We start from the raw sequence: 40,727 nt of genomic DNA on the forward strand, positions 1-40,727 counted from the left end.
ACGCCATGCCCCTGATCCTGCTGCCGCTCCTGTCCAGCGCTTTCGTCCCCCTGCACTCGATGCCGGGCTGGTTCCAGCCGATCGCCGAGTACCAGCCGTTCACGCCCGCCATCGAGACCCTGCGCGGTCTGCTGCTAGGCACCGTGATCGGCAACAACGGATGGCTCGCGGTCGCCTGGTGCCTGGGCCTCGCGGTGCTCGGCTACTTCTGGTCGACCTCGAAGTTCAACGACGACCCGAAATAGCCGTCATGACAGCGCGGGCCACCTCCCGCAGACTGTCCCCCGAGGGCGGCGTACACCGACACTCCGTCGGCGTACGCCGCCCCACTTGGCACGCCGACCGGCCGGGACATCGCCCGGCTGGGGATGGCGTTCACCGGACACGGACGACATGCGCGAGGCACCGTCCACGGTGCTCGCGTCGCGACTGCCGGCTGAGGGCGCGCGCGTGCGGTGCTGGGACCCGCTGGCCCGCCCGCTGGCCCGCCCGGCGGCCGGCGGCCGGCGGCGACCCGATGCGCGAGTCCGGACGAGACGATGGACGGTGCGGACGCGGCGGTCGTGGTCACGGAGTGGTCTGAGCTGAAGCAAGCGGACTGGGCACGGGCGGTTGAGCGGATGCGGCAACCGGCCCTCTTCGACGGCCGCAACCTGCTGGACCCGAGCCGGATGAGCGAGCTCGGCTTCACCTACATGGCGGTCGGACGGACGTAGCCGCCGCACACCAGCAGGCTGCCCCTGACCGGGATGGTTCCGCCTGGGGCAGCGGCGTGTTCAGGCGAATCATGAGCGTTGGGCCACGGTCGGCACGCGCCGTTCCAGCAGGGCGAGGAGCTCGCGCGGTTTCAGGTCGTACGCGTGGAAGTGAGGGACGGCGGCGAGAGCGGTTGTGCCGTGTCGAGGAGTTCCCGCTCGACACGGCAAAGGGGTGCGACTGGCACAGGCGCGGATTGTGGCCAGGGCGCCGACGAGAGCGGCTTCACCTCCCCGGCCTCTTCGCCGACCTTGGCGATACGGCCCCACAGCCGTGCTTCGGGGTCCCGGTCGTATGCGCGGGGGCGGAGTCGATCCAGGCGGAGACGGCGAGGATCAGTGTGTTGGTCCGGGACGGCGATCCTGTGCGGTGGCTGTCTGTTCGGCGAGGTTGGGCAGGAGCTCGGCTAGTCCTTCAACGGCCGGCAGCGACGTCCGGGAGCCGCAGCGACACAGGGCGAACCGATGGCACGGTCGTGCAATCGCGACCGCTGAAGAATCTAGGCTGACGTTGCGTCAGATGGGTGAAGTAACGTGTCGACACACTGAATTCAGCACTTGGCAGGTGTGGATAGGCAATAGCCTCAAGTAAATGCCGCGTCGATGGGAGTAGCCAAATGTTGCAGCCTCCGGCAAGCATGAGTGGCGACCCGATTAGCGGGCCCCCTCGAGGTATGCCCAATCTACTTCGGCGATCGGCACAGGGGCTTATTGTTACAGCGAAGCCCTGGATTTATGGACGGTATCCCTCCGCCCTCAATGGGCAGCGCTTCCGTCAAAGGTTGTTCCGTTCCCTGATCCGCGCGTTTGATCCTGAAGTCATCTTCGAATCTGGTACCTACGGTGGAGCTTCAACGCATTTTCTCTGGACTCTTTCCGGTCGCCCGATCTGGACCGTCGAGAAAAATCGCGGCTGGGCGTACTGCGCGAAGAGGCGATTCCGCACCATTCCAGAGATTCGGGTTCTGTCGGGTGATTCTCGAGCTGCGCTGAGATCGCTAAGAGATTCCAACGATTTCCCTGCCTCGCGTGCTCTCTTCTATCTCGACGCTCACTGGGAAGCGGATCTTCCTCTGCGGGAGGAGGTCGATATGATCACCAGCCGGTGGGCGGACTCGATCATTGTCATCGACGACTTCAAGGTTCCCGACGACAGCGGCTACGGGTTTGACGCATACGGCGATGACGAGCTGTCGATGGATTATCTGGGCAGTAAGGCCATCGGACGCTATGAGGCATTTTGGCCGAACTGCCCTTCGGGCAAGGAAAGTGGTGCCCGACGCGGCTGCGTGATCCTAGTGGCCCCAAGCGTCGTATCCGAGGTGCAGGGACTACCTGAGCTGCGACGCATTGAGGGGGCCCAGGTGAACACCTCGCGCCCTTTGCCGGTGTAGGACCTCCAGATCCTCCCAGCACTGGCCGCATGCGTCTGTCAAGCGGCGAGAGCGGCCGGTGGTGCGAGTTCGAAGCGCCGTTCGTCGCGTGGGAGGGCCCAGAGGACGTTGACGCGGCGGCAGGCGAGGGCGAGGGCGGCCTGGGTATGGCGTTGCCCTCGGCGCGGTGAGGTCGGCCCGGGGCGCACTGCCGGCATTGCTGCTGGCGGGTTTCCCCGCACCACCTCCCGAACCCGGCGGGACCGTTACCGAGTACCGGGCTCGCCACAAGTCCCGCCGGATTGCCTCGGTGGCCGGTCTGCGGGACCGTGCAGCAGTGCTGGTTCGCCTGGCGGTCGCGATCGTGCTGGGGGCGGCGCACCTGTCGGAGGCTGTGCCGGACACCATGCGTTTCCGCCTCTATCACCTGCCCGCCCAACTCGCCGACCTCGCCGCCGCCGCTGGCTGCGGACCGAGCGGACCTGGCCCTGGGCGAAGGCGTTCACCACCCGCGCGGCTGACGGCCCTGCCAGCCGTCACTGACGATCTGACCACCAGCCGGCGAGACAAGGAATGGAATGCAGGATACTGCGTTCGTATGCGGTCGGCTCACGGCTCTCATCACCGATTTGCCGCGCCTCGCAGTCAGCCGCCTGAAATGATGGCAGAGCGCGTCTCCAACAACCCCGCCACACCTTCGGTGAATCGGGCGCTCATTGCTTCCACTGTGTACCTGTCGGTATCCGACGCGCAGGCATCCTTGAGGCGAGCCATCAGCCTGGGGCTGGACAGGGTGTCGACCACCACTTTCGCATACTCCTCCGGACCACCCTCAACCGTCATGGAGTTGCGACCATGCTCCAAGTACTCGAATTCCGGGCTGTGATAAGGCCAGGCGGTCGTCACCAAAGGGGTGCGCAGTGCGAACGAATCAACCGCGCAGAGTCCAACCAGTCCAGGCATGAGCATGAGCTGTGATGCGGCCCCCAGCAGTGCGCGCCGCTCGTCGTGGACGGGTCCCACGTACACCACTCCCTCTCCGCGCTCGGCCGAGGCCTCGATCAATGACCGGCAAGCTCCGTCACCCGCAACGAGAAGCTTGAACTCGGGCATCTGCTCAACAATGTGAGTGACCGCTTCCAAGAGAAATGGAAGCCGCTTGGTGGTATGAAGGCGCCCGAGGTAGAGCCCGGTACGCCCGGGTACCAACCCATGCCGGGAGGAGAACTCGGCAACCTGCTCATCCGTGACCTGCTTGCGGGCCTCTGCCAGGGCCGTGGTGTCCGTGGAATTCTGTACGACGGTGATGCGGTCGCGCGGAAATCCCTGTGCAGCCACGTGGTCGGCGCCACCCGCTGTATAGGCGAAGAACCAGTTCGCCTGCCGGGTCAGGGTACGCTTGACTGCCTGTAGCAGAGGGCCGACATGCTTGTCGTAAGTCCGGCCGTGGCCCCACATTCCCAGGGCAGGGCCAGATCTGCCCCGTGCCTCCCGCCACATCGCTCTGGCCACCAAGGGGAACGTCTCCAGGTTGTGGAGATCCTGCGGCACGATCACCGCGTCCGACCGACGGGGAAGATCTCCGAGCCGTTTCACACGGACCGGAAACCCACCGATCCGCCAGGAGTGCTGGACCAATCGAACGGCGCATCCCAACTCAGCGCTTCCCCGATCGCGGCCCTCAGCCGCCTCCGGAGGTGGTGCACTGTGTGCGACAACCAGCTCCGCTCCCAGTTGCCTGTGGAGATCGGCTGCGAGGCGACGGAAAAACGGCACTCGGTAGTGTGCAACATACGGCTGCACAATGGTAATTCTCCGCTGATGCACATCACACCTCTCTGTGGGACAGCCCGCCGTCTCGAACCTGCGGTAGAAGCTGGACTTGATGAGCTTCGGCAAGTCAGCGCTGAACGAGCGAGTGGGCGGGTGAGGGAACGGTGGGCCCCGTGGGCCCGCCCTTCCCCAGGAGCGCCTCGAGCTCCGCATCGATCATGAGACCGGCCAACTCGGGTGTGCGCATGGTCGGCTGCCAGCCCAGGATCCGGGCGGCCTTGGACGCGTCGCCCACGAGGTCGTCCACCTCGGACGGACGCAGATATCTCTCGTCGAAGCGCACGTGGTCGCGCCAGTCGAGGCCCACGTGGGCGAAGGAGTACTGGACAAAGTCCCGCACGCTGTAACTGGTGCCCGTGGCGACCACGTAGTCGTCAGGCTCTTCCTGCTGCAGCATCAGCCACATGGCCTCGACATACTCCGCGGCGTAGCCCCAGTCGCGGCGTGCCTCGAGGTTGCCGAGGTAAAGGGTGTCCTGCAGGCCTGCCTTGATCCGGGCCGCCGCCAGGGCCACCTTGCGGGTGACGAACGTCGGTCCGCGACGCGGTGACTCGTGGTTGAAGAGGATGCCGTTGACGGCGTACAAGCCGTACGCCTCACGGTAGTTGCGCGTGATCCAGTACGCGTAGACCTTGGCCACTCCATACGGCGAGCGCGGGTGGAACGGGCTCCCCTCGTGCTGCGGCGGGGGTGTCGCGCCGAACATCTCTGAGCTGGACGCCTGGTAGTAGCGGCAGGGCAGGTCGACCGCCCTGATGGCCTCCAACAATCGTGTGGTGCCCAGCGCCGTGGTGTCCCCGGTGAACTCGGGCATATCGAACGACACCCTGACGTGGGACTGGGCCGCCAGGTTGTAGACCTCGTCCGGCTGCACGCGCTCCAGCAGACTGGCGATCCTACTGCCGTCGGTGAGGTCTCCGTAATGCAGGAAAAGCCGCATCGCCGGATCGTGCAGATCGCGGTAGAGGTGGTCGATTCGACTGGTGTTGATCGTCGAGGCCCGGCGGACAATACCATGTACTGTGTAGCCCTTGGCCAGGAGCAATTCCGCGAGATAGGAACCGTCCTGGCCTGTGATACCGGTAATGAGCGCCGTCTTCTCCGACACGAACACTCCTCGCTGGTAGAGCTGGCGAATGGACTCGACAGGCAAGGCTGCCCCTTCTGATGCGCGTCAGGGGCATTGAGGACACTGGAGGAAATCCCCTCCCGCGTCCAGTACCGCCGTTCCCGCGTGTTCTCAGGGGAGTCAGTCGAATGGACCAAGACACGTGTGGTGCCAAGCGGAAGGAACCATGTCGCGGGCTAGAGTGAGCCGTTCCCACGTCCGATAGGAGCGCCGATGACGCATCTGCTTCCCCCATCACTCCGAATTTGCATGCCGGAGCGCATGGGATGGAGAGGCGGGGGTCTGGGGAACGAGATCTTCCCTTGGGCGAAAGCCTATCTCGCAAGTCGTGAGCTGGGCTTCCGGCACTTTCGACCTGCTTGGGGTCTCAACTCCAGAGGCTACTGGCGGGACTTCGGCACATCTCGCTTGGACTGGGTTGGCTACATGGCCCTACGGGCGACCATGCCGGTCATGACGGTCACCGACGAAATGATCCAATCCACTGGGGAAACCGATTACGGAACCGCAGTGCGTGTGCTCGACAGTGAGTACAAATGGTCTCAACGGCGCTCGCTCATCCTGCTTCACAAAGGAATGGCAGGAGGTCATCTCGGCATCGAGCGGGCTCGCAACTATCTTCGGAATGAACTGTTGGGGCACCTTCCTGAACAAGACTGTGCCTGGAGTCCTGATGCCTGCGCCCGCCAACTCCGCGTCGCTGTCCACATCCGGCTGGGTGACTTCGCTCCCGATGCCGTCGGACCGCGGATCGGCGCCTGCAACCGTCGAATCCCCTGGCACTGGTACCAAGACGTGCTCAACACTCTGCAGCGACGTTTCGGGGACATGCTTCACATCGACATCGTGAGCGATGAACCCGAGCTGGCCGCCCGTACGTTTCCGAAGTGGAGCCTCTGCGCCGCCCGTTCGCGGAGCATGTTCGAGGACCTCTCGATCATGACGTCCGCCGATCTGCTGGTCTGCTCGGTGTCAACGTTCTCCATGCTGTCAGCTTTTCTGTCTGACGCACCCTATCTATGGTATCGGCCATATATGTTGGAATATGGTGATCTTCTCAGCCTCCGGCCCCAAATGCCGGAGCGGCAGATGGGGCCGACCAGCGCCAATGGCGGGAAAGAGGAAGGGAGCGGCAGCATGGCGTTCACCCGGGGGGTGCCCATGGATGTGGGCAGCGAGCTCCCGGTCTGGTTGGTGGACTTCCTCCAGTCGAAGGCAGCTCTCAGCAGACGCAGCGCAGACCTGATCCGCTACGGGTTCGTGCCCGGCAGTACTCCTGTCCGTGCTGGGAAGTGAGCGTGGTCAGATCAGCCTTGAGCGAGCTTTCAGCATTGCTCTCGATTCTTCAGCGGTCTTGAGCGCACGACCGTGCCGTCGGTTCGCCCCTGTTCCTTCCGCGTGATCGCGCGCGGCGCAGGTTGCCGCTGATCTTCCCGGAATCGCGGGCACCGGGGCGAAGCCGGCGAGGCCGGTCGGCGGTGCCGAAGACCGGCATGTCGCCGCCGGTGACAGCCAGGAACGCAGCGCCGAGGATGACGCCCAGGCCGGGCATGCTGGTGCGTCGAGGCCCATCACCTCCTTCGCCAGCGTGTGGAGCAGCTGCGCGGCCAGCTCCTCGCCGGGCGGACTGGTGTGGTGCCGTTCGGCGGCGTGGGCGGCGGTCTCGGCGAGCCGGTCGGAGCGGACAACATGAGGGTTGCGCAGCCAGATTTGCAGCCCGCTTGGCGCCGATTCGACGGATGGCCGCTGGGGTCTGGTAGCCGGTCAGCAAGGTGAGCGGGCCGATGTTGGTCAGATCCAACGTCCTTTCCAGGGCAGGAAAGATGCCGGTGCGCCGGCCTCGGAGACGCTGACCGTGCGGGTGCAGTCGGCGACCGGGTCCCCGTGCCAACTCGTGAGGAACTTGAGGTCGATGACGGTTTCGTCGCCGGCGCGTAAGGGGTGCAGGTCGCGGCGGGCGGACCTGGTCGACGATGACAGCGGCGTCCTTGGCATCGGTTTTGTCCTCGCCGCGGTAGCTCTCGCAGGCGCGGTGGACGGAGCGGCCGGAGATGTGGTGCAACAGCTGGTCGTGGTTGAGGAGGATCATGATGACCAGTGCGGCCCCGCCGTCGGCAAGTCGATGCCCCATATCACCTCGTCGCCCAAAGCCAGGACAATGGCGAGGAGTTCGAGCAGTTCGGGCTCGACGTTGCTGATGCCCACGCCGGCTTGGATCGCCCGTCACGACGTGGTGAGCGGTTGGCTGACGACTTTGGCCGTGACGCGGACCAAGAAGGCGGCCGTCGGCCGCCACAGCCCCCTCGACCGGCGCAGCCAGGCCGGCATCTGACGGCTGAGAGCGAGATCCATTTCCCGGCAGGACTCCGCTCGTCTTTGGACCGTCAGTGAACCCGGGTGCGATCGGGCTTCACCGAGGACCGTGGCGACATACTGCAGTGATCCCTGCTGGGCCAGCCTGCGATGCAGATCGACGTCGAACGCCAGCGAAAGGCTGTGGTCCAGTCCGCCGATCGCCTCCACGGCGGAGCGCCGGTACAGGCAGCCGGGCTGAAGCACCATGTTGTGTCCCAGATACAACCACCACGAGCCCACTCGTCCCGGCCGTACCCACCTGATGGCCTTTCCGTCGATGTCGATGTAGCGGACCTGGCCGTAGGCCATGGCTGCTTCGGGGTGGCGTTCGAGAGTACGCAGCGCCACGGCGATCGACCCGGACGGCAGGCGGTCGTCGTCGCCGAGCCACCCCAGTACGTCCACGCTGTCGCCGAAGTGCCGCCAGCCGGTCATCACGGCATCGACGATTCCGGACCCGTCCTGTGCGAGTACGGGCACGTCCGCGGGTACGCATCGAGCCACCTCTGCCGCCGCGGCGGGAGTCGTCACCACGACGAGGCGCACCGCGGAGCAGGTCTGGGCCGTCAGCGACCGCAGACATTCCGTGAGGAGCCCGGGACGATCACCGAGTGTGGGCACCACGATGCCGACCTGCATGGGAAAGCCTTTCTGGTTCATCGACGTTGAGGGGACACCACGGCAGCGGACTGCGACCACGCATGGCGGTAGAGCACGGCGGCTGCCGTGGCGGTGCCGAGATACAGTCCTTCGAGCCTGGGCCAGGGCGAGAACAGGATGTCCCAGCCGAGTTGCGCACACAGGAACGTGAACAGCAGGGCGTACGGTTTGGCGCCCCGTTTGACAGCGATGCTCAGCGCGAGGAAGACCACGGCCAGGGGGAACACGATCCCGGGGAGAACTCCGGCGCCCGTCTCCGCCCAGAGCTGGAAGAGGACCGAGTGCAGATACAGGCCGTTGCCGAAGTAGAAGTTCTCCCGCAGCTGGTTGAAGTCGTCCTTGGCCCGTAGCTTCTCCATGAACGCGCTGCGGGTGCGGTAGTCCACGGCGGGCTTGAAGCCCTGGCCGATCAGCGGTGAGTCTTTCACGATCACGTAGGACGCTACGATCTCCGGACGCGCGCCCACCAGAACGCCGCCGTCCCCACCGCTCTGCCGCTCCCATCGCATCTGCTGCTCCACCCCCAGTCTCCCGCTGGAGGCGAGGTGCCCGTAGACGGCCCCGACTGCGGTGAAGAGACACAGCAGGGCTGCCGCGACCAGGAGGATCCGCTTCCTGTCGGGCGTGCGGACACGACGTCCGACCAGCATTACCACCGCTCCCGCCAGGCTGACGACCAGGAACTCCGAGCGAAATCCCTGGAGGATGTTGACCAGGGCCAGCGAGAGGATGAGGGCACAGGCGGTTGCGTGCTTTTCCCGGCTGACCAGGCGGAAAGAGATGAGGATGACCGCCAGACCGACGAGGGGACCGTAGCCGTACTTCCACGGGTCCGTGCTGGGATGGCGGTGGAGGAAGAGGGCGATGTTCGCCAGGAGCCCGATGGTGAACGTCACCACATAGACGCGGACGACGGCGGGTTTGTGCTGCAGCACCCACATCGCACCGCAGAAGCTCAACAACACGGCGACGGGACGGGACAGGGCCAGCAGCACATGGTGAAGCGAGTCGCCGGCAGCGTATTCGGCTACGGCGGCGGCCAGCAGCCACAGGCACAGCAGGCCGATGTACCACCGCGCCGCTCTCACACGCCATACGGCGGCGAGGCACACGGGCGCGATCAGCAGGGTGAGCGCATGGCCGAGCGTCAGGCCGGTCTGCGAGAACGGGCTCCAGGCGCCCCCCAGACCCAGTGCCGCCGCCGGCAGGGCGCCACCCGCGGCACACGGCCGGTCAGCCGCGGGTGCGGTGGGACGTGGTGAACGTGGGGTGAGCACCGTGGACTTGACCGGTGCCACAGCCTTTGCCGGTGCCGCCGGTGCCGTCTGAGTGTCAGCCATGGGACATGGACCGCCTGAAGTTGGGGAGGAAGAGGCACGTCAGAACCGCGATGGCCGATGCGATGACCGGCCCGCCGGCGCCGAGGTGCCGCGCCAGGAGAATCGACAGGGCAAGGTTCACCGCGGCCATGACGACGGATGTCTTGGCCTGGAACTTCAGCCCTTGGGCATCGGTCAGCCACATGCTGGTCGGGTACGCCGCGGACTGGACCAGCAGCAGGAGCGCGAACGCGGCCATCAGACCGGTCTCGACCTCGACCTGACCGTGCAGCATCCATGAGGCGAACGCGGGGCCGAAAAGGATCAGGCCGGTGCCCAGCAGCGCACCCCCCATGGCGAAGTACGCCGTCAGCCGGGCGATGTCCCGGGCGGCGGGTCCACCGCACCTACCACGTTGCCGGGCGAAGACCGTCCACAGGGGCAGGCCGGTCGCGCTGGCCAGGGCGAGTGCCGGAGCGAACAGCCGCGCGCCGGCCGAGTACGCGGCGACCGCCGACGGATCGGCGACATGGACGAGGACCACCCGGTCGGTGGCGAAGGCCACCGCCAGAGCGACGTTGACGACGGCCATGGGGCCGGCGAGGTGCCAGATACGCCTGGCGGCATGCCGCGGGTCGAGACTGCCCAGGATCCAGCCCAGCAACGGCAGCGCGAGGATCCGTCCCGCCCACAGCAAAGAGACGACGCCGATGAGGCACTGCGTGGCGAGAGTCGCCGCGATGAACGCAGCAGGCGGTGCGTGGACCGCTTGCGCCAGCAGGATGAACCCCAACGTGAGCAGACTGCCCAGCATTTGAAGAAACAGAGAGGTATGGGACCGATTCAATGCGATGAGAAGCGAGTTCCCCAGATTCAGCGGAAGGCTGCATCCGAACAGGATGAAGGCGACGGCGACGGCGAACTCGACCGATTGCTGCGCCGCGGAATTGAGCAGGGTTCCCCAGGCGCCCATACAGGCCGGAACGACACCCACGAGAGAACTCACAATTCCCATGCAGGTCAGTACCCGCGCGCTGGTGATGATGGTGCTGCGCAACGCGGCGTCATCGGCGCCGCGCCTTTTCCCCATCGCGTCCACGATGGCCGCGCCGGTACCGAGGTCATTGAGGGGCAGCAGCATGGGAAGGGTGGTGACGAGCGCGACGAAAGCGAAACCGGACGGGCTCACCGTGTCCACCACGGCCCGTGTCCCGACCAGCGTCGTCATGGCCGTGACGGGAAGACTCACCGCCTTGACGCCCAAGGCCCGCCCGGCGGACCGCAGATGGGGGCCCAGGCCGGCACCACGGGCTCCGGGGACGTCACTCGGATCCGGTGCCGGCTGCGCGGGACGGAGTGGGGGTTTGGCGGGCGGGGACGGTTGGACGGCTACTTCCTTGACACCTCCGCGCGGGGTTCTCTCACCGGTCACGACACGAACGGCTTTACTGAACGGTGAGTGCCAAGAGCCACGTGCGGACTTCCCTTCGAAGTGAAGTGCCTGAGCATGCTACGACAGTGCCTGTGATAGTCGAGGTACATTCGCAGCCGGGCGCGGAAAATGAACCTCGGGTACGGTACATACCCGGTCCGCTTCGTAGTGAGGAGCCCACGAGTGGCCACCGCCATCGACTCTCGCCGCCATTCTTCGAAGCGGCTTCGGGTTGCGGTTCCCCGGTCAGAAAAACATCCCAGGCACTATGCGGTTCGGGATCTCGTCGAGGAATTCATCAGACAAGGCGCCGTTGCGCAACCGATCACGAAACCCCCGCTGTTCGGCAAGGCTCTGGCCAAGGCCCGCATTTCCCTTCCTCGCAGCCGCCGGGGACCGATCGTCGTCCCCATGATGGGAGCCCGATTCGACCAGCTCTACGAGGCCGCCCTCGCCGGAAGCGTCGTGCCGTACTGCTGGGACGTGTTTGAACCCGGATGGGAGCTGTGGGTAGCAGGGTTACGGCCGCTGCGTCCCCCGGCCGTCTTCGTCACCGCCCAACAAGCGGCACATGTCCTCGAAGACTCCCTGCCCGACTCCACGGTGATCCACCTCCCGGAGGCAACGCGCATCTCCCGGCACGACGCCGGATTGCGCCTTGCCGACAGAACGGTCGGTGTCCTGGAGCTCGGGCGACGCCACCGAGCATGGCACGACACCATCACGCGGCCCGTCCAGAGGCACTCACCGCTTCCCCACCTGTACGAGCCGGAACCGGGCCGGCTGGTGTACCCCGATGAACACGCCTTGCGGCGCGGACTGTCGAACGCGGTGATCTCCGTCTGCTTTCCCTCTTCGCTGACCCACCCCCAGCGCTCCGGCCGGGTGGAGACGATGACACAGCGCTACCTGGAGAGCATGGCTTCCGGCTGCCTCCTGCTCGGGCACGCGCCGGCGGAGCTGGTGGACCTCATGGGGTTCAACCCGGTGATCGAGGTCGACTGGGACGACCCCGCCCGCCAGGTACTGGACATCCTCGCCTCACCGGACAGGTACCAGCCCGTCGCGGACCGGGCGCTCAGCCGGCTTCAGGAGGTCGGAGACCTGAGCACCCGCGTGACGGCCGCACTGACGAACATGCGTGGACTCGGGCTCATTTGACGGCCGGATGCCGGCGACGGCGTCAGGGGGGTGCGCCTGTTGTGGGCGAGGAGCCCGAAGGCGCTCGGCGGGGCCAGCCGTTCGCCGAGCACCTGCAGCGCCCCGGACTGGGTGGACCAGTAGCGCATGACCGAGACCTCGTGGAAACAGCCGGCGAGCAGCACCGCAGTGACTCCAAGCTGAGAAACGCACAACCCGGAGCCACGCGTTGCATCAGCCGCTCGACACTGCCGAGTTTGTCCGGGATGTGGTGCAGCACCGAGAGGCACACCACCGCGTCCATCGGCTCCCCGCTCAGGGCCGCGTCGCCGTCCGCGTCGTGGACCGCGGACACCCTGGGGTTGTTGCGGAACCTGTGGCGCAGCGCCTGCGCGCTCGGCGCGCTCATCTCCGTCACCTCGACCTCGGCCCCGGCGGCCAGGAGGTGGTCGGTGGACGTTCCGTGCCCGGCACCCACCTCCACCACGCGGCAGCGCCCGCGCCAGTCGACGACGTCGCCGACAAGGCGTTCCTAGGCCCGTTGGGTGACATTCCCCTGAGTCCGGCACGACAGCCCGCAGTTGCCCGCGGCAGTGTCACTAAGCTCGGCGGCACCTCCGAGGCACCCCCCTTTTCCGCTCTGACAGGCGGCCACTTTGATGTCCAGCACGCTGAAGAGCATTCTCATCGCCGTACCGACGACAGGGGCCCGGTCGGTGCGCCCCCTGCTGCGTGAGCTCGTCCAGCAGGCCCGGGCTCTGGAGAGCGACGGCACACGTGCGGTGTCGGTGGTGCTCCTGGACAACTCGGCAGCCGGCTCGGCGTCCGCTCGTGCGGCTGCCGACGCCTGCGGCATCGAGTGCCTGCGGGTGGCACAGAAGGGGTTCGCCCAGGTCCGCAACGCGGCGTTGGACGCCGCCCACAGCTACGCCGCGCTGGTGTTCATCGACGACGACGAGCAGCCGGTTTCCGGGTGGCTGCACGCCCTCGTCGCCGCCGCCGAGGCCGACGACGCCGATGTCGTCATCGGCCCCGTCGCGGTACGTCTGCCGCCCGGGGCGCCGCGCTGGCTGGACGAGGGGCGGCTGATCCGCGAGGTGCGGACGCAGCAGGACGGCCCTCTGCAAGGATTCGGCCAGTCCGGCAACACCCTCGTGCGCATGTCGGTGGTGCACCGTACGCGGCTGCGTTTCCACTCCGCCTTCGACCAGACCGGCGGGGAGGACGCGGTGTTCTTCGACGAGCTTGGCCGGCACGGGGCGCGGCTGTTCTTCACCCGTGCCGCCATGGTGTGGGAAACACCCGACCCGGAACGGCTGACGGCGAGCGGTGTGGTGCGCCGTGCCTATCGCGCGGGACGTACCGCGGTCGTCGTCGAGGCCGCGATCGAGGACCTCTCGGTGCCCCGTCGCGCCGTCCGCAGAGCGGGCAAGGGCGCGCGCGGCCTGTGCCGGGTCCTGTCGGGTACGGTCATGGCCCGCCCCGTGCTCTGCATGCGGGGCCTGCAGGACATCGCCTTCGTGGGCGGCTGGGCACTGGCCCTTGTCGCCTCAGCAGGGCGACGCGCGGTCAGCGGCCGGCAGCGACGGTAGGAGCCGTACGTCAGCGAACGGCTGCGCCAAGACGGGCCGGTGAGTCGGCTGCCGGGCCCGCGTACCGGTCCAGGTACCAGTCGTAGGTGCGTCGGAGCCCTTCGACGAGCCCGGTGCGGTGGTGCCACCCGGCCGCGTGCAGCCGGCTGACGTCCAGCAGTTTCCTCGGCATGCCTTCGGGCTTGGTGGGGTCGAAGCACAGCGATCCCCCGTAGCCGACCACGTCGCGGATGTGTTCGGCCAGCTCGCGGATCGAGACGTCCTCGCCCGTTCCCACGTTCAGGAACTGGCGCTGCGTGTAGCCGTCCAGGAGCCAGACGACGGCGTCGGCCAGGTCGTCCACGTACAGGAACTCGCGTCGCGTCGCCCCGGTCCCCCAGATCACGACCTCGGGCCGGCCCGTCGCCTTGGCCTGGTGGACCCGGTGCAGGAGCGAGGGGATCACATGGGAGGTCTCGGGGTCGAAGTTGTCGTTCTGGCCGTAGATGTTCGACGGCATGCAGGAGATGAAGTTCATGCCGTACTGGGCGTGGATGTACTCGCACAGCTTCATTCCGGCGATCTTCGCGTAGGCGTAGGCCTCATTGGTGGGTTCCGGCTTTCCCTCCATGAGGTACTCCTCCCGCATGGGCTGCTCGCACATGCGGGGGTAGATGCACGAGCTGCCGAGGAAGAGGAACGTCTCCACGGCCGCGTCCTTGGCCGCCCAGATCAGGTTGTTCTGGATCTGGAGGTTCTCGTACAGGAACTCGGCCGGATGGCCGATGTTCGCCTGGATGCCGCCGACCCGGGCCGCGCTGTCGATGACGTACCGGGGCCGTTCGTCCAGCATGAAGGCCCGCACGGCGCGTTGGTCGGTGAGGTCGAGCTCGCCGCGTGTGGCGAGGAGCAGGTTCTCATGCCCGCCGGCTCTCAGGTGCCGTACGATCGCCGCGCCCACCATCCCGGTGTGGCCGGCGACATAGATCTTCGCGTGCCGGTCCATGTGCGGCCGCCCTTCTTCCGATGGTTTGCGTCCGTGCCGGTCAGCCGCGCAGCAGCGCACGCAGGGTGGCCAGTTCTTCCTCGGTCAGCTCGGGGTTGTTGCCGAAGTAGAAGCCGCCTGAGTGCACAAGGCGTGCATGGGGCCGGCCGGCGTCGTCCTTGACGTACTTGCGGTAGAACGGCTGTTGCGTGACGTCCCCCGCGATGATCGGGCGGATCTCCACGCCGGCGGCTTCGAACGCGGCACGGTACTTCTCCGCCAGCTGCGGTGTGCGGCAGACGACGGGCATCGCGAAGTTGGAGACACAGTCCATGTGGCTCACGTCCAGCTGATGGAAGTCGTCGTTGCCGGCCATCGCCGCGTGGAAGAGGGCGAAGTTGGACGCGCGGCGCTGAACGATCTCGTCCCAGTAGCGGATCTGCTGATTGCCGATGAAGCCGTTGATCTCGGTCGGCCGGACGTTGTAGGCGAGGTCGTAGAACGTGTACTTGGCGTAGAAGTCGTCCACACCCGCCTCGGCCCGCAGCGCGGCCTGAGCCGTCGCGGGCAGGCTGCGGTCCCAACCGTGCGCCCGCGCGATCAGCAGCTGGTGGTACAGCTCCTCGTCGTCGGTGCACACCATCCCGCCCTCGATGGTGGACAGGTGGTGACCGACGAAGAACGAGAAGGTCGATGCCGTCCCGAAGTTGCCTAGCAGCGAGCCGTGCATGCGCGAGCCAAGCGCCTCGCAGTTGTCTTCGAGTAGCAGGACTCCGCGCTCCTCGCACCTCGACCGCAACGCCACGAGGTCGTCGCAGAACCCCAGGACGTTCGTCAGCCACAACGCCTTGCACTGTGAGATGTGGGCGTCGAACGTCTCGGGCGAGACGTTCAGGGTGTCCAGTTCGCAGTCCACCGCCACCGGCTCCAGACCGAGTTGGATCAGCGGCATGACGTTCGTCGGCCAGGTCAGGGCGGAGAAGCCGACCCGGTCGCCGCGCCGCAGCCTGCCCTGATTCAGCAGTGCCTGGATGAGGAGCAGATTGGCCGCGCTTCCGTTCGCGACGAACACCGCGTGCGCCCGCTCCTGCTTCGCGGCGAACGCCGTCTCGAACGCCGCGCACTGTTCGGTCATGCTGAACACGTCGTGGCTGAGGATGAAGTCGGCCAGGGCTCGCTTGGTGTCCGCCTCGCGGTGGAAGCTGGACTTGATCAGCTTGATCATGAGGGCAACCTTCGGAAAAAGGGGAGTTGACGTCTGCCGCCGCGCGAACCGGTCAGCGCGGGGCCAGAGTGTGCGCCGGTGCGGGCACAGCGGGCACCGCGCCCCCGTCCGAGCCGAGGAGTTGCCGGAGCTCCGCGTCGGTCATCAACCCGGCGAGTTCCGGGGTGAGCACGGTCGGCTGCCAGCCAAGGACCCGGGCTGCCTTCGACGCGTCCCCCACCAGGTCGTCGACCTCGGCCGGGCGCAGGTATCGCTCGTCGAAGCGCACATGGTCGCGCCAGTCGAGGCCGACGTGGGCGAAGCAGTGCTCGACGAAGTCCTGCACGCTGTAACTGGTGCCGGTGGCGACGACGTAGTCGTCCGGTTCGTCCTGCTGCAGCATGCGCCACATGGCATCGACGTACTCCGCGGCATACCCCCAGTCACGGCGCGCCTCCAGATTGCCGAGGTAGAGGACGTCCTGCAGGCCCGCCTTGATACGGGCCGCCGCCATGGCCACCTTGCGGGTGACGAACGTCGGCCCCCGGCGGGGCGATTCGTGGTTGAAGAGGATGCCGTTGACCGCGTAGAGCCCGTATGCCTCACGGTAGTTGCGCGTGATCCAGTACGCGTAGACCTTGGCCACTCCGTAGGGAGAACGCGGGTGGAACTCCGTCTGCTCGTGCTGCGGCGGGGGCGAAGCGCCGAACATCTCCGAACTCGACGCCTGGTAGAAACGGCAGGGCAGGCCGGTGGTGCGGATGCCCTCCAAAAGCCGGGTGGTGCCCAGCGCCGTGGTGTCCGCGGTGAACAAGGGCTCGTCGAAGGACACGCGCACATGCGACTGCGCGGCCAAGTTGTACACCTCGTCGGGCTGTACGCGCTCCAGGAGGCCGGCCACCCTGCTGGCATCGGTCAGATCACCGTAGTGGAGGAACAACCGGGTGTCCGCGTCATGGGGATCCTGGTACAGGTGCTCAATACGGCCCGTGGTGAATGTGGAGGCACGCCGGACGATCCCGTGGACGGTGTATCCCTTTGCCAGGAGCAACTCGGCAAGATAGGAACCGTCTTGACCGGTGATTCCGGTGATGAGCGCCGTTCTGGCTGTCACACGCGACTCCTATGCCGATGCCGACGGAAAGGGGCTTGTCCATCACGCCAGTTCCAACGGCGTGCGAGTTGCACAGTGAATCAGCGCGCCGCGGCGATCTCGGCCAGGCCGGAAGTGTGTTTCACCCGGCCGTATGGACATCTTGGTCCGTCTGGTCCGCTCCCCCGGAGAAGGCCCACATGCCGGTGAGCCGCCCTCCGTACAGTGCGCCACCGTGGCGGTTCGATTGGGGAGCACAAACCATGAAGAGACTTGAATTCGGTGTGAACGCATGCTTTGTGCGACACGGCCGGGTGGGTGGCGCTGAGCAGGCAACCGTCAATCTTCTTCAGGGGTTGCGTTCCGAAGCCGCCACAGATGAGCGCTGGGTCGTCTACGACCGCGAGCCGCTTGTCACACGAGGGCCGCTCGCCCCGGTCCGTGAACGCACACTGCGCGATGTCGCTTCGGTGAACCGCATGGTGTACGAGCCGGTCGCGCTTTCCCTGAGGCGTCAGCCGTCCGTCTGGCTCCACCTCAGCTACGTCACCCCCATCGGGCTGCGCGCGCCGTCGGTGACGGTCGTTCATGACCTTCAGTACAAGTACTTTCCCGAGAACGTCCCCACGCTGAAACGAGCTTGGCTGATCCGAGCCCATGCCATGACCGCGCGTCGCGCACAGGCGATCGTCGCCATCTCACAATTCACCGCCCGGGACCTGTACCGGTTGCACGGCTCGACCGTCGACGGAAAGGTCGAAGTCATTCCGAACGCGGTTTCCTTCGACCGCCTCATCGCGGCGGCACCGGAAGAACTACCGCCCCATCTCGTGCCCAGGAGACCATTCCTGCTCGCGGTCGCCGCGCACTACCGGCACAAGAATCTCAAGACACTGATCGCTGCGTACGAGTTGATCGCGAAGCGGCATGAAGTGGATCTCGTACTCGTCGGCCAGCGCCTCGAACAACTCAGCGGTCATTTCCGTGCTCCCAGCATCGAGTCCGAAGAGGCACGCCCCGGCGTCCGTTTCACGGGCTTCGTTCCCGACGCCGTCCTTGGCGCCCTCTACCGCTCCGCGAGCGTCTTTGTGTTCCCTTCCCTGTTCGAAGGCTTCGGCCTGCCCATCGTCGAAGCCCTCGGGCTGAGGGTTCCCACCGTCACCACCCGCTGCGGATCGATTCCCGAGATCGGAGCCGACCATCCGCTCTACGTCAACGATCCTCGCTCTCCTGAGGAGTTGGCCGAGGCGGTCGAAGCCGCACTCGACAAACCCGACATCGCGCGTCCCGACGAAGCAGCCGCGGAAAAGCTCAGAGCCGTCTACTCGCCTTCGGCAGTCGCGGCCAGATACGCGGACCTCCTGCGACGCGTAGCCGGTCAGTGAGCGGCAGGCAGGCCTTCACCGCTCAGCCGGCTCAGCGCCTGCATGGCCTCGCGCTCGATGCGGGAGAGGTCGCACAGGACGGTACCTGCCTGTTCGAGGTACTGCGCATCTGCTGATTCGCCGGCCTTTGTGATCAGTGCCGCGGCTTCCGTCCAGAGGACGGCCGCCTCCGTGTACAGCCTGTGACCGGTGCGCAGGTGGCCGCTGTCGAGCAGTTGGCCGCATTCGGCGAGGAAGTCGCGGTAGAGGTTGCGAAACAAGGCGCCGCCGGTGCCGGCCTTCTCCATCATGAGGGCGGCGTGCGGCAGGTCCCGTTGCGGGTTGTCGGTGCGCTGGAGCCAGGTGCGTACCCGCTCCCCCGCCTTCTCGATGCCGCGGTGGCCCAGGTTGGCGATCGGCGGGTTGAGGAAGGCGTCGGCGCAGGCGGTGATGGCGGGAATGATCCGGCCCGGCACGGAGGGGAGGTTCGTCGGAGCGGTGAGGGTGAAGGACCGGTTCCTGGCGGTCATCGGGCCGCGCGCGGCCCTGGCCTCGGCGAGGCCGGCCAGGCTGGTGGACACCGCTCCGCCCTGCTGCTCGGTGTCCACCAGGTGGGCGTCGCGGTCGTCGTAGCCGTACATGGCGACGACATGACCGCCGAAGTGCACCTTCGACGTGAAGTAGTCCAGGTAGTAGCTGTCGAGTTGCAGTCCGACGGGATGGCCCGCGTCGATGGGGGCCACCACGTTCTCCCATGCAATGCGGGGCGAAGTGGTCTCCTGGACCAGGAGCTCCAGGTCGAGCCCGCCGGCCAGGTTTCTCGTGAGGTCGAACGGCTTGACCCGTCCGCCGAGGAAGGGAAAGCCCATCTTCCTGCTGTCCCAGTAGATGAAGGACAGACCCGAGCCGAGGCCGAAGAGCATGGGCTCGGACAGATCGAGTCCTTGGTGCCGCAGCAGCACCCCCAGAGCCGTCGTCTCGCAGTGCTGCGTACCGCGGGCGTCGATGTCTGTCACCGTGGTCATGCCGTGTGCTCCTGGACGGGGATGATCAGCCGGGTCATCAGTTCTTCCTGCGGTGCCTCTGCCGGTCCGACGAGATAGGCCTCGCGCACGGGCTCCTGCGGGCGCAGTCCGCGCTCGTGGACGGCGGCGAAGAGAGCGTTGTAGGCCAGGCGCAGTTGGCTGTAGGGCCCGATGTGCACGGTCTCGGCGACAAGTCCGCCGGGCAGCGTCTCCAACTCCAGGTCCGGTGTTCCCTCCCCCGGCGGCATCTGCGTTCCGACGGCGATCCGCATCCGCTCGTCCAGGTCCAGCGGGTACAGCCCCCACAACGGCGGTTCCCACGCGATGTCCGCCTTGCCGAGCGCGGACAGCAGCCGGCCCACGCATTCCTCGACCTGCGCCCCGATCTCCGCGGGGGTGCAGACCGCTCGCACCACTGCCAGCCGTCGCTCCGGCTCCCTGCTCAGCGTCACCTCGTAGCCGGGCAGACCGCCCTCGGCCAGCCGCTCCAGCAGCTCCATTCGTGCCCGGTCCCTGCTGATCCGTTCGGCCAGCCGGTCCCGCTCGGCGCGCAGGATCCGTGCCCGGTGCTCCGGCTCGGCGGCCAGCGCCTGGGCGATCACCGCCAGGGGAAGGTCCATCTCGCGGAGCAGGGCGATGGTCAGGGCGTCGCGGGCCTGTTCAGGTGCGTAGTAGCGGTAGCCGGAGCCGGCGTCCACGCGGGCCGGGGCCAGCAGGCCCATCTCGTCGTAGTGCCGTAGCTGCTTGACGCTGAGCCGGCACAGGCGGGCGAAGCGCCCGATGGTGAGAAGTTCGTCTTGCACGCCATCATGCTGGACCGTCCCACAGTGGGAGAGTCCAGCACTGTCAGCGGGCGTGCGGTGTCATGCGGACCCACAGGTGCCATCCCAGTGCCTTCCCGCTGCCGAGGCCGTGCACGGGCAGTGGTGGGGCATGCAGGAAGTGCTTCTCGGCGTGGCGGACGTCGAAGTCCGGGAAGTCCCGTCGGACCCGTCGGACGTCGTAGACCTGTGAGTACGGGTTGTGCGGCCCGTCGGTGTTGCTGTGGATGAAGGTCCGCATGCGCAGATACCGCGCGAGCCCGAGCCTGCGGGCGTTGTCCAGGTGGGCGCCGATGAGCCCCTTGGGGTGGGGCAGCGCGCCCAGCCGTGCCACGGGGTGCGCCGCCAGGAGGACCATCCGCCGCAACAGCCCGATGGAGACGAGGTAGTTGAGGGACCAGCGGGCGTACAGCATGACCACCAGTTCCCCGCCGGGCTTCAGGACGCGATGGATCTCCTGCTGGGCCCGGTGGATGTCGGGGACGTGGTGGAGCACCCCGTGGCTGAACACCACGTCGAAGGACCGGTCGGGGAACGGCAGGTCCAAAACGCTGGCCCGGTGCAGTCCCTCGTACGGCAGTTCGCGCAGGGCGAGGCGGGTGCCGGTTCTTCCGACCGCCGTCTCGGTCAGATCGACTCCCGTCCACCGTGCGCCTCGGCGGATCAACTGCTCGGCCTCGGAGCCCTGTCCGAGACCGATCTCCAGAAGGCGCCGGCCGGAGACACCCAGCCTGTCCAGACATCCCGGGATGTGCGGTTCGAGCAGGTACTTGGCGGCGTCGTAGCGCGAGAAGAACTCCTCGTAGTCCTGCCGCTCGTCGCCGCCCGGTGCTCCGAAGATGTTGTCTCCGCACGGGTGGTCGGACCAGAACTCCTTGATGTCCGGCTCAATCACGGATTCTCCTGCCGTTTCGCATGCGCATACGGGGGTCACTGGGTGCCGTCGGCCGGCTGCCTGCCGCTCGTCGGCGTCGTCGAGGGGTGTGGCCGCCACTGGGCCGGCAGGTCCTCCGCGGCCAGGGCGGCCGTGGTCCCGGTGAAGTCAGCCGGGCTGTCGCACAGGCCGAACCAGTGGCCGAGGGCCTGCAGGGTGCGGTCCGCCGCGAGGCCGTCGCCGTAGGGGTTCACGGCCTGCGCCATCTCCGTGTACGCCGTGGGGTCCTGGAGCAGCCGGGTCACAGCGGTGACGATGCGCTCGGTGTCGGTGCCGACGAGGGCCACGGTGCCCGCGGCCACCCCTTCGGGGCGCTCGGTGGTCTCGCGCATCACGAGGACCGGTTTGCCGAGGCTCGGTCCCTCCTCCTGGACGCCGCCGCTGTCGGTGAGGATGAGGTGCGAGCGGTTCATCAGGTGGGCGAAGCCCTCGTAGTCCAGCGGCTCGACGACCCTGACGTTCTCCAGCCCCTCGACCTTGGGCGCGATGGCGGCCCGTACGGCGGGGTTGCGGTGGATGGGGAAGACCACCAGCAGGTCGGGGTGGGCCGTGGCCAGCCGGGCGAGGGCGTCGCCGATGGACCGCATGCCCCTGCCCCAGGACTCACGGCGGTGTGCCGTGACCAGGAGGACGCGTCGGGGGTCCGTCTCCAGGTGGCGCAGGGTGGGGTCGCAGAGCCGGCCGGCCGTGCGGTCCAGGGTGGTGAGCAGGGCGTCGATGACCGTGTTGCCGGTGACCACGACCGAGCGCTGATCGACGCCCTCGCGCAGCAGGTTGTGCCGTGCGCCGCCGGTCGGCGCCAGATGCAGGTCCGCCAGCCGGGTGGTGAGGCGGCGGTTCATCTCCTCGGGGTAGGGCGAGTACGTACTGCGCGTGCGCAGGCCCGCCTCCAGATGGACGACGGGGATCTTCTGGTAGAAGGCGGCCATCGCCCCGGCGAGCGTGGTGGTGGTGTCCCCCTGGACCAGCACCGCGTCCGGCTGCTCCTTGTCGAGCACGGGCTGGAGCCGTTCCAGCGTGCGGGTGGTGATGTCGGTCAGGGTCTGCCCGGCGCTGAGGATGTCCAGGTCGTGGTCGGGTTGGATGCCGAAGAGCCGGTTCACCTGGTCGAGCATGGACCGGTGCTGCCCGGTGACGGCGACCAGCGGCTCGAAGTGGGCGGATGCGCACAGGGCTTCGACGACGGGAGCCATCTTGATCGCCTCGGGGCGGGTGCCGTAGACGGCCATGATCCGCTTCATGTCTCGTCTCCGGCTCGGGGGTCGCCGCACTGGTGCATGCGCACCTGGCTATCGCGCGGTGCGGCGGGCACCGTGCAGGCAGGCGCGCCGGTCGGCCGGCCGGATGCAGGAAATCGCCCTTTCAGGTCGTTCTGACTTCTCCCCGCGTGGTGTCCGCCCGGCGCGGAGTGCACGTGGCCCATTCGAGTTGCGATATCGGCGGTTTGCGCATATTGCGGTCGTCCGGGCCCGGACGGCACTTAGCGTGACGAACATGTCCACTGTCAGGCGGAGGCTGTGACTCCACCCACGCGTAAACGCGCGGGCTTCCTGTGTCGGTGGCTAGGCCACGTCGCAGAGGACCAGCCCGGCCCTGTTGAAGACGTTCGTCGCGCCGACGTGGTCCGCGTTCGCGGTGAATCCGCACGTCGTGCACTTGAAGTCGGCTTGGGTGACGCGGTTCTCCTTCGCAACGTGCCCGCAGTCGGGACACGTGCGGGAGGTGTTGCGCGCGTCCACGGGGATCGTGAGGCGACCGGCACTCTCAGCCTTGTTCGCCAGGATCCCGAGGAACTGCGCCCAACCCGCGTCGAGGATGCTTCGGTTGAGTCCGGCCTTCGCTGCAGCACCGTTCGGCAGGAAGCCGCCGGGAGTGTCCGGGTCGGCCTTGGGTGCGGGCGACTTGGTCATGCCCGCCGTGTTGAGCCGCTCGTGCGCGATGACGTCGTGGTCGCAAACCAGCGCGCGGGCGGTCTTGTGGTGGAAGTCGAGACGCTGTCGCCGGATTCTGGCGTACAGTTTCGCGACCTTCCGGGCCGCGGCGCGGTGACGCTTGGTGCGCTGCCGGGTCCGCTTCGGGAACGTCGCAAGGTACCGCTGTGCCTCGGCCAGCTCGTCGGCCATGGCTTCCAGGAAGCGCGGATTCGCGACGTGCCCGCCGTCCGACGTGGTCAGGAAGTGGGCAACACCCATGTCGATACCGACGAGCGCGCCGGTGGGCGCAAGGAGTTCGGCGGGAACGGCATCGCACGCCAGGACCACGTACCAGCGCCTGCCTTCGCGCTTGACGCTGATCGTCTTCACCCGCCCCTTGACGGGCCGGTGCTGGTGCACGCGGACGTGTCCTACACCTTGCAGGCGTACGCGGGTCTGCGCGTCGTGCGGGGTGGAATCCCAGCGGCAGCCGTCGCCATCCTTCGGGAACGTGACGGTGTCGAAGTGGCCGACGCCTTTGAAGCGCGGGTGGCCCGGCGTCTGCCCGGCCATGACCCGGCGGAAGAACGCCTGGAACGCCTTGTCCAAGCGGCGCAGCGTGGCCTGCTGGGAGGAGAACGACCAGCGGCCCTGACGCTCGGGGTCGAAGGCGCGGATGTCCGTGAGCTGGGCGGACTGGTTGCCGTATCGGACGGTGGTCTTGGAGGCGTGTCGGTAGGCGTCCCGGCGTTCTTGCAAAGCGCCGTTGTAGAGCGAGCGATGGTCGGCCAGCATCTCGCGCAGCGCGGCCACCTGACGGGCCGTGGGGCGCAGGAGGAACTTGTAGGCGCGGATCACCGCTCGCGCCTTTGCTCGGTGCGGAGTCCTTCGGCGAGGAGTACGCAGGCAGCGGCATTGATCGAGATGCCTACGCGCTCGGCGTATGCCTCGATCCGCCGCTTCAAGTCCGGTGAGACGCGCAGGTTCAGCGACTCCCGGCGATCACCTCTCGCCACAACCAAGATGCTACCACTTCGCGATGTGTCGCGGCCCCGTGCACACAGCCGGGGCCAGAGCAGCACTGAGAAGCAATTCCCCCACCGGCCAAAGCCGGTGGTCCCCTTGCTAGGAGATTCGATGGACCGGCCGAACCGTATGAGCGAGACAGCACCGGTTCCTCTCTGCGGGCTTCCGGTGCACGCGCTCACCCTGGCGGAAAGTGTCGCCGCGGCCGAGAAGCTGATCGCCGATGGGCGACCTCACCAACATGTCTCGGTGAATGCGGCGAAGGTCGTCAGGGCCCGGCGGGATCCCGAATTGGCGCGCATCATCCGTTCCTGCTCGCTCGTCAACGCCGACGGGCAGGCCGTCGTGTGGGCGGGCCGGGTGCTCGGGCAGCCGCTTCCCGAACGGGTCACCGGCATCGATCTCATGCTGGCGCTGTGGGACCGCGCGGCGCGTGAGCGCTACCGGGTCTTCCTGCTCGGCGCCGAGCCCGCGGTGGTGCGCCAGGTGGCGGCCATCGCCACGCGCCGGGGAGTGGACGTGGTCGGATACCGCGACGGCTACTGGTCGCGCGAGCAGGAGCCGGAGGTGGTCGCAGCCGTCCGCGAAGCCCGCCCCGACCTCCTCTTCCTCGCGGTGCCGACGCCGCGCAAGGAGTACTTCCTCGCCGGGCATCTGGACGACCTGAACTGCGGTCTGGCGGTGGGCGTCGGCGGGTCCTTCGACGTGGTGGCCGGGCTCAGGGCGCGTGCGCCCCGGTGGATGCGCGGCGCCGGCCTGGAGTGGGCCTTCCGGCTCCTGCAGGAGCCCCGGCGGCTGTTCGCCCGCTATCTCGTGGGCAACACCGCGTTCGTCCTGCTGGTCCTGCGCGAGGCCCTGGCACAACGCCGGCCACGCGGATAGTGCCGCCCGAGACGAAGTGTCGTACCCCTGAAAGGAACGCGCGTGTTCAGCACTGTCTCCGTCGTAGGGCTCGGATACATCGGGCTGCCGACCGCTGCCGCACTGGCCACCAAGGGAGTGGACGTCATCGGTGTGGACGTCAACCGGGCCACGGTCGACCTGATCAACGCCGGGCAGGCGCCCTTCGTGGAACCGGACCTGGCCGTCGCGGTGAGCGGTGCGGTGGCGATGGGACGGCTGCGCGCCGCCACCGAGGCCGAACCCGCCGACGCGTTCATCATCGCCGTACCCACTCCCGTGGGCGAGGACCGCGAACCGGATCTGTCGTATGTGCGGGACGCGGCGGCTTCGGTGGCCGAGGTGCTCAGGCCCGGCGCGCTGGTGGTGCTGGAGTCGACGTCGCCGCCGGGAACGACGCTGCGGCTCTCACAGTGGCTGGCCGAGCGGCGGCCGGACCTGACCTTCCCGCACACCGCGGGAGCGGCCGCGGACGTGCATGTCGCGCACTGCCCCGAGCGTGTCCTGCCGGGCCGGATCATGATCGAGATCGTCACCAACGACCGGCTGATCGGCGGGGTGAGCGAATGCTGCGGCACGCGGGCGAAGAAGCTGTACGAGCTGTTCACCCAGGGGCAGTGCCATGTCACGGACACCACCACCGCCGAGCTGGCCAAGCTGAGCGAGAACGCGTTCCGCGACGTCAACATCGCCTTCGCCAACGAGCTTTCGATGATCTGCGACAGGCTGGGCATCGACACCGGCGAGGTGATCGCGCTCGCCAACCGGCACCCGAGGGTGAACATCCTCCAGCCGGGCCCCGGGGTCGGGGGACACTGCATCGCCGTCGATCCGTGGTTCATCGTCAGCGCGGCCGGTGAGCAGGCGCGGCTGATCAGGACCGCCCGGCAGGTCAACGACGCCAAGCCCGCGCATGTGATCGCGGAGGTGTCGAAGACCGCGGCGCGTTTCAAGGACCCGGTCATCGCCTGCCTGGGACTGTCGTTCAAGGCCAACGTGGACGATCTGCGGGAGAGTCCCGCGCTGCACATCACGGCGGAACTCGCCCGGCAGGCAGTGGGCCGTCTGCTGGTGGTCGAGCCGCACATCACCGAGCTGCCGTCCGTCCTTGCGGACACCGGGCAGGCGAAGCTCGTGGACCTCGAAGCGGCCCTGTACGAGTCGGACCTGATCGCCCTGCTCGTCGACCACGACGCCTTCCGCGGGGTCAAGCGGACGATGCTGCGCGGGAAGGTCGTCTTCGACACGCGCGGTCTCTGGCGCTGACGTCAACCGGGGAACTCCCATTTCACCTGCTACTGCTCCCTCCAGTCTTCCGAAAGGCAATTGACGTGAAGGCAGTACTGCTGTCGGCCCGGGACGGTTCGATCAGTGTGGGAGAGATGCCGCCCCCGGTGGTGCAGTGGGGCACGGTGCTGATCCGCAACACCTACTCGCTGATCAGCGCGGGCACCGAGCGGGCGACCGTGGAGACGGGGGCCAGCAGCCTCCTGGGCAAGGCGCGACAACGTCCCGACCAGGTGCGGCAGGTCCTCAACACGGCCCGGCAGCTGGGTGTCGTGGAGACCTATCGGATGGTCCAGGACCGGCTCGACCGGCCCATGACGCTCGGGTACTCCTGCGCCGGGGTGGTGGTCTCGGTCGGGGAGGGCGTCGACGACCTCGCCCCCGGCATGCGCGTGGCCGCGGGCGGAGCCGGTTACGCCTCCCACGCCGAGCTCGTGACCGTGCCCCGCAACCTCGTCGTACCCGTACCGGACGGGGTGGAGGACCAGTGGGCCGCGTTCGCCACCGTGGGCGCCATCGCGCTCCAGGGAATCCACCAGGCCGAGGCGCCCGCGGGCTCCCGTGTCGCGGTGATCGGCCTCGGCCTGGTGGGGCAGCTCACCCTGCGGATCCTGCGGGCCTACGGGTACGACGCCGTCGGCATCGACCAGGACCCGGCGGCCGTCGACGCGGCGCGTGCGGCCGGGTTCGTCGCCCACCCCCGCCAGACGGAGGACCTCCCCGGGACCGTCGCACGGCACTGGGGCGGCGCGCGGGCGGACGCGGTGCTGGTGACCGCGGCGACGTCGAGCACGGATCCGGTCGAGCTGGCCGGGAGCCTGGCGCGGGACCGGGCGACCGTGGTCGTCGTGGGCGACGTCAAGGTGGCCCCGCCCCGGTCTTCGTACTACCACAAGGAACTGACGATCCGTTACTCGCGCTCGTACGGTCCGGGCCGCTACGACCCGCGCTACGAGGAGGCCGGCCAGCAGTACCCGGAGGGCTATGTGCCCTGGACCGAACGCCGCCATCTGGCCGAGGTCCTCAGGCTGGTGCCGAGCCTGGACCTGGAGAGCTTCGACCCCCGTGTCTTCGCCGTCGAGGACGCCGCCGAGGCGTACCGCGTGCTGAACACGGAACGGCCGCGCCGCCGCCCCGCCCTGCTGCTGCGCTATCCCGGCACCGCGAAGGTGAGCGAGCCGCCGCGGCCCCGGGGCGAGGCCGCCACCTGGTCACCGCCCGCCGGGAGAGCGAGGATCGCCGCGATCGGGGCCGGGAACTTCGCCACCAAGATGCTGTTCCCGCAGCTGCACCGGGAACCGGGCGTCGCCTTCTCCTGGGTGGCGAGCGCGCGCGGCCTGTCGGCCGTCCAGCAGAGCAGGCGCTGGGGATTCGGCGAGGTCGCCGAGAGCGCCGAGCACGGGCTCGCCTCGGGCGACGCCGACTGCGTCATGGTGCTGTCCCGCCACGACAGCCACGGTCGCTACGCGGCCGAGGTGCTGAGCCGCGGGATCGCCCTGTACTGCGAGAAGCCCGTGGGCCTCACCGAGCAGGAGCTGGAGGAGGTGGCGGCCGCCTGGTCCCGGTCCGGCGCCCCGGCGCTCGCCGGTTTCAACCGCCGGTTCGCCCCGGCCGTACGGGAGTTGCGGGCGGCCCTGCCCGCGGGGGCGCCTCTCCAGGTCGTCCACCGGGTCTTCGCCGGCCTGCTGCCCGAGGACCACTGGTACTTCGACCACCGGCAGGGCGGCCGGCTGCTCGGGGAGGTCTGCCACTTCATCGACACCGCGAACTTCCTCGTACCGGGCAGGCCGGTGAGCGTGACCGCGACGGGTGTGGACGGCAGGGACCCGGCGTCGGCCCAGAGCGTCACCCTGCAGATCACCTACTCGGACTCCTCGACCGCCTCCATCGTGTACGGCGGACTCACCCCGCCCGGGGCGCCCAAGGAGCTCATCGAGGTGGCCTGCGACGGTGTCGCCGCCAGGATCGAGGACTTCGGGTCCCTGAAACTGTGGAAGCGGGGCAAGAAGTCGGAGTCGGTCTACCGCGGGGCGCCGAAGGGGCATGCCGAGGAGATGCGGGCCCTGACCCGGCTGCTGCGGGGCGAGAAAGTCGCCGAGGCGGACTTCCGGCTGGCGCTGTGGAGCTCGCTCGTGGCCTGCCGCGCGGCTGCCGCCCTCGCCGACGGCGGCCAGAGCGGCACCGCGCCGTCCACCCCCGCGCTCGCCGAGGTCCTCGGCTGCGCACGCTCCGGCCCCGGGGCGGGCGGCCCGGTGGGCGCGGTGCCGGAGCAGACCTTCGCCACGCCCGAGGGGGCCGGTACGACGGGAGGTTCCGGCGCATGAGTGCTCCGGGTACGGCACCGAACGCGACGGCGGCGGAGGCCTGATGTGCGGCTTCGTGGTGGTCCTGAACCGCGCCTCGGCCAGGGGCGGCGATCCGTGTACGACGATCGAGCACCGGGGCCCCGACTCGTGCGGGCACCAGGACCTGCGGGGCGCCGACTGGCATGCGTCCCTGCACTTCCGCCGGCTCGCGATCATCGACGTCGGCTCACGCAGCGACCAGCCCTTCGGTAATGCCGAGCGCGGGTTCCTCGTCTACAACGGGGAGATCTACAACGCCCCCGAACTGCGGGAGACGCTGCGCTTGCGAGGCGTCCGGTTCACCACCGACGGCGACACCGAGGTCCTGCACGAGCTGCTGCTCCAGCCGGACGCGGCACAACTGCTGGGGCAGGTCGACGGGATGTTCGCCTTCGTCCAGGTCCTGCCCGACGGGCAGGTGCGGTACGGACGCGACCGGCTGGGCATCAAGCCCCTCTACGTCGCCACGGACACGGCGGGCCGCGTCACCGCCCTGGCCAGTGAGATCGCTCCACTGCGCGCGCTGGGTCTCGCCGAGCACGTCGATCCCGTGGCCGTCGCGCAGGGGGCGATGTTCCTGTGGACGCCTCCCCCGCGCACGGGCTGGCACCGGGTGCACGCGGCGCAGGCCGGCACCGCGCACCACGTCCAGCCGCCCGAGTACGCGCGCCCCCGGCTCGTCTGGCAGGCCGAGGCCCCCGCGCCGGCCGAGGACATCGGCGCGGCGGTGCGTGAGTCGGTACGGCGCCAGGTGAGGGCGGACGTGCCGGTCGGGCTGCTGCTGAGCGGGGGCGTCGACAGCACCTGGCTGGGGGTGGAACTGGGCCGGGCGGGGTTCTCCGGCCCCGTCTTCTCGGCACGTGACGCGTCACCGCGGCAGGACCCGGCGGAACCCTTCGAGGGGGACGCGCCCTACGCCGAGCGGGCCGCCCGCCACCTCGGCGTGCCGCTGCACTGGGTGGACCTCGATGTCGATGTGCTGCGGCAAGTGCCCGAGATGGTACGGGTGATGGAGCTGCCCTTCGGCGACCCGGCGGCCATCGCGCTCATGCGCCTGTCGCGGGCCGCGCGCGCCGAGGCGACCGTGCTGCTGTCCGGGCTCGGTGTGGAGGAGCTGTTCCTGGGCTACGAGCGGTACCAGGCCGTACGGATGCTGCAGCGGATTCCCGCGCCCGGCCGAAGGCTGCTCGGGCGTGCGGCGCGGGGCCCGGTCCCCGGGAGGCTGCGCGAACGGACGGACAAGCTCGGCCGGATGTGCCGGCAGAGTCCCCGCGACTGGGCATGGGGCGGCCAGTCCTACTTCACGGCCGATGAATGGGCACAACTGTCCCCGAAGGTCGAACTGGACGAGGTCACCGCCGCCCACCGCGACATCACCGACCCCCTGCTGGCGGCGGGAGCGAGCCCGTTGCACGCCGTCGCGGAGTGCGACCGGCGTCTGTTCCTGCCGGGCCTCAACCTCCTGTACGGGGACCGCGCGTCCATGCGGGCCAGTGTGGAACTGCGGGTGCCGTTCCTCGGTGAACCCGTCGTAGCCGCGGCGTTCGCCGCCCGCGCGGAGGACCAGCTCCGCACGGGCAACGGCAAGGCGCGGTTCCGGGCCGCCGCGTCGGCCGCGGGGGTTCCCGACTTCGTCACACGCCGTTCGAAGACGGGCTTCGGGGCGCCGGTCCGCTCCCTGCTGCGACGGCACGGACAGCACCTGTGGTCATCGGTACGGCAGTCCGGCGTCTTCGACGAGCTCTTCGACCGGCGGACCGCCGACCGCTTCGTGACCGAGCATGTGTCGGGAGAGCGCGAGCGTGGGCTCGCCGTGTTCGGTCTCTTCTGTACGGCGGTGTGGTGGGAGCAGAACGTCGATGGGGCCGGTGCCGGGGAGGGGCGGGTCGCCGAAGCCCTGCGGGACTACCGGGCGGCCGCGCCCTGACCCCGCCAAGGCGCTGGTCAGGCGCTCCGCGCCGCCTGGAGTGCGGTCAGCGCGTCCAGGAGCGGCGCCAGACTCCACCGCGGCGACCTGCGGACCGGCGCTCCCGTGAGCGCGGCGTGCCGCGCCGGTCCCCCGGCCTGCCCCGCCTGCCTGGCCTGCTCCGGCACGAAGCGGCTGACGGCTGCCAGGACCCGCTCCGCGAACCCGGGGCGCACATAGCCGCGTTCCTCCACCCAGGCCGCCATGCGTACGGCCGTCGCGTCGTTGTTGGGGTCACCGCACATGCGCCCGCGCCGATCCGGCTTCTCGTCCGCGTAATAGCGAGGCACCGGCCCGTCAAACAAGTGGCCGAGGTAGTACCGGACTCCCGAGCCGATCGCCTTGTCGTGATCGAGCCCGAGTCCGCGCGCGGCCGCGTCCAGCCGCTGCAGCACATAGCCGGTGTGGAAGCCGTCCACCCAGCCGAGGCTCGCGGATGTGCCGTACGGCCACGCGCCGTCCGGGCGCTGCCCCGCCACCGTGGCCGACACCGCCGTACGTGCCGCGTCGAGCAGGCGTACGGCGAGCGGGCGGGGCATTCCGTCCAGGTGGGCGAGTCGCGTGGCCAGTGCCGAGCCCATGAGGTTCGCGTTGTGGATGAGCGTGCCGGAGGCCGGCGTGTAGGCGAAGTGCGTGCCGGTGTACAGACCGTCGAGCAGCCCGGCGGCGAGTCTTTCGGCACCGTCGCCGTCCAGGGTCGCGCTGTCGAGGCATCCGTCGGCGCAGAAGGTGGTGGCCACGATGTTCGGCATGGAGGACGGGTAGTACCCCCAGCGGGTCTGCACGTCGAACTCGTAGCTCCACAGCCCCGCATGGCGTCCCCGCAGTTGCCGGGCGGCGGTCCACTGCCCGAGCTCGCGCGCCCTGCCGCGCCAGAGCGGGGAGTCGGCGAGGCGGCTGCACGCGGTCGCGCCGAGACCGCAGGCGGTCGCCGTGCGCAGCGGGCGGATCGCCAGGAAGGGGCGGAGATCGGCCGGGCTTCGCTTCACCGCCTGGAGGAGAACCTGACGCAGGAAGGGGTGAACCGTCAGGCGCGCCAGGGGACTTGTCAGGCCGTCATAGGGATCCGGGCCCGCCCAGCCGCAGTCGTCGAGCAATCGGAAAACGCGCTCGGCACGCCTTTCGAGTTCTTCGGGCGTCATCAGTACGGCGGTGAATTCAGCATCCGTCAGACTGCTGCTGTTCCAAGCGGCCACTGGCTCTCCGGAGGTCCATGCGGCCGGGTCGGTTTTCCCCGCCGAAGTCCGTCAGGCCAGGCTAAGGTCATAACCAGCGCGAAGACGGTGGACGACGCACCTTCCAATGCCAATTCCGGAGTCCGGACGATTCATACGAATTAAGAATCCGTCCGATAAGAACCCCGCCCGTGTTTGCATTTCCTCCCCGGTGACTTTCGGCGTCATGGCCACGGCTCGCCGTGGCCCGCCCTCACCTCCCGCGCACCCACCACCACAGCCACTGCACCAGTGCCGAACCGAGCGCGCCGGCCGCCCCGAGCGCGGCCCGCAGGGCGAAGCGGCGGCACAGCGCGGCCCGTACGCGACGCGGTCGCCGCTCGATCTCGTCATGGGTCGTCATGCGTTTCCTCCAGCTCTGGGGCCGATGTGCGCCCCGTGCCGGCCATCATGACCACGCGCAGGCTCCCGCCGGTCGATCACGGCGTTGCCGTCACCAAGTGGCAGCACCCGCCGAGCGTTGCCGTCTGAGCCGTCAACAGCCGTTCCACTGCGACCGGTTGGGGTAGCCGTGATACTGACCGGATGCACAACGGACAGGCGCCCCAGGGCGGCGATGCGGCCGCGGACAGCTCCGCCCGGCCGGTACGTCTGGCGCCCCTGAAGGAAGACCTGCCGCCGGAGAAACGCGCGCTGGCGGAGGATCTGCGCCACGTCTTCCTCTCCCTCGGTGTCAGCGTCCGGCGCTATGCGGCACGCCGTCATCTGGACGCCAGCTCGGTGACCCGCTACCTCAACGGCGACCGGGTCCCGCCCTGGAGCTTCATCGCCGGTGTCGTGGCCGACCTCGGCGAGACACAGGCCCCGCTGACCGGCGAGGCCGAGGAGGCGCTGCGCGAGCTGCACCGGGCCGCGCTCAGGTCCAACGGCCGCCGCAGCGAGGTGGAACGGCTGCAGGACCGGCTGTCGGAGGCCGACGAGAAGACCCGGCGCCTGCGGATCCAGCAGCGGGCGCTGGAGGAGATGCTGCAGGACCGGGAGACACGGCTGGCGGAGCTGCGGGGCCGGTGCCGCAACCTGGAGATGCGGCTGGAGCAGCAGCACTTCGCGCATCACGCGGAGCTGGAGGTGTGGCGGGAGGAGTACAGCGACCTGCAGGAGGAGGTCCACTGCCTGCGCCAGGTGCTGGCCACCACCCGGACCGAGCTGATCGAGGCCGAGGAACGCTGCCACCGGCTGGAGGCGCGGCTGGAGACGCTGCACGCCGGGGCTGGGGCCGGGGACGGCGACGACGCGGATCGGCCCCGCTCGCTCATGGTGATGCTGGAGGAGGCCGACCGGACGGCGTCCGTGCCCGAACTGGTCCGGGTCGTGGGCGACCTGGAGCTGCACACCCGTAAGGCCACGGCCGGCGAGCTGGTGCGCTCCGTCAGCCGCTCGCGCACCGTGGCGGAGGTGGCGGGCCTGCTGATCGCGCTGCGCCGGGCCGGGTACGACGCCCATGTCCAGACCGCGCTGCCGACCATGGTCACCGGCCGTCCGGTGGCCGACATCGGCGCCCTGGCCCACGCCCTGTACCGGGAAGGCCTGGACGACTACGTCCTGACCCTGCTGCAGGCGTCGGTGGAGTTCCATGTCGGCGCGGACCTGGTGGTGTTCGTACGCGCCCTGGACGCGGCAGGGCTGCACGAGCACGCGGAGAGCCTGCTGGGGGCGGTGGCCGCGGTCCGGCCGGTCGGCGACCTGGTGACGGTCACGGAGTGCCTGGCCCGCGGCGAGCTCAACCCCGCGGTCACCACGGCGATGTCCGTCGCGGCCGCCCGGCGCACCGTGCCCGACCTGGTGGCGCTGAGTCTCGGACTGCGCGAGGCGGACGCGCCCGAGCTGCCCTCGCTGGCCGACGCCCTGCAGTCGGCGGCCGCCAGACAGCGGTCGGCGTCGGACGTGCTCCACTTCGTGGACTCGCTGAAGCTGTCCGGCCTGGGCCGGGACGCCGACACGGTCTTCGAGAGCACCCAGCGGCGTGGCGTGGGGCATCTGATCGCGCTCGTCTACGTCCTGTTGCAGGCTCACCGCTACGACGACGCCTGGTCGGTCGTGGTCCACGCCTCCAAGACGCGGCCGGTGGACGATCTGGCCGCCCTGATCAGCGACTTCTACGGGGCCGGACGCCGCCAGTACGCGGCGGAGCTGCTGATCGTGGCCGTACGGACCAGATCGGCGGCCCAGGTACGGGCCCTGCTCGGTGCGCTGGACCAGACGTTCCCCGGTGCGGGCGGCGTGGTGCGCACCGCGGCCCGCACCGGCACGCCACCGGCCGTGGCCGCGCTGCTGACCTGCATGGAGCGCTGCGAGCTGCACGATCATGCCGAGGCCATCTTCCAGCACGCCCTGAACGACATCGAGCCGCGGCTGCTGGGCGAGTTCCTCGACGCCCTGGTCCGGGCCGGCTCCGGCTACGCCGGCCCCACCGCCCTGGCCGAGCGCGCCCGGACCGCGGCGGTGCCCAAGGTGGCCCGTCTGCTGCTGGCCCTGGAGTCGGTCGGGATGCACCGGCACCTCGAAGCCGTGGTGGAGGTGCAGTGCCGTAGTGGCATGGTGGCGAACTTCCCTCCGCTGGTGATGGACGTCGAATCCCTCGACAGCCGGCGCGACCCGGTGGCCTGGCCCGTCGTGGAGCGGATCCTCGACCGGGTGGTGGACGTGCGCTCCCCCGCCGACCAGGCCGCTCTGGCCAGCGCGTTCGAGGCGACCGGCCGGACCCGGTACGCCGAGCATCTGGTCGCCCGCGCCTCCGGCTTCCACGGGCGGCGCTTCCGGGACGAGCTGAAGAAGGAACGCGCACGCTACGAACGCCGTGGCGTCTCCCGCGCCCTGTGGCTGCCCGCCCCGGACGTCCGCGAGGACCAGCCGGCACAGCCGACGCCGTAGCACGTGCCCCTTTCCCCTCGCCTTTGACGGTCCAGCCGTTCAGGGCGTCCAGGCCCTGAAGCCGTACGGCGGGTACTGCCGCGTCAGCCGATCCGCCTGGGCCAGCAGCCCGCGCCGCTTGCGCACGCGCGACCACGTGAGCCATACGACGGCCGTGTCCAGCAGCAGGGCGAAGCACAGCGGCACGATCAGGGCGCCCTTCCCGGTGCTGATCAGCTGCGCCGCCATGCCGATCGCCCCGAGGAAGATGACCACCGCGGCCGGAACGAGTTTGAGCAGGTTCATCTCGTTCCTGACCAGCTCGGCGTGGTTGCGGGCGGCGCGGGCGCTGGCCCCGTGGAAGGCGGGGTGCTGCGCGGCCACCTCGAAGGGCGTGCCCGGTGCCAGGGCCTCCTGTCGCACTGCCGCCTCCGGATCCGGCACGAACACCCGGCGCCGTACGGCTTTGCTGCCCCGCGTCTGCAGATGACGGTATCCGTAGGCGGTGGCCAGCTGGATCGCCTGGTCCGGCAGCAACTGCGTAGTCTTGATCACCACTTGCGGCCGGCCGTCGAAGAGGTGCGCGAAAGCACCGGGCCTCAGCCGACGGGCCTCAGCCATCCGCTCCGCGAACGTCCCCCGCACCTCGCTGACCACGACACCGCTCCCCACTCGCCGACACCGGCACATCCATGATCATGTACGCGTCGTACGGTACCGCGGCCCGGCCGGCGCGGTCAGCGAGGGTCCGTCAGGCCGGTTTCTCCGTGGATGAGGCCGGCTTGTCCGTTGCGGTGGGGGCTTGCTCGAAGACGACCAGGTGCCAGTCGCCCTTCTCCCGCATCACGGTGAGCGTGTCCCGCATGGTCTTCCCGCCCTTGTCCGTGGCCTCGACGCGGGCGGAGCCGACGTCCGGGCTGATGTCGTACTCGATCCGGACGTTCTTGACGGTCCACCCGCGGCCACCCTTGTCGGCGAGGATCTGCGCCGCTTCGTGCCGCGACCACGGTCTGTCCGGTACGCCACCGATCGCGATCAGTGCCTCGGCGCTGCGCTTGTTGAGCGCGTCGACATACGCCTCGACAGCCTCGCGTGCGCCGTTGGACGGGGACCGGCCGGAAGACGGTGGACTGGCCGTGTCACTGTTGCCGGACGAGCATGCGGGCAGGGCGAACACGATGGGCAGAGCGGCCATCGCGGCGAGGAGTCGTCGGCGTTCCATGGTGCTAGGAGTGGAAGGACCCGAACTTCACGTCCTTGGTGCAGACGTTGAAGATGCCGGCCGAGCCGTTCGCCTTGGTCACCTTGACGGTGCGGGCGATGTCCTTCGGGAGGGCGATCTCCACCTTGGAGGCCTGTACGGCGCAGACCTCGCGGGCGGACTGGCTGCCCTCGAAGTTGAGGTCCGTGTAGAGGACTTCGGCGGAGGCGGAGGCACCGCCCGCGATGTCGACGGCGTCGGTGCCGGCGGCCGAGTTGTCGGTCTCGATGGGTGCGGCCTTGCCCTGGTCGTCCTTGGCGGTCAGGGTGCTCGCGCCCACGAGGGTGCAGGTGCTGCCCGAGGTGTTGGTGACCTTGACGGTGGCGGCCGCCGGCTCCGACTCGCTGGCGTGCGAGGCCGAGGCGATGAACTGGACGGTGGTCGTCTTGGTGGTGCACGCGCCGACGGCACCGCCGCCGGAGCCGGTCCCCTTGCCGGCCGCGGTCGCCGACGCCTTGGCGCCGCCCGCCTTGCCCGTGGACGTGCCCCCGGTGCCGGAGCCCGTCGAGCCCGTCGATGTCGACGACGCCGTGGCGCTCGGGCTTGAGCTGTCCTTGGCCTTGGCGTCGTCATTGCCCGAGTTGCAGGCCGTGAGGCTGAGGCCGGCGACGAATACGGCGGCCGTGGCGAGGGTGGCGGTACGCAGACGCATGAGTGGTTGTCCCCTGGGTCAGTCCGGCACGGTGCCGGTGGTCTTCGACGTGAGTAGTCCACGTCCGACACCCCACCTGCGGTTGCGCTGACGGTCTGTCACCCGCCTGTGAAACAACTCACCGGTAACTTCAAACAACCAAGGTGTGCCGGGCGGCATCTGACAAGCAATCGCCTTCCGGAACGCCGGTGCCCCGGCACGCCCGCTGTGGGGCGGCCGGGGCGGCGGTGGAGCAATGGGGCGGTGGGAGCGTCAGCCGTTCTCGCCGGGAACCTGCTTCATTCCGTCCACGATCGCGCGCTTGACGATGGCGCTGGTGTACATGACGGTGCCGGGCTTCATCAGGCCGCCGTCCTCGTTGGTCGCCTTCACCTGGACCTCGCGCTTGCCGAGGAAGACATGGGTCTTCTTGTCGAAGATCCACTCCTCGCGGGTGCCGCCGGTCTCGTCCAGCCGGGCCACCGCCACGCCGGGGCGGCCGAGTGCGTCCTTCACCTCCGGCACGACGACGACTCCGGGAATCTTCGCGGCGGCCTTGAACAGCGCCGAGTAGAGCTCGGCAGGCGGGTAGGACTCGCCCAGCAGGTCACCGATCGTGGTGAACGCCTGCTGGTCGAGGCTGTTTCCGTGCCCCTCGGACGCCTTGTAGATCATGGCCAGCAGCTTGTCGGGGTCCGTGGTGAGCTTGGTCAGGTAGTCGTACGACGGGGCGTTGAGCGTGGCCTGTGGAGTGTTGCCCAGCTCGTCGGGCAGGCTCAGCGTCTCGCCCGCGGGGTCGTCGTTGGAGGCGGGGTCGATCAGCCAGCCCTTGGTGCCGTCCGCGGACTCCCACATCTGGCGCTTGTGCAGCACATGGCTGGCCAGGGAGACCTTGTCGCCGTCGTATCGCGGATAGGTATCGGCGCTCTTCGACTCGATGTAGACGTACTGTCCCGGCTTGAGGCCAGGGGTACGGACCTCGGCCGCCGCCAGCGAGATCTGGTCCAGCAACTGCGGGACGCCCTTGGTGGTCGGGGTGCCGAGCTGGGTGGTGAGGGCCGGGCCGCCGGCGACGCCGCCCGTCCTGACACCGTCGGCGTCGTTCATCACCGACACGGCGACCACCGCGCCCGCCAGGACGCAGGCCAGGGCGGGAAGCGTGATCGCCGGGCGCGGCAGACGGAACCGGCCCGTCTTCGGGCGGGCTCCCGGCGCGGTGGCCAGCGCCGTCGTCGTCGTGCGCTCCTGCCGCCGGTCGTCCTGCTGAATGTCCTGCTGAATGCGAGCCATCAGACGCTCCTTGTGGAACTGGTGACGGCCCGTCGGCAGGTCGCGCACCGTCGAAGGCAGGAGAGATGCGCTCTCTTCCCACTCGGCCGGGCTCTGCCGGGACGGGGTCGCTTTCATCGGTTTCCTTCCGATACGGGCCGGATCGCGTGGTTACGTTCTCCTCTTGTCTGGCGATCCAGCGGACCGAGTTCCCGTTTTCCGCGCACGAGTTCGGCGGGCGGTCCCGCCAACTCGGCTTCGGTGAGGCGGCGCAGCTTCACGCGGGCCCGGGAGAGGCGGGAGCGGACCGTGCCGACCGGAATCCCGAGCGCCTCGGCCGCCGCCGTGTACTCCAGCCCCTCCCACAGACACAGCGCCAGGACCTCGCGTTCCGGTCTGCGCAGCAGGGCGAGTGCGCGGAGCGCGGCGGCGATACGCCGGCGGTCGTCGAGCCGGCCCGCGACCTCGTCGGCGTGGTCGGGCAGGGCGGTCTCGGCCTCGGCGGCGGAGATGGCCGCCGCCCGGTAGCGCCGGTTGCTCCGGTAGTGGCCGCGGGCGACGTTGGTCGCGACGCCGAGCAGCCAGGGCCGCAGGGAGCCGCCCCCGGCCTCGACCCGGTCGCGCAGCCGCCAGACCTCCATGAAGGTCTCCGCCATCACGTCCTCGGCCGCCGCCCAGTCGGCGGTCAGCCGGAACGCATGGTTGTAGACCGCCCGGGCGTAGCTGTCGAACAGTTCGGCGAAGGCGCTCGGATCCCCGGCCCGTACCCGGGTACGCATATGAGTGCTCACCCCCCTTAACTGCTGGGGCGAGCACCCCTGGTTCCCGTGACTCACGTCACACCGGACTCCAGGAGCTCGCGCCGCCCCAGTGGCCGCCTCAGCCTGAAAAATGGCAAAAATAAAACGCCGAGCGGAACTCGGCGACATAACGAGAGAGGATATTCCAGAGGAAATTCTCTATCCTCTACCAACCCTTCTTCTGCGACACATCCAGAATTACACTTTCCCTCTTCAGGGTGAATTGATTGTCAATGATTACCACAGGCGAGTCGACTCGCACATTCACAGTAACCGGACCAGCGGACGAAAAGAGTCCCACAAGAATGGCAAGCAGTGTTCCAATCAACCCCACCCATGCCGTCACCGAGTTCACCCGCGCCACTCGCTCAGCGGCCCCTCCAGCTCGTCTCTGCAGGTCAAAGCGCTTCTTCTTCACTTCATCACGTTCCAATCAGATTCCTATTCTGGGCATAAATAAACCCGGGTCGGAGCCTTCCGCTCACCCGGGCACAGGTTGCCAGGACTATGCGCACATGGCGCTTTGTTTCCTCGTTGTTCGTGGTCCCATCCTATCATTTCCGCGCCGAAACAGCAACGCGACGAACCTCTTGGCGAGGCCGTCGTGACGAGGATGGAACGGGGGCCTCCGAAGCTTTTCTTCGGAGCCTTACGGAACAGAAGAGTACCCATATTTTGCGTCTCGTCAACCCTATTCGGTCGAGCCGAGCACGGGCCGGGCGAGGTCCCCTCTTCAACAACCCTTGAGTGAGCCACGAGCGCACGTCTGTACAAACAGCGATGCAATCCCGCCACCGTTCGCGCCCCCCACGCAGGACCACATCGCTGCAGGACCTCACCCGAGAACGGAAGTCCCATGGCCACTGACCAAGTACTGACCGGCTCCGCGCCGGCCGGAGAGAGCGGTGTGGGTGCCCAGGCCGCTGAAGCCGCCGAAGCCGCCGAGCCGAAGCGTGCCCAGATCTCCCGGCTGCCGTCCCTGACCGGCCTGCGGTTCCTCGCCGCGCTGGCCGTGTTCGCCCACCACGCCTTCCTGCCGATACCGCCGCTGCGACTGCTGGCCGACGACCGTACCGAGTTCCGGCTGTTCCGCTGGTTCGACCAGGCCGGCGGGCTCGGTGTGTCGTTCTTCTTCGTGCTCAGCGGGTTCGTACTGACCTGGTCGGCACGCGACAACGACACCACGACGGGGTTCTGGCGCCGCAGGTTCGTCAAGATCTACCCGAACTACGTGGTCGCCTGGGTGCTCGCCATGGTGCTGTTCGCCAGTGACTACACCTCCACCCGGATCGCCGTCGCCAACCTGTTCATGGTTCAGGTGTGGGTGCCCAAGTACTTCACCAACTTCAGCGTGGACTCGCCGAGTTGGTCGCTGGGCGTGGAGGCGGTCTTCTATCTGAGCTTCCCGCTGCTGCTGGCCGTCTTCCGGCGCATCGACGCCCGGCACCTGAAGTACTGGATCATCGGGGCGATCGCCGCGGTGTGGGCCACCCCGGCGGTGGCGTACGCGGCGTTCCCGAAGACCCCGCTGGTGCCCAGCGGCCAGGACCTGTCCGTCTCCGCGTACTGGTTCAGCTATGTGCTGCCCCCGGTCCGCATGGTCGACTTCGCCCTCGGCATCCTGGTCGCGCTCGCGGTCAAGCACGGACGCTGGCGCAACATCGGCATGATCCCGTCGTTCGTGCTGCTGGCCGGCGGGTACTGGCTCACCTACCACGTGCCCTACCTCTACGGGCAGCGCGCCGCGATGATCATCCCGATCGCGCTGCTGATCGCGGCCGCGGCGACCGCGGACATCGAGGGCCGCTTCAGTCTGTTCCGCAACCGCACGATGGTCTGGCTGGGCGAGATCTCCTTCGCCTTCTACCTGCTGCACTACATAGCGCTGTCCTGGCTGCGCAAGCAGCTCGGCACGGAGATGTACTCCACCACCGAGGGCATCGCGATGCTGGTCGGCGCGGCCGTCGGCACGGTGGTGCTGTCCTGGCTGCTCTACCGGCTGGTCGAGGCACCGCTGGTGCGCCGGTTCAGCCGGTCGCGGCGGGCAGCGCGTACGGAGGTCGTCGCCTGATCACCCGTCAGGCGATGCGGCCGACAGCAGGGCCGGCCAGGCATTACGGCGGCGGGGGGGGCCCCCCCCCCGCGGGGCCCCCCCCCCCCCCCCCCAAAAAAAAAAAAACACCCCCCCCCCCCCACCCCGAAGGGGACCGCAACCAAGGCAGGGGGGACCCCCCCGCAGATGGGGGGGTGG

At 68.6% G+C, this 40,727-nt stretch carries 35 protein-coding genes and 1 pseudogene (1 of these 36 cut by a window edge); 13 read left to right on the forward strand and 23 right to left on the reverse strand.

Translation table 11 applies throughout. The annotated features are described in order from the left end of the window. The 3 genes from ACZ4EG_RS38610 to ACZ4EG_RS38620 all read left to right on the forward strand — a co-directional run. Positions 1–245, forward strand: partial view of an ABC transporter permease gene (locus tag ACZ4EG_RS38610; protein ID WP_467793940.1) — the final stretch only. 574 nt of this gene lie to the left of the window's left edge; 245 of the gene's 819 nt are visible here — the last part of the coding sequence; its start codon lies off the left edge, out of view; its stop codon occupies positions 243–245. 210 nt (positions 246–455) lie between these two features. Beyond that, positions 456–716 carry a UDP binding domain-containing protein gene (locus ACZ4EG_RS38615; protein ID WP_467793941.1) on the forward strand — a complete coding sequence of 87 codons (261 nt, stop codon included), beginning with the start codon at positions 456–458 and terminating at the stop codon, positions 714–716. 821 nt (positions 717–1,537) lie between these two features. Then, the gene (locus tag ACZ4EG_RS38620; RefSeq protein ID WP_467793942.1) at positions 1,538–2,149 is read left to right on the forward strand and encodes an O-methyltransferase; all 612 of its coding nucleotides are present in this window, start codon (positions 1,538–1,540) and stop codon (positions 2,147–2,149) included. Between the two features lie 624 nt (positions 2,150–2,773). On the opposite strand, the gene ACZ4EG_RS38625 is transcribed toward ACZ4EG_RS38620, so the two are convergent. After that, entirely contained in the window at positions 2,774–3,685 is a 912-nt protein-coding gene (locus ACZ4EG_RS38625) for a glycosyltransferase family 4 protein (protein WP_467793943.1), read from the reverse strand. Positions 3,686–4,028: 343 nt separating this feature from the next. Next, positions 4,029–5,069 (reverse strand): GDP-mannose 4,6-dehydratase, encoded by a 1,041-nt coding sequence (gmd, locus tag ACZ4EG_RS38630; protein ID WP_467793944.1) that lies wholly within the window; start codon positions 5,067–5,069, stop codon positions 4,029–4,031. A 474-nt stretch (positions 5,070–5,543) separates the two neighbouring features. Here gmd (ACZ4EG_RS38630) and ACZ4EG_RS38635 point away from each other — a divergent pair, with 474 nt between their 5' ends. Continuing rightward, entirely contained in the window at positions 5,544–6,386 is an 843-nt protein-coding gene (locus tag ACZ4EG_RS38635; protein ID WP_467793945.1) for an O-fucosyltransferase family protein, read from the forward strand. 94 nt (positions 6,387–6,480) lie between these two features. Here ACZ4EG_RS38635 and ACZ4EG_RS38640 read toward each other — a convergent pair. From ACZ4EG_RS38640 to ACZ4EG_RS38655, 4 genes and pseudogenes are all read right to left on the reverse strand, one after another. Further along, a pseudogene (locus tag ACZ4EG_RS38640) lies at positions 6,481–7,289 on the reverse strand (IS110 family transposase); the annotation flags it as partial. 24 nt (positions 7,290–7,313) lie between these two features. Continuing rightward, positions 7,314–8,105 (reverse strand): glycosyltransferase, encoded by a 792-nt coding sequence (locus ACZ4EG_RS38645; protein WP_467793946.1) that lies wholly within the window; start codon positions 8,103–8,105, stop codon positions 7,314–7,316. Beyond that, positions 8,102–9,445 carry a hypothetical protein gene (locus ACZ4EG_RS38650; RefSeq protein ID WP_467793947.1) on the reverse strand — a complete coding sequence of 448 codons (1,344 nt, stop codon included), beginning with the start codon at positions 9,443–9,445 and terminating at the stop codon, positions 8,102–8,104. The genes ACZ4EG_RS38645 and ACZ4EG_RS38650 overlap by 4 nt, the downstream gene beginning before the upstream one ends. After that, positions 9,438–10,652 (reverse strand): lipopolysaccharide biosynthesis protein, encoded by a 1,215-nt coding sequence (locus ACZ4EG_RS38655; protein ID WP_467793948.1) that lies wholly within the window; start codon positions 10,650–10,652, stop codon positions 9,438–9,440. The genes ACZ4EG_RS38650 and ACZ4EG_RS38655 overlap by 8 nt, the downstream gene beginning before the upstream one ends. 387 nt (positions 10,653–11,039) lie before the next feature. On the opposite strand from ACZ4EG_RS38655, the gene ACZ4EG_RS38660 reads away from it, so the two are divergent. Next, positions 11,040–12,017, forward strand: a complete 978-nt coding sequence (locus tag ACZ4EG_RS38660) for a hypothetical protein (protein WP_467793949.1) — start codon at positions 11,040–11,042, stop codon at positions 12,015–12,017. A gap of 22 nt (positions 12,018–12,039) precedes the next feature. Here ACZ4EG_RS38660 and ACZ4EG_RS38665 read toward each other — a convergent pair whose 3' ends face one another. After that, positions 12,040–12,483 (reverse strand): class I SAM-dependent methyltransferase, encoded by a 444-nt coding sequence (locus ACZ4EG_RS38665; RefSeq protein WP_467793950.1) that lies wholly within the window; start codon positions 12,481–12,483, stop codon positions 12,040–12,042. A 172-nt stretch (positions 12,484–12,655) separates the two neighbouring features. On the opposite strand from ACZ4EG_RS38665, the gene ACZ4EG_RS38670 reads away from it, so the two are divergent. Continuing rightward, a complete protein-coding gene (locus ACZ4EG_RS38670; protein WP_467793951.1) occupies positions 12,656–13,588 on the forward strand; it encodes a glycosyltransferase in 933 nt (310 codons plus the stop codon). 10 nt (positions 13,589–13,598) lie between these two features. Here the strand turns inward: ACZ4EG_RS38670 and ACZ4EG_RS38675 are convergent, their stop codons facing one another. The 3 genes from ACZ4EG_RS38675 to gmd (ACZ4EG_RS38685) are packed head-to-tail and all read right to left on the reverse strand — an operon-like array spanning position 13,599 to position 16,870. Further along, positions 13,599–14,573, reverse strand: coding sequence for a GDP-L-fucose synthase family protein (locus ACZ4EG_RS38675; protein WP_467793952.1), 975 nt, complete (start codon positions 14,571–14,573; stop codon positions 13,599–13,601). Positions 14,574–14,613: 40 nt separating this feature from the next. Further along, entirely contained in the window at positions 14,614–15,777 is a 1,164-nt protein-coding gene (locus tag ACZ4EG_RS38680) for a DegT/DnrJ/EryC1/StrS family aminotransferase (protein ID WP_467793953.1), read from the reverse strand. A 52-nt stretch (positions 15,778–15,829) separates the two neighbouring features. Further along, complete coding sequence (gene gmd, locus ACZ4EG_RS38685) at positions 15,830–16,870, reverse strand: GDP-mannose 4,6-dehydratase (protein WP_453560812.1); 1,041 nt, start codon at positions 16,868–16,870, stop codon at positions 15,830–15,832. A gap of 242 nt (positions 16,871–17,112) precedes the next feature. Between gmd (ACZ4EG_RS38685) and ACZ4EG_RS38690 the strand changes: the two genes are divergently transcribed. Continuing rightward, on the forward strand, positions 17,113–18,234 hold the full coding sequence (locus tag ACZ4EG_RS38690; protein WP_453560814.1) for a glycosyltransferase family 4 protein: 1,122 nt from the start codon (positions 17,113–17,115) through the stop codon (positions 18,232–18,234). Here the strand turns inward: ACZ4EG_RS38690 and ACZ4EG_RS38695 are convergent. The 6 genes from ACZ4EG_RS38695 to ACZ4EG_RS38720 form a co-directional block, all read right to left on the reverse strand. After that, a complete protein-coding gene (locus ACZ4EG_RS38695) occupies positions 18,228–19,238 on the reverse strand; it encodes a BtrH N-terminal domain-containing protein (protein WP_467793954.1) in 1,011 nt (336 codons plus the stop codon). The two genes, ACZ4EG_RS38690 and ACZ4EG_RS38695, sit on opposite strands and share 7 nt — an antisense overlap. Next, the gene (locus tag ACZ4EG_RS38700) at positions 19,235–20,041 is read right to left on the reverse strand and encodes a MerR family transcriptional regulator (RefSeq protein ID WP_467793955.1); all 807 of its coding nucleotides are present in this window, start codon (positions 20,039–20,041) and stop codon (positions 19,235–19,237) included. The genes ACZ4EG_RS38695 and ACZ4EG_RS38700 overlap by 4 nt, the downstream gene beginning before the upstream one ends. A 43-nt stretch (positions 20,042–20,084) precedes the next feature. Beyond that, on the reverse strand, positions 20,085–20,954 hold the full coding sequence (locus ACZ4EG_RS38705) for a class I SAM-dependent methyltransferase (RefSeq protein ID WP_467793956.1): 870 nt from the start codon (positions 20,952–20,954) through the stop codon (positions 20,085–20,087). 35 nt (positions 20,955–20,989) lie between these two features. Next, the gene (gene wecB, locus ACZ4EG_RS38710; RefSeq protein ID WP_467793957.1) at positions 20,990–22,234 is read right to left on the reverse strand and encodes a non-hydrolyzing UDP-N-acetylglucosamine 2-epimerase; all 1,245 of its coding nucleotides are present in this window, start codon (positions 22,232–22,234) and stop codon (positions 20,990–20,992) included. A gap of 321 nt (positions 22,235–22,555) precedes the next feature. Beyond that, the gene (locus ACZ4EG_RS38715; RefSeq protein ID WP_467793958.1) at positions 22,556–23,764 is read right to left on the reverse strand and encodes an RNA-guided endonuclease InsQ/TnpB family protein; all 1,209 of its coding nucleotides are present in this window, start codon (positions 23,762–23,764) and stop codon (positions 22,556–22,558) included. After that, entirely contained in the window at positions 23,761–23,922 is a 162-nt protein-coding gene (locus ACZ4EG_RS38720) for a toxin-antitoxin system HicB family antitoxin (protein WP_453561982.1), read from the reverse strand. Before ACZ4EG_RS38720 ends, ACZ4EG_RS38715 begins: the two co-directional genes overlap by 4 nt. Before the next feature lie 139 nt (positions 23,923–24,061). Here ACZ4EG_RS38720 and ACZ4EG_RS38725 point away from each other — a divergent pair, with 139 nt between their 5' ends. The 4 genes from ACZ4EG_RS38725 to asnB all read left to right on the forward strand — a co-directional run bounded on the left by ACZ4EG_RS38725 (position 24,062) and on the right by asnB (position 30,391). Further along, on the forward strand, positions 24,062–24,814 hold the full coding sequence (locus ACZ4EG_RS38725) for a WecB/TagA/CpsF family glycosyltransferase (RefSeq protein WP_467793959.1): 753 nt from the start codon (positions 24,062–24,064) through the stop codon (positions 24,812–24,814). Positions 24,815–24,856: 42 nt separating this feature from the next. Then, on the forward strand, positions 24,857–26,098 hold the full coding sequence (gene wecC, locus ACZ4EG_RS38730; protein ID WP_467793960.1) for a UDP-N-acetyl-D-mannosamine dehydrogenase: 1,242 nt from the start codon (positions 24,857–24,859) through the stop codon (positions 26,096–26,098). A gap of 65 nt (positions 26,099–26,163) precedes the next feature. Beyond that, complete coding sequence (locus ACZ4EG_RS38735; RefSeq protein ID WP_467793961.1) at positions 26,164–28,443, forward strand: bi-domain-containing oxidoreductase; 2,280 nt, start codon at positions 26,164–26,166, stop codon at positions 28,441–28,443. A gap of 43 nt (positions 28,444–28,486) precedes the next feature. After that, positions 28,487–30,391, forward strand: a complete 1,905-nt coding sequence (gene asnB / locus ACZ4EG_RS38740) for an asparagine synthase (glutamine-hydrolyzing) (protein WP_467793962.1) — start codon at positions 28,487–28,489, stop codon at positions 30,389–30,391. Between the two features lie 17 nt (positions 30,392–30,408). Here the strand turns inward: asnB and ACZ4EG_RS38745 are convergent, their stop codons facing one another. After that, complete coding sequence (locus ACZ4EG_RS38745) at positions 30,409–31,419, reverse strand: hypothetical protein (protein WP_467793963.1); 1,011 nt, start codon at positions 31,417–31,419, stop codon at positions 30,409–30,411. A gap of 439 nt (positions 31,420–31,858) precedes the next feature. Beyond that, positions 31,859–32,008, reverse strand: coding sequence for a hypothetical protein (locus ACZ4EG_RS38750; protein ID WP_467793964.1), 150 nt, complete (start codon positions 32,006–32,008; stop codon positions 31,859–31,861). Between the two features lie 182 nt (positions 32,009–32,190). Here ACZ4EG_RS38750 and ACZ4EG_RS38755 point away from each other — a divergent pair, with 182 nt between their 5' ends. Further along, a complete protein-coding gene (locus tag ACZ4EG_RS38755; protein WP_467793965.1) occupies positions 32,191–34,536 on the forward strand; it encodes a coiled-coil domain-containing protein in 2,346 nt (781 codons plus the stop codon). A gap of 39 nt (positions 34,537–34,575) precedes the next feature. Here ACZ4EG_RS38755 and ACZ4EG_RS38760 read toward each other — a convergent pair whose 3' ends face one another. From ACZ4EG_RS38760 to ACZ4EG_RS38780, 5 genes are all read right to left on the reverse strand, one after another. After that, positions 34,576–35,172, reverse strand: coding sequence for a hypothetical protein (locus ACZ4EG_RS38760; RefSeq protein WP_453561971.1), 597 nt, complete (start codon positions 35,170–35,172; stop codon positions 34,576–34,578). Between the two features lie 94 nt (positions 35,173–35,266). Beyond that, positions 35,267–35,737 (reverse strand): hypothetical protein, encoded by a 471-nt coding sequence (locus ACZ4EG_RS38765; protein WP_467793966.1) that lies wholly within the window; start codon positions 35,735–35,737, stop codon positions 35,267–35,269. 4 nt (positions 35,738–35,741) lie between these two features. Further along, the gene (locus ACZ4EG_RS38770) at positions 35,742–36,428 is read right to left on the reverse strand and encodes a DUF4232 domain-containing protein (protein ID WP_453561967.1); all 687 of its coding nucleotides are present in this window, start codon (positions 36,426–36,428) and stop codon (positions 35,742–35,744) included. A gap of 252 nt (positions 36,429–36,680) precedes the next feature. Further along, complete coding sequence (locus ACZ4EG_RS38775) at positions 36,681–37,814, reverse strand: CU044_5270 family protein (RefSeq protein WP_467793967.1); 1,134 nt, start codon at positions 37,812–37,814, stop codon at positions 36,681–36,683. Continuing rightward, entirely contained in the window at positions 37,811–38,455 is a 645-nt protein-coding gene (locus ACZ4EG_RS38780; RefSeq protein WP_453561964.1) for an RNA polymerase sigma factor, read from the reverse strand. The genes ACZ4EG_RS38775 and ACZ4EG_RS38780 overlap by 4 nt, the downstream gene beginning before the upstream one ends. Positions 38,456–39,332: 877 nt before the next feature. Between ACZ4EG_RS38780 and ACZ4EG_RS38785 the strand changes: the two genes are divergently transcribed. Continuing rightward, positions 39,333–40,547 (forward strand): acyltransferase family protein, encoded by a 1,215-nt coding sequence (locus ACZ4EG_RS38785; protein ID WP_467793968.1) that lies wholly within the window; start codon positions 39,333–39,335, stop codon positions 40,545–40,547. The last annotated feature ends 180 nt before the right edge of the window (positions 40,548–40,727 follow it).

Source organism: Streptomyces sp. NPDC025638 (genome assembly GCF_055558775.1).

Coding starts and splice junctions, on each gene's coding strand:
- wecB (WP_467793957.1), bottom strand. CDS start 22,234: ATGAAGCGGATCATGGCCGTCTACGGCACCCGCCCCGAGGCGATCAAG.
- ACZ4EG_RS38780 (WP_453561964.1), bottom strand. CDS start 38,455: ATGCGTACCCGGGTACGGGCCGGGGATCCGAGCGCCTTCGCCGAACTG.
- ACZ4EG_RS38650 (WP_467793947.1), bottom strand. CDS start 9,445: ATGGCTGACACTCAGACGGCACCGGCGGCACCGGCAAAGGCTGTGGCA.
- ACZ4EG_RS38680 (WP_467793953.1), bottom strand. CDS start 15,777: ATGATCAAGCTGATCAAGTCCAGCTTCCACCGCGAGGCGGACACCAAG.
- ACZ4EG_RS38775 (WP_467793967.1), bottom strand. CDS start 37,814: ATGAAAGCGACCCCGTCCCGGCAGAGCCCGGCCGAGTGGGAAGAGAGC.
- ACZ4EG_RS38770 (WP_453561967.1), bottom strand. CDS start 36,428: ATGCGTCTGCGTACCGCCACCCTCGCCACGGCCGCCGTATTCGTCGCC.
- ACZ4EG_RS38655 (WP_467793948.1), bottom strand. CDS start 10,652: ATGACGACGCTGGTCGGGACACGGGCCGTGGTGGACACGGTGAGCCCG.
- ACZ4EG_RS38675 (WP_467793952.1), bottom strand. CDS start 14,573: ATGGACCGGCACGCGAAGATCTATGTCGCCGGCCACACCGGGATGGTG.
- ACZ4EG_RS38755 (WP_467793965.1), top strand. CDS start 32,191: ATGCACAACGGACAGGCGCCCCAGGGCGGCGATGCGGCCGCGGACAGC.
- ACZ4EG_RS38635 (WP_467793945.1), top strand. CDS start 5,544: ATGACGGTCACCGACGAAATGATCCAATCCACTGGGGAAACCGATTAC.
- ACZ4EG_RS38765 (WP_467793966.1), bottom strand. CDS start 35,737: ATGGAACGCCGACGACTCCTCGCCGCGATGGCCGCTCTGCCCATCGTG.
- ACZ4EG_RS38785 (WP_467793968.1), top strand. CDS start 39,333: ATGGCCACTGACCAAGTACTGACCGGCTCCGCGCCGGCCGGAGAGAGC.
- ACZ4EG_RS38725 (WP_467793959.1), top strand. CDS start 24,062: ATGAGCGAGACAGCACCGGTTCCTCTCTGCGGGCTTCCGGTGCACGCG.
- asnB (WP_467793962.1), top strand. CDS start 28,487: ATGTGCGGCTTCGTGGTGGTCCTGAACCGCGCCTCGGCCAGGGGCGGC.
- ACZ4EG_RS38645 (WP_467793946.1), bottom strand. CDS start 8,105: ATGAACCAGAAAGGCTTTCCCATGCAGGTCGGCATCGTGGTGCCCACA.
- ACZ4EG_RS38670 (WP_467793951.1), top strand. CDS start 12,656: ATGTCCAGCACGCTGAAGAGCATTCTCATCGCCGTACCGACGACAGGG.
- ACZ4EG_RS38750 (WP_467793964.1), bottom strand. CDS start 32,008: ATGACGACCCATGACGAGATCGAGCGGCGACCGCGTCGCGTACGGGCC.
- ACZ4EG_RS38695 (WP_467793954.1), bottom strand. CDS start 19,238: ATGACCACGGTGACAGACATCGACGCCCGCGGTACGCAGCACTGCGAG.
- ACZ4EG_RS38690 (WP_453560814.1), top strand. CDS start 17,113: ATGAAGAGACTTGAATTCGGTGTGAACGCATGCTTTGTGCGACACGGC.